The following is a 55,323-nucleotide window of genomic DNA, read 5'->3' as shown; positions in this document are numbered from 1 at the left end:
GGGCAAGCACGGTGGCCACCGTTTCGCTGCAGCCGTGGCGCTGAAAGATCGCTTGCAACAGCCCCTGCAGTTCGGTGAAGGGCACGCGCACGAGCGGGCCGGTGGAAGGTGCGGACATCTGTAGCTCCTTTCTTGGAATTGGAATGGCAACAGCGTGTGCAACGACAAAAACTTTCCGATAAGTGACAGCTATCTGTCAATTGTTGACGACATGACAGAAAACAGCCATTTTCTAATCCACGCCTCACCTGGAGCAGCCGCATGAGCCAACCGATCAAGCAACGCCTGGAAAACAGCCTGCAAGGGGCCGCTGCCTCGGGCCGCAAGATCGCCAGCTACATGCTCGCCAACCTGCACGAACTGCCGTTCCAGACCTCGGCCAGCATTGCCGCCAAGCTGGGCGTCAGCGAATCCAGCGTCGGGCGCTTCTGCCGCTCCCTCGGTTATGCCCATCTCAAGGCGCTCAAGCAAGACCTGCAGAGCGACCTCGGCGACGGGCCGTGGCTGATGGGGGATCGCCTGCAAGAATATCGCCAGAACGAGGACGTCAGCGACAACGCCGGCAGCCTGGAGCTGGAAATGGCAGCCCTGGTCCGCGTCCACGAATACCGCCAGAGCGACGCCTGGCACGCCGTGGCCCAGCGCCTGGCAGAAAAGCCACGAGTGTGCATCGCCGGTTTCCAGACCGAGCGTGGCATCGCCATGTGCATGAGCCACCTGCTGCAGTACCTGCGCGACGGCGTGCAACTGGTCGATGGCAGCGCCGGGCATTTCGGCGACGTGCTGCTCGGCCGCAGCGAGGCCACCACGCTGGTGGTGTTCGAGGCCCGCCGCTATTCGCGCCATGCCCTGCTGCTGTGCCAGAAGGCACGCGCCGCAGGTATCCCGGTCACCCTGGTGACCGACACCTTCTGCGACTGGGCCGACGCCCATGCCGACGAAGTGTTCCGCATCCCCACCGAATTCAACCTGTTCTGGGAGTCCACCGCGACCATGCTGTCGTGGGTGCACCTGATGGTCAACGAGGTCTGCAAGAAGCTCGGGCCTGATGTTGAAAAACGCTTGGAAGCAACTGCCGCTCTACATAACGAGTTCGTCGGCTACACCTCGTGGCCAGCGAACAAACAACAATAGCAAGAGTGCAAGAGGTGCGAGATGAACAAGACCATGGCTATGCTGGGTGCGTGTGCCCTGTTGCTGGCAGGTAACGCCAGTGCCGAGACCCTGCGCTTCGCCACCGAAGGTGCCTACCCGCCCTTCAACTATGTCGATGCCGACAACCAGCTGCACGGCTTCGACATCGACATCACCCATGCCCTGTGCGAACAGATGAAGGTCGAATGCACCCTGGTCGCCCAGGACTGGGAGGGCATTATCCCGGCGCTGATGGCGCGCAAGTACGATGCCGTGGTGGCGTCGATGATCGACACCGAGGAACGGCGCAAGAAAATCGCCTTCACCGACCACTACTACCGCACCCCGCTGACTGTCGCCGTGGCCAAGGACAGCAAGATCAGCGATGCCCAGACCCGCTTCGACGGCTATACCGTCGGCGCCCAGTCGTCCTCGACTCAGGCCATCTATGCCGAAGACGTGTACGCCAAGGCCGGCGCCGACGTGAAGCTGTACCCGACCATGGACGAGGCCAACGCCGACCTCGCCGCCGGCCGCCTGGACGGGGTGATCGCCGACAAGTTCCCGCTGCACGAGTGGATGAACAAGAACGGCCAGGCCTGCTGCAAGATCCTCGGCGACGTTGCCGACACCAAGGCCGACGCCGCCATTGCCGTGCGCAAGGACGACGATGCCCTGCGCCAGCGGCTGAACACCGCACTGGCCGCGATCGTTGCCAACGGCACCTACCAGAAGATCGCCAGCAAGTACTTTGCCTTCGATATCTACAACTGATCTTCGGAAAACTGCGCAATTTCTGAGCGGCCTCGCCGAGGCGTCGGCGAGGCCGCCCCTACAAGAAACCGCGCAGCCCATCCAAGGGGTTCGTCATGCTCGATCAATTGTCCTTGCTGTCCTTCGCCAGCGGAGGCTGGGGCCAGGCGTTGCTGGCCGGCGCGCTGGTTACCGTTTCCCTGGCCCTCGCCTGCCTGCCCATCGGCCTGCCTCTGGGCCTGGCCGTGGCCCTGGCGGCGCGTTCGCGCAAACGCCTGCCACGGGCCTGGGCCACCACCTTCTCCACAGTGTTCCGCGGCCTGCCCGAGCTGCTGACCTTGCTGATCATCTATTACGGCTGCCAGATCGCCGCGCAGAAGCTGCTGGCGGCGATGGGTTATGAAGGCGAATTCCTGATCAACACCTTCCTGGCCGCGATGATCGCCTTCAGCCTGGTATTCGCGGCGTTCTCCAGCGAAATCTGGCTGGCCGCGTTCAAGACATTGCCCAAAGGGCAGCTGGAGGCCTGCTCGGCACTGGGCCTGAGCAAGCGCACCGGGTTCTTCAAGGTGGTGCTGCCGCAACTGACCCGCATCGCCCTGCCGGGCCTGTCGAACAACTGGCTGTCCCTGCTCAAGGACACTTCGCTGGTGTCGACCATCTCGCTGGTCGACCTGATGCGCCAGACCAACCTCGCCGTCAGCGTGACCAAGGAGCCGATGTTCTTCTATGGCGTCGCCTGCCTGGGCTACCTGCTGTTTTCGGCCGCCTCGGGACGGGTATTCGCCTATATCGAGCGGCGCAGCAACCGCCACCTGCAAGGAGCACGCGCATGAGTGCCGAACAACTGCTGGGCCTGGTGCTGGACCCGGACCTGCTGGAACGCTACGGCCCGCGTTTCGTCGATGGCCTGCTGGTGACCGCCAAGCTGGTGGCGATCTCCTTCAGCCTGGGCGCCGTGCTCGGCCTGCTGCTGGCCCTGGCGCGCATGTCGCGGCACAGGGTGCTGCAACGCATGGCGGCCGGCTACATCTACTTCTTTCGCGGCTCGCCGCTGCTGGCCCAGCTGTTCCTGCTGTACTACGGCCTGGGTTCGCTCAAGGGCTTCTGGCAGGACGTCGGCCTCTGGTGGTTCTTCCGCGAAGCCTGGTTCTGCACCTTGCTGGCGTTCACCCTGAACACCGCCGCCTACCAGGCCGAGATCTTCCGCGGCAGCCTGATGGCCGTGGCGCCAGGCCAGTACGAAGCAGCGCGCGCACTGAACCTGAAGCGTTCGACCACCTTCTTCAAGGTGATCCTGCCGCAATCGTTGCTGGTGGCCATAGGCCCCCTGGGCAACGAGCTGATCCTGATGATCAAGGCCAGCGCCATCGCTTCGCTGGTGACCCTCTACGACCTGATGGGCGTGACCAAACTGGCGTTCTCGCGCAGTTTCGACTTCCAGATCTATCTGTGGGCTGCAGTGCTCTACCTGGTGATCGTCGAACTGGTCCGGCGCTTGCTCAAACACCTGGAGGCCCGCCTGGGCCGCCACCTGAACTGAACGAAGGATACATTCATGCATTGCCAGACCCTTGTTCTCGGCGCCGGCATCGTCGGCGTCAGTACCGCACTGCACCTGCAGGCCCGGGGGCGCCAGGTGATCCTGATCGACCGCGACGACCCCGGCAACGGCACCAGCCATGGCAATGCCGGGCTGATCGAGCGCTCCAGCGTGATCCCCTATGCCTTCCCCCGGCAGTTTGGCGCCTTGCTGCGCTATGGCCTGAACCGCCAGCCAGACGTGCGCTACAGCCTGCTGCACCTGCCCAAGGCGGCACCGTGGCTGCTGCGCTACTGGCAGCAGTCGGCGCCCGGCCGCCTGGCCGGGGCGGCGGCCGACATGCTGCCGCTGGTGCAGCGCTGCGTCGAGGAACACGATGCACTGATCCACGCAGCCGGCCTTGAAGGGCTGATCCAGGCCAAAGGCTGGATCGAGGTCTATCGCGACCCGGCGCTGTTCGAACAGGCCAAGGCCGAGCTCAAGGGCCTGGCCCGCTATGGCCTGCAATACGAAATCCTCGAACGTGGGCAACTGCAGGCACGCGAACATCAGCTCGACAGTGCGGTGGTCGGCGGCATCCACTGGCTCGACCCGAAGACTGTCAGCAACCCAGGCGCCCTCACCCGCGGCTACGCCGCGCTGTTCGTGCAGCGTGGCGGGCAGTTCCTGCATGGCGATGCGCGCAGCTTGCGCCAGGCCGGCAGCCAATGGCAGGTCGAGAGCCAGCGTGGGCCGATTACCGCCGACGAGGTGGTGGCCTGCCTGGGCCCGCAGTCGGGCGACCTCTTCGAGCGCCTGGGCTACCGCATTCCGCTGGGCATCAAGCGTGGCTACCACATGCACTACGGCACCCGCGACGGCGCACAACTGCAGCATTCGATCTGCGACACCCAGGGCGGCTATGTACTGGCGCCCATGGCCCGCGGCGTGCGCCTGACCACCGGCATCGAGTTCGCCGCCAGCGGCGCGCCGGGTAACGAAATCCAGCTCAAGCGCTGTGAAGCCCTGGCACGCAAGCTGTTCCCGGCCCTGGGCGAGCGCCTCGATGACAAGCCCTGGCTCGGCCGCCGCCCGTGCCTGCCCGACATGCGCCCGGTGATCGGCCCGGCGCCCCGGCACAAAGGCCTATGGTTCAACTTCGGCCATGCCCACCACGGCCTCACCCTCGGCCCGGTCAGCGGCCGCCTGGTGGCCGAACTGCTCACCGGCGAACGCCCTTTCACCGACCCTGCGCCCTACAGCGCGGCACGTTTCGACTGACACCCAGCGGGAGAACAACAACATGACCGCCCCCATGAGCGTTGCCAGCCTTGCCCCCGAACCTGACCCACGCCCGGAGCTGATCCGCATCGAGGGCCTGAACAAGCACTATGGCGCTTTCCATGTGCTGCGCGACATCAACCTGCAAGTGCGCGAAGGCGAGCGCATTGTCCTGTGTGGCCCGTCCGGCTCGGGCAAATCGACGCTGATCCGCTGCATCAACCGCCTGGAGATCGCCCAGCAAGGCAGCATCCGGGTCGCCGGCACCGACCTTGCCGCCAACACCCGCCAGGCAGCCCAGGTGCGCAGCGAGATCGGCATGGTGTTCCAGCATTTCAACCTGTTCCCGCACATGAGTGTGCTCGACAACTGCCTGCTCGCCCCCACCAGCGTGCGCGGCCTGTCGCGCAAGGACGCCGAGGAACGGGCGCGCCTGTACCTGAGCAAGGTCGGCATCGAGAGCCAGGCGCACAAGTACCCCAGCCAGTTGTCCGGCGGCCAGCAGCAGCGCGTGGCGATCGCCCGGGCGCTGTGCATGAAGCCGCGCATCATGCTGTTCGACGAGCCGACCTCGGCGCTCGACCCAGAGATGGTCGCCGAGGTGCTGGACGTGCTGGTGCAACTGGCCGGCACCGGCATGACCATGCTCTGCGTCACCCATGAGATGGGCTTTGCCCGGCAGGTGGCGGAACGGGTGCTGTTCCTCGAAGGCGGGCAGATCATCGAGGACAGCCCGCCCCAGGTGTTCTTCAACCAGCCGCGCACCGCGCGGGCCAAGGCCTTCCTGGCGCAGATACTGCACTGAGCGGCCGATCATTGCAGCGCTGCAATGATCCAACTGCGTCGTTAAATATAATTGACCTTACCCCCTGCCAAACCCTTGCCGGCTCAGGCTCGCAAGGGTTCAGCCCCCGTAATTCGGCGCCTGAACCGCTTTTTGCTCGTTTGACATATCGAACGGCTCTGGCAAGCTATCTACAAGCCCCGACCGGAATCGTCCAGTGATGAGCCGGCAGTGCTCGGGACTTCAGGTAGCACATCCAGGCCACGTGCCGTGCACCTGCACAACAACGACAGGCAGAGCCCTGTCATAAGGTGACATATGTCCAACAGCAACATTGGCAACAAGCAACCTTCCCTGCGCAAACCCGTCGTCCTGATGACCATGGGCAGCCAAGAGCGCAAAGGCCATGACTATCAGGTCATGACCCACAAATACATCACCCCGCTGGTCGACTTCGCCGATTGCGTCCCGGTCCTGGTGCCCACCTGCTGTGGCATCGAAGACCTCGAGACCTATCTGGACATGGCCGACGGCGTGTACCTGACCGGTGCCGGCAGCAACATCGACCCGACCCTGTACGGCCAGGAAAACCAAACACCCGGCAAGGGCCAGGACAAGAACCGCGACCTGTTCGACATCCCGCTGGTCAAGGCAGCGCTCAAGCGCGGCCTGCCGATCTTCGGCATTTGCCGTGGCATGCAGGAAATCAACGTGGCCCTGGGCGGCGACATCTACCAGAAGGTCTACGCCGAGCCTGGCTTCAACGACCACCGGGAAAACCCGGAAGATCCGGTCGATGTGCAGTACGCCCAGGTGCATGGCGTGAAGATCAAGCCGGGCAGCTGGCTGCGCGAAACCCTGGGCACCGACGAGATCCGTGTGAACTCGCTGCACGGTCAGGGCCTGCGCAACCTCGGCGCTGGCATCGAGCCGATCGCCCACGCCGAAGACGGCTTGGTCGAGGCGATCCATGCCCCGAGCATCTCGCCTTTCCTGTTTGCCGTGCAGTGGCACCCGGAATGGCAAGCGGCGAAGAACCCCGATTCGATCAAGATCTTCCAGGCCTTTGGCGATGCCTGCCGCGCCCAGGTGCGCAAAAGCCAGATCAAGCGCCAACAGGCCGCCTGACACTCGGTTTCAGCTTCGTTAGCTTTGATCGCGGGGCGGCGCAAGGCCGCCCCCGCTTCCCCGGTCACCCTCTGCTGGTCCCAGAACACTTCCCGTGGAAGCGGGCGGCGGGCTTGTCCCTGTCTCCGCGATCGTTTTTTCTCCCCCTCAAGAGATACGATGACTGATTGCGATTAACCTGAGCTTCAGGTTGTCCTTCAACTCATTGGCTTTCCGCTCCGGCCTCTTCGCGGGCAAGCCCGCCCCCACAAAGGCCTGCACTCCCCTCTAGCCCTGCACCCGACCTGTGGGAGCGGGCTTGCCCGCGAAAAACCCGACACCGTCCTTACGGCCACCCTCTGCCTGCCCGGTAAAAAATTCTGCAAAGGGGACTAGTCATCGTACATGTTGTACGATAACTTACCTCCAACGCAGAACAACACCCTTCACCCAAGCGCCACAGGATGCCTACAACAATGACTCCACAAGAACTGAAATCCATCCTCTCCCACGGCCTGCTGTCTTTCCCGGTCACCGACTTCAATGCCCAGGGCGACTTCAACCAGGCTGGCTACATCAAGCGCCTGGAGTGGCTCGCCCCGTACGGCGCCAGCGCCCTGTTCGCCGCCGGTGGCACCGGTGAGTTCTTCTCCCTGGCCGCCAGCGAGTACAGCCAGGTGATCAAGACCGCGGTCGACACCTGCGCCAAGTCGGTGCCAATCCTTGCCGGCGTCGGTGGCTCCACCCGCCAGGCCATCGAGTACGCCCAAGAAGCCGAGCGCCTGGGTGCCAAGGGCCTGCTGCTGCTGCCGCACTACCTCACCGAAGCCAGCCAGGACGGCGTCGCCGCCCACGTCGAAGCCGTGTGCAAATCGGTCGACATCGGTGTGGTGGTGTACAACCGCAACGTCTGCCGCCTGAACGCCAACCTGCTGGAACAGCTGGCCGAGCGCTGCCCGAACCTGATCGGCTACAAGGACGGCCTGGGTGACATCGAACTGATGGTGTCGATCCGTCGCCGCCTGGGTGACCGTTTCAGCTACCTGGGTGGCCTGCCGACCGCCGAGGTGTATGCTGCGGCCTACAAGGCACTGGGTGTACCGGTTTACTCGTCGGCGGTGTTCAACTTCATTCCGAAGACCGCGATGGACTTCTACCACGCCATCGCCCGTGACGATCACGCCACCGTGGGCAAGCTGATCGACGATTTCTTCCTGCCGTACCTGGACATCCGCAACCGCAAGGCCGGTTACGCCGTGAGCATCGTCAAGGCCGGCGCCAAGATCGCCGGTTACGACGCAGGCCCGGTGCGTACCCCGCTGACCGACCTGACCGCTGAAGAGTACGAAATGCTCGCCGCGCTGATGGACAAGATGGGGCCGCAATAAACGCACCCCGCGGCCTGCCATTGCCGCATCCGGAGTGGGCCCGCCCCACTCCGGCTACAACTCGTGAGCCCGCACAAAAATAACTAGTGGGAGAATTACCAGCATGCAAGCGACTAAAAAGACGCATGTGCGCTACCTGATCCTGTTCATGCTGTTCCTGGTGACCACGATCAACTACGCAGACCGAGCAACCATCGCCATCGCAGGCTCCAGCCTGCAGAAAGACCTCGGCATCGACGCCGTCACCCTTGGTTATATTTTCTCCGCCTTCGGATGGGCTTACGTGGCCGGGCAGATCCCCGGTGGCTGGCTGCTGGACCGCTTCGGCTCGAAGAATGTCTACGCCTTCAGCATCTTCACCTGGTCGCTGTTCACCCTCCTGCAGGGCTTTGTCGGCGGCCTGCCGGTGGCCTGGGCGGTGGTGACCCTGTTCACCCTGCGCTTCCTCGTCGGCTTTGCCGAAGCCCCGTCGTTCCCGGGCAACGCCCGCATCGTCGCGGCCTGGTTCCCGACCCAGGAACGCGGCACCGCCTCGGCGATATTCAACTCGGCGCAGTACTTCGCCACCGCACTGTTCGCGCCGATCATGGGCTGGATCGTGTTCAGCTTTGGCTGGGAGCATGTGTTCGTGGTCATGGGCGCACTGGGCATCGTGTTCAGCATGGTATGGCTCAAGACCATCTACAACCCGCGCCAGCACCCACGCATCAGCCAGGACGAACTCGAGCACATCGAGCAGAACGGCGGCCTGGTCGACATGGACCAGAAACGTGGCAACGATGGCCCGAAATGGGGCTACATCAAGCAACTGCTGACCAGCCGCATGCTGCTGGGCGTGTACCTGGGCCAGTACTGCATCAACGCCATCACCTACTTCTTCCTCACCTGGTTCCCGGTGTACCTGGTGCAGGAACGGGGCATGACCATCCTCAAGGCCGGCTTCATCGCCTCGTTGCCGGCGGTGTGCGGCTTCATCGGTGGCGTGCTCGGCGGGGTGATTTCGGACTGGCTGCTGCGCCGCGGCAACTCGCTGACCTTCTCGCGCAAGCTGCCGATCGTCTGCGGCCTGTTGCTGTCGACCACCATGGTCTTCTGCAACTATGTCGACGCCGAGTGGATGGTGGTCGGCTTCATGACCCTGGCCTTCTTCGGCAAAGGCATCGGCGCGCTGGGCTGGGCCGTGGTGGCCGACACCTCGCCCAAGCAGATCGCCGGGCTGTCCGGTGGCCTGTTCAACACCTTCGGCAACATCGCCTCGATCACCACGCCGATCGTCATCGGCTACATCATCAGCGCCACTGGCTCGTTCAAGTGGGCCCTGGTGTACGTGGGGGCCAACGCCCTGGTGGCGGTGTTCAGCTACCTGGTGATCGTTGGCCCGATCAAGCGTATCGAGCTGCGCGACGATGCCCCGAAGCCACAGGCTGAGCCTGCCACCAATGGCGAACTGGCCAGCTCGCGTCACTGAGTGAACACGCCCGCGCCGGCCGTTGCCGCCGCGGGCGGATGTACAAAAAGCCTGAGAACCTGACAAGTAGGGCCCAAACATGCAGTTGATCGAACATTCCGACTCGCCCCGCTACGTCCGCCTGCACGATGACGATAACGTCGTGGTAGTGGTCAACGACGGCGGCCTGGGCGAAGGCGCCCGCTTCGCCGATGGCCTGACCCTGGTCGAAGGCGTGCCACAGAGCCACAAGGTCGCCACCGTGCCGATCGCCAAGGGCGAGCCGGTGCGCCGCTACGGGCAGATCATCGGTTATGCGCTGGAAGACCTGCGCCAGGGCAGCTGGGTGCAGGAAAGCCAGCTGGCCATGCCGGCCGCCCCGGAACTGGACAGCCTGCCGCGCTGCGACGCGGTACCGGATGCCCTGCCCCCGCTGGACGGCTTCACCTTCGAAGGCTACCGCAACGCCGACGGCACCGTCGGTACCCGCAACATCCTTGGCATCACCACCACCGTGCAATGCGTGACCGGCGTGCTGGAACACGCGGTCAAGCGCATCCGCAGCGAACTGCTGCCCAAATACCCCAACGTCGATGACGTGGTCGCCCTCACCCACAGCTACGGCTGCGGCGTGGCCATCAACGCCCGCGACGCCTACATCCCGATCCGCACCGTGCGCAACCTGGCGCGCAACCCCAACCTCGGCGGCGAGGCGCTGGTGATCAGCCTGGGTTGCGAAAAGCTCCAGGCCGGCCAGGTGATGCATGACAACGACCCGTCGGTGGACCTCAGCGAGCCTTGGCTGTATCGCCTGCAGGACGCCAGCCTCGGTTTTGCCGAAATGATCGAGCAGATCATGGGTCTGGCCGAAACCCGCCTGAAGAAGCTCGACCAGCGCCGCCGCCAGACCGTGCCGGCCAGCGAGCTGATCCTCGGCATGCAGTGCGGCGGCAGTGACGCCTTCTCCGGCATCACCGCCAACCCGGCGCTGGGCTACGCTGCCGACCTGCTGGTGCGTGCTGGCGCCACCGTGCTGTTCTCGGAAGTGACCGAAGTGCGCGATGCCATCTACATGCTCACCTCGCGCGCCGAGAACCAGGAAGTCGCCGATGCCCTGGTGCGCGAGATGGACTGGTACGACCGTTACCTGCAGCAAGGCGCGGCGGACCGCAGCGCCAACACCACGCCAGGCAACAAGAAAGGCGGCCTGTCGAACATCGTCGAGAAGTCCCTCGGTTCGATCGTCAAGTCCGGCAGCGGCGCCATCCAGGGCGTGCTCGGCCCGGGCGAGCGGGTCAACCGCAAGGGCCTGATCTTCTGCGCCACCCCGGCCAGCGACTTCGTCTGCGGCACCCTGCAACTGGCCGCCGGCATGAACCTGCACGTGTTCACTACTGGCCGTGGCACGCCGTATGGTCTGGCCATGGCCCCGGTGGTCAAGGTCTGCACCCGTACCGAGCTGGCCCAGCGCTGGCCCGACCTGATCGACATCGACGCCGGGCGCATCGCCAGTGGCCGCGCGACCATCGAGGAACTGGGCTGGGAGCTGTTCCACTACTACCTGGACGTGGCCAGCGGCCGCAAGCAGACCTGGGCCGAACAGCACCGCCTGCACAACGACATCACCCTGTTCAATCCGGCACCGATTACCTGATGCCCGCGCTTGCTCGCTTTCCCTGTGGGAGCGGGCGTGCCCGCGAAGCAGCCCACGCGGTGCATGGCACCGGCTTCGCCGGTGTTCGCGGGCATGCCCGCTCCCACAGGGGCAAGCAAGTCCGCCAATCACGGTTTTTCCTTCACCTATCTACAGGAGCACCCCATGCCTGAGATCCTCGGCCACAACTTCATCGCCGGCCAGCGCAGCGCCGCTGGTTCGCAACGCCTGCAGAGCCTGGACGCCACCACCGGTGAGGCCCTGCCGTACAGCTTCGCCCAGGCCACCGAAGCCGAAGTGGACCAGGCAGCCAAGGCTGCCGCCGCTGCCTTCGTCGAATTCCGCAACCTCAAACCGGCCCGCCGCGCCGAGTTCCTCGACGCCATCGCCGCCGAACTGGACGAACTGGATGACGCCTTCGTCGCCATCGTCTGCCGCGAAACCGCCTTGCCTGCCGCTCGTATCCAGGGCGAGCGTGGCCGCACCAGTGGCCAGATGCGCCTGTTCGCCCAGGTACTGCGCCGTGGCGACTTCCTCGGTGCGCGCATCGACCTGGCCCTGCCCGAGCGCCAACCGCTGCCGCGGGTCGACCTGCGCCAGATGCGCATCGGCGTCGGCCCGGTCGCCGTGTTCGGTGCCAGCAACTTCCCCCTGGCCTTCTCCACCGCCGGTGGTGACACCGCCGCAGCCCTGGCTGCCGGTTGCCCGGTGGTGTTCAAGGCGCACAGCGGCCACATGGCCACCGCCGACCTGGTCGGCTGCGCCATCCAGCGCGCCGCCGAGCGCACCGGCATGCCCAAGGGCGTGTTCAACATGGTGTTCGGCGCTGGCGTCGGCGAGCCGCTGGTCAAGCACCCGGCCATCCAGGCCGTCGGCTTCACCGGTTCGCTCAAGGGCGGCGACGCCCTGTGCCGCATGGCCGCCGAGCGCCCGCAACCGATCCCGGTGTTTGCCGAGATGTCCAGCATCAACCCGGTGATCATCCTGCCAGGCGCCTTGGCCAAGCGTGGCGAGGCCATCGCCCGCGAGCTGGCCGGCTCGGTGTGCATGGGTGCCGGGCAGTTCTGCACCAACCCGGGCCTGGTGATCGGCGTGCAATCGGCACAGTACAGCCAATTGCTCGCCGACCTCGGCCAGCACCTGGACCAGCAGGCCGGGCAGACCATGCTCAACGCCGGTGGCCTGCGCAGCTACGTCGGTGGCCTGGAGCACCTGCACGCCCACGCCGGTATCGAGCACCTGGCCGGCCAGGCTCAGGAAGGTGCCCAGGCCCGCGCCCAGCTGTTCAAGGCCGATGCCCGCCTGCTGGTGGAAGCCGACCCGCTGCTGCAGGAAGAAGTGTTCGGCCCGACCACCGTGGCGGTCGAGGTCAAGGACAACGACCAACTGCGCGCCGCCCTGCTCGGCTTGCGCGGCCAGCTGACCGCGACGCTGATCGGCGAGCCTGAGGACTTCGAAGCCTACGCCTGGCTGGTGCCGCTGCTGGAAGAGAAAGTCGGTCGCATCCTGGTCAACGGCTACCCGACCGGTGTGGAAGTGTGCGACGCGATGGTTCACGGCGGGCCGTACCCAGCCACCTCCGATGCCCGTGGTACCTCGGTCGGCACCCTGGCCATCGACCGCTTCCTGCGCCCGGTGTGCTACCAGAACTACCCGCAGGCGCTGCTGCCGGAGGCGCTGCGCGACGCCAACCCACTGGGGCTGCGTCGCCTGGTGAATGGGCAGTGGAGCGAAGGCGCGGTCTGATCGCCCAGTAACAAGAAAGCCCCGCATCTGCGGGGCTTTCTTTATTACCTGTACCGGCCCTTTCGCGGGCAAGCCCGCTCCCACAGGTACAGCGCTGGCCCAAGGCCTGGTGATATCTCTGTGGGAGCGGGCTTGCCCGCGAAGAGGCCGGAACAGGCGATAGAAGGCTCAGGCCCCCTGCGCCTCGGCTTCTTCATGGGCCTGGCGCAGGCGCTCGCGGCTGTTGCTCAGGTGCATGCGCATGGCCATCTTCGCCCCTTCGCTGTCGCGCCGGGCGATGGCTTCATAGATGGCCTCATGCTCGTGCATCAGGCGGCTCATGTAATGCGCCTGGTCATCATGGGCCAAACGCGCCGAATTCAACCGGGTCCGCGGAATGATGCTGGTACCCAGGTGGTTGATGATATCGGCGAAGTAGTGGTTGCCGCTGGCCTGGGCGATACGCAGGTGGAACTGGAAGTCCGCCGACACCGCGTCAGTGGCATGCGCAGCCCCCTCGTTGAGTTCGTCCAGCGCTGCGCGCATGCCGGCCAGCTCCTCGTCGCTGCGCCGTTGCGCCGCCAGGCCCGCCGACTCGATTTCCAGGGCGATGCGCAGCTCCAGCACCGCCAGCACCTCGCGCAAGGTGACCACGGTCGCCGGGTCGATACGGAAGCCTCCGGTGGCTGGTGCATCCAGCACGAAGGTGCCGATGCCATGGCGCGTCTCTACCTGCCCGGCCGCCTGCAGCCGGGAGATCGCCTCACGCACCACGGTGCGGCTGACGCCCTCCTCGGCCATGATCTGCGACTCGGTCGGCAGCTTGTCGCCGCGCTTGAGCTGGCCGCTGCGAATGCGCTCGGTCAGCACCGTGACCAGTTCCTGAGCCAGACTTCGCGGCTTGCGCCGGGTCCTTGCCTGTACCTGCTGCTCTGTCATGCCCTGTATTTCACCTTGAAAGACAGCCGTCATGATAGCGCAAGCAGTTGTACGATCACATACACCCGACGGGGTATTTCATCAAAGCGCTGCACCGCGGGCGCGCCCCAGTACACTATCAACCGGTGCATATGACGGGACTGAGCGAAAACATGAACGAAACCCGATACACCGTGGTGGCCAAGGACTTGATGGCAGGCATCGCCAGCGGTCGTTACCCGGTGGGCAGCCTGCTGCCGACTGAATTCGAGCTGTGCGACCTGTATGAGGTGAGCCGGCACACGGTGCGGGCGGCGATCAACCAGCTGCTCAGCCAGGGGCTGGTGTCACGCCGCAAGCGGGTCGGTACCCGGGTCGAGGCCAGCAGCCCGCGCAGTGGCTACTCGCAGTCGCTGGCGACAGTGGCCGACCTGGCGCACCTGGCGGAAACCCAGCAACGGGAGATCCAGCACGTGCGCCACTTCGTTGCCGACCTGAGCGAAGCGGCGCGCCTGGGGCTGGTGCCGGAGGAGCATTACTTCTGCGTATCGAGCATCCGCGTCGATCGCCAGCACAATGCCGCGCCCCTGTGCTGGACCGATGTCTACGCCCAACGCGACTACGCGGCGGTCATCGATCTGGCCCACGAACACCCCGACCAGTTGATCGCAGGCTTGATCGAACAGCACTATGGCCGAACGATCGCAGTCGTCGACCAGCAGGTGCGGGCCGTGTTGCTGACGGCAGAGATGGCGCGTGAACTGAAGGCCGAGGCAGGCGCTCCAGGGCTGAAGATCATCCGCCATTTCCGCGAGGAAAACGGCGACCTGATGGCGGTTTCCGAGACGGTTCACCCGGATGATCGGTTCACCCTGGTGACCCAGATGCGCCGCGACAAGGCACCGGCCTGAACGTTGTGTCACCACCGACGCTGAAGCCTGCGCAACACCTGCAGGAGCGGGCTTACCCGCGTTGAGGCCGGGACAGGCTGTACATCATTGAAGTACTGTATGCGCTTTCCATGGAAGGAAGCCCCGCATGAAACCGCTTGACCGTGCCCTGCTCACCTGCGGCCTGCTCATCCCGTTCTGGCTGCTGATCGGCGTCTGGCTCACCGCCCGGGCCTACCCCGGTTATGACCACCTGCAACAGGCCATGAGCCAGCTCGGCGCCCAAGGTTCCCCGACCCAGCACTGGTCGCCCCTGGCCAACAACTTCCCCCTCGCCCTGCTGTTCGCCTTGTTTGCCTGGGGCCTTGCCCGTCGCTGGCGCGCCTCGAGACTGGCGCTGCTCAGCGCGGCCCTGGTCCTGCTGCATGGCCTGGGCAGTCTGGGTACTGGCCTGTTTCCGTGCGACCAGGGCTGCGCACCTGCCGAGCCGTCCAGTTCGCAGCAACTGCACAACTTCTGCGGCCTGCTGATGTTCATCTCATTGACCGTGGCCAGTGCGCTATGGGTCCGGCTTGGCAAGCGCCTCGCCGGCTCAAGGGCCTTGGGCTGGTTTTCGCTGGTGTGCGGGGTTGCTGCGGTGACCACCGTTGTATTCATGGCCCAGGCCGCCCAGAGCGGCCAGATGTTTGGGCTGTACCAACGGCTGAACTATGGCGTGTCGGTGGTATGGATCGCCGGCCTGGCGCTGAGCAGCCTGCGCCCGGCACTGGCAAATCGCTTGCGCATCGCCACTACCTGATTCGAAAATACTGGCCCCCAGGCATCTGAAGCGAAGGCAAACTCCTTTCATCTTCAGATGCTTAGGACAGCAACATGCGAAAAATTCTAGCAACGATGGCTGGCTGCCTGCTGGCCACTGTCGCCTTCGGCGCCCAGGCCAAGGCGCTGAGCCAGAATGACCGCCAAACCTGTGGATGGGGCTCGCAGATCGCCGCCGAAGCGCAGCAGGCCAAGCTTTCCGGCGTTACCCTGTACGCCACCCGCAAGAAGCTGCAGGTGCGCCGGTTCGCCAAACCCTGGATGCGCATGACCGCCATGGGCATTACCGAACAGACCTACAACAGCCGTTCACGGCTCAAGCCATCGGCGATCAAGCAGACTTACTATGAGCAGTGTGTTCAACACTCGCTCGCGAGGCGATAATCAATTAAATCAATAAGTTATCAAACATACTTAATCTGATTTATTTAAGAGTTCAGCTGAGATAGACCGGCTCGCAGCGCACCTCGGTCTTCACCGAATTGGCGATGAAGCACTCTTCATGAGCGAGGTGGTGCAGGCGCTCGAGCTGATCCGGGGTGGGCTGGCGCTCCCCGGAAAACTCGACTCGCGGGCGCAGGGTGACCACCGTCATTGCCATGCGCCCCTCATCATTGCGCGCCATGAGGCCCACGGCATCGTCGGCATAGTGCTCGACGCAAAAGCGCTGCTTGGCCGCCAGCGACAGGAACCACAGCATGTGGCAGCTGGACAGCGCGGCGATGAAGGCCTCCTCAGGATCTACTGCCGAGGCATCGGACATCGGCAGTGGCACCACATGGGGCGACGACGACCCCGGCACTTCGATGCCACCGTCGAAGCGCCACAGGTGCCGGCGGCTGTACTGGTTGCCGAGAAAATCCTGGCCTTCACGTGCCCAGGCCACGTGGGCGGTGTATTGCGCCATGCGAACCTCCTTGTTCAATTGATCGGGTGATATCAGCAGCCGCTGAGCGCCACCGGGCGGCGTTCGCCTGCAAAGAACAGCGGGCGCAGGCGCACACCGACCAGGTTGCCGGCGTAGGCCGCGATCAGCCACAGCCAGCCGTGCACGCTACCCGAAGCGATGCCACTGAAGTAGGCGCCGATATTGCAGCCATACGCCAGGCGCGAACCATAGCCCAGCAGCAGGCCGCCGATCACCGCGGCAATCAGCGATGGCAGCGGAATCTTCAGGCTGGGCGCGAAGCGGCCCGCCAGGCCTGCCGCCAACAGCGCACCGAGCACGATGCCGATGTCCATCACCGTGGTGATGTCCTGCCACAGCGGCGCAGCCAGTGCCTTGGCATTGGCCGGGGCCTGCCAGAACACCCAGCTGCCGACGTCGACACCAAAGCTGGACAGGGTTTTCGCGCCCCACAGGGCGAACGCCGAGGTGATGCCCCACGGGCGGCCGGCCAGGGCCAGCGTGGCGTAGTTGAGCAAGGCCAGGGCAATCGCCCCCCACAGCAGCGGCCACGGGCCACGCAGGAAGCGGCGCAGGCCCTGGTGCTCGCTGCTCACAGGGGCTTGCAGGCCACCATGGCGACGCTTTTCCAGCACTACCGTGGCCCAGGCGATCAGCGCGAACACGGCAACGCTGACCAGCAGCGCTGGCGCCACGCCCCAGGCCTGGACGATCGAGGTGGCCGGGAACGAGGGCAGCGCGAACCACCAGTCGGCATGGTGGGTGGCGCTGACCGAGCCGATGATGAAGAAAAGCAGGGTCACCAGCATTCGCGCATTACCACCGCCCACGGTGAACAGTGTGCCCGAGGCGCAGCCACCGCCCAGTTGCATGCCGATGCCGAAGATGAACGCACCGAACACCACCGACACGCCCGCCGGCGCGACCAGGCCAGTGACCGGGTTGCCGAACAGGCTACCGGCCGACAGCGCCGGGAAGAACAGCAGCACGGCCAGGGTCAGCATGACCATCTGCGCACGCAGGCCGGCGCCACGGCGTTCGGTGATGAACACCCGCCAGGCCGAGGTGAAGCCGAAAGCGGCGTGATAGAGCGTCAGGCCCAGGGCAGCACCGACCATCAGCAGCAGCACCTGCTTGAAGCCGGCGTTGAGGTTGAGGAACCAGGCGCCGGCCAGCAGCAGGGCCAGGGCGATCAAGGGTGCGCCGAGGCGGCGCGGTTTGGGTGTGGCGGTTGCGGAAAGACCCATCGGAATACTCGGATTACAGTGAAACGGGGGGCGAGTATACCCCCAAAGCTGGGATGTGTTGCCTGAACCGGCCTCTTCGCGGGCACGCCCGCTCCCACAGGTACCCCAAAGACCTTGAGGAAAAGGTAATCCTGTGGGAGCGGGTTCACCCGCGAAGGGGCAGGCACATCTGTTAGGCTGATAATCACCTGCCAAAGCCAAGCGAAGCATTCGTTCCATGGATGAACTGCGCAAGATCGACCTCAACCTGCTGCTCACCCTGCATGCGCTGCTCAGCGAAAAGCACGTGACCCGCGCCGCGCTGCGTCTGCACCGCAGCCAACCCGCCGTCAGTCATGCCCTGGCGCAGCTACGTGCACACTTCGACGACCCGTTGCTGATCCGCCAACACGGCCAGATGGCCCTGACCGCCCGCGCCCAATCCCTGGCCAAACCGCTGCAAGACGCCCTCGGCAGCCTCAACGGCTTGCTGGCCGCGCCCCAGTTCGACCCTGCCCACGCCCAGCGCCGCTTCAGGTTGTCGCTGTCCGACTATTCCTCGCGCATCATCCTGCCGCCGCTGGTGCGCCACCTGCGCCACGTCGCCCCCGGCGTCGACCTGGCCATCAGCCAGGCCAGCCGCGAAACCATGCTCGCGCAGTTGCTCGATGGCGAACTCGACCTGGCCCTGGGCATCTTCCCGGAATTGCCCGCCGACATCACCGCCCAGACCTTGTTCGAAGACAGCTTCATCAGCGTCGCCGATCGGCAGGTGCTGCCCGCCAAGGGCGGGCTCAGCCTGGAGGACTGGCTGACGCGCCCGCATGTGCTCATGGCCATGCACCCCGATGCCCATGACGAGATCGAGCGCGCCTTGGCCGCACAAGGCTTGCGCCGGCATATCGCGTTGGCGTTGCCGCACTGGAGCGCTGCCGTCGAGGTGCTCGCGGGCACCGACCTGATCCTCACCGTGGCCAGGCGTGCGGTTGGCCCGATGGGCCAGCACCCGTCACTGCGCCCGTTCACCCCGCCGTTGGCGATCCCCGCCCTCGCCTATCAACAGGCCTGGCATGCGCGCAAGGGCAGCGACCCCGGCCATCGCTGGCTGCGTGAAGCGGTCTGGGCGTGCAGCCAACCGGGGCAATGATCAACGCTCGACCACGGCCTGGCCGGATGACGGGGTCGAGGTCCAGCCGCCCTGGACCAGCAACACGCCGCCCAGGATCAACAGCACGCCGGCAACCCTGGCCAGGTTCACCGGCTTGCTGGCCACGCCCATCAGCCCGAAGTGATCGACGACCACCGACGTCAGGATCTGCCCTGCCACCACCAGCACCAGAAAGCCCGCCGTGCCCAGCTTCGGTGTCAATGCTGCGGCACCTGCCACGTAGAGGGCGCCCAGCACGCCGCCGATCCACAGCCACCACGGGCCTTGCAGCGCCTTGCCCAGGTCGGGCATGGGCACCCGCAGGATCAGCAACGCCGCGATCACCACCACCGAACTGACCGTCAATGAGGTGAAAGCACCCCACAGCCAGTGCCCCAGGGCACGGCCGACGGCAGCGTTGCTGGCGGCCTGGTAAGGCAATACGAAACCCGCAACCAGGGCCATCGCCACGGGAAGGCATGCAAGCAGAAGGGTCTTGTAGATCATGGAGGCACTCATCTGTGACAGGATGAGCCCATGATCGGTGAATCGATGGTGACTATGGAAATTGAAAAGGTGCACGCAGAGTATTCGTTACATGCATGCTGATGAATGGCCTGTTCCGGCCCTTTCGCGGCCAAGGCCGCTCCCACAGGGATTTGTGGGAACGGCTGCAGGCGCGAACAGGCCAGCTAGCCAATATCAACGCCAGGTATCGACCCGCAGCACTTCGGTGTAGATCGCATCGACGGTCTGGCCGACCTTGAGGTTCTTCATGCGTTTCTGCAGGTCAGGGTTCTCGACCTTGACCACCTGCACTTTGCCTTCCGGCGGCAACAGGGTGACTTCATGATTCTTCAGGTCGATCTTCTTGATCTGCGAGGTCACCCGGACCTGGCGGAACGCTTCACCGCCCGGGTTGGGGTTGTCCTTGGTGGCGCGGATTTCCCCGGATTCTTCAGTGGCCTTCGGCGCGCCGCCCACGTCGCTGTTGAGCACATAGGCGATGGCCCGGGTGACATAGATATCGACGTTGTCACCGACCTTCAGATTGGGCAACGCCTTGGCCTTTTCCGTCAGTTGCAGCGTTACATCCTTGTCGTTCGGCCCTTTGACCGTGACTTGGCGGTTGGCCAGGTCGATGGCCGTGACCTGGGTTTTGACATGGCTTTCCAGTGCCTGGCTGCCAATCGGAATCTCGGCAGCCTGCACCGTGAAGGTGGCAGCGGACATCAAGGTGGCAAGGGCAGCAGCTCGAGCGAGGGTGCTTATAGGATTCATAGGCCTGCTTCCATGTGATCAAGACCGGGTGTGTGCGTGAAAGGTTTACGCGCAAACAAGCATAGCCATTGCCCGCCACTCTGCAGGCAATCGCCACGCCGGCGTGCTTCCTGGTTGCTGCGACGATCAGTTACGCGTCACTCGCCACACTGTGTTGGCCAGGTCATCGGCAATGATCAACGCGCCACGCGGGTCGACCGTCACCCCCACCGGCCGGCCTCGGGTCTTGCCGTCTTCCCCGCGGAACCCGGTGGCAAAGTCGATCGGTTCCCCGGCCGGCTTGCCTTCCTTGAACGGCACGAAGATCACCTTGTAGCCCACCGGGTTCGGACGGTTCCAGCTACCGTGCTCGCCCACGAACACCCCATCGGCAAAGCGCTCGCCCATGGCTGAAGTGGAGAAGTCCACACCCAGCGCGGCAACGTGGGAACCCAGGCTGTAATCCGGCTTGAGCGCGGCGGCCACCTTGTCCGGGTTCTGCGGCTTGACCCGCTCATCGACGTTCTGCCCCCAGTAGCTGTAGGGCCAGCCATAGAACCCGCCCTCACGCACCGAGGTGAGGTAGTCCGGCACCAGGTCCGGCCCCAATTCATCGCGCTCGTTGACCACCGTCCACAGCTGCCCGGTGTCCGGTTGAATGGTCAGTGCCGTCGGGTTGCGCAAGCCGGTGGCGTAAGGCCTGTGCGCGCCAGTCACGGCATCGATCTGCCAGACTATGGCGCGGTCGATCTCGACCTCCATGCCGCGCTCGGTGATGTTGCTGTTCGAGCCGATGCCCACGTACAGGTAGCGGCCATCCGGGCTGATGGTCAGCGCCTTGGTCCAGTGGTGGTTGATCTCGGCCGGCAGGTCGGTGACCTTGGTCGGCGGGCCACCCGCCTGGGTCTGGCCGTCCTGGTAATCGAAACGCACCAGCGCATCCTGGTTGGCCACGTACAGCTTGCCGTCGGCAAAGGCCAGGCCGTAGGGCGCGTTGAGGCCTTCGGCGAACACCGTCTGCACCTCATAAGTGCCATCGCCATCGGCATCACGCAGCAAGGTCAAGCGGTTGCCGCCCTTGACCTGGGTGTTGCCCTTGGCCTTGATCTGGCTGGCGATCACGTCCTTGGGCTTGAGCTTGGCGGCACTGCCGCCACGCCCTTCGGCGACCAGGATATCGCCATTGGGCAGCACCAGGCTCTGGCGTGGAATCTTCAGGTCGGTGGCAATCGCCGTGATGCTGTAGCCCTCGGGTACGGTGGGCTTCTGCTCGCCCCACTGCGCCGGTTGGGCGATCTTCATGCTCGGCAACAGCCCACGCTCGGGGGCCGGCAGTTTCGGGTCAGGGCCCAGAGCCTGGGTCGGCTCGCCCTCACCGCCACACGCGGCCAGCAGCAGCGCCACGCTCAACAACGACCATCCATGCAATGGTTTCATGCCTCACCTCCCGAACGCAGGTTGCTCATGCCCAGCCATGCGGCCACGCAGGCCAGCACGCTGACCACCACCGACAGCACCAGGCCCGCCGGCATCACCGCCCAGGCGTCCTTGGCATGTTCGAAGGCATTGATCAGCCCCAGCACCCAGGTCACCAGCAACAGCAGGAAGTACAGGGTCGGCCGCCCGCCCTTGCGCGGTGCGCGGATCAGGTTGGCCAGGGCGAACAACAGCGCCAGGCCGCAGAACAGCAAGCCACCGGCAATCAGCCAGGCGGCGAAGTTGCTCCACTGGATCTGGTAGCTCTTGAAGTAGGCAATGTCGCTCAGCAGTGCGCCGAGAAACAGCGGGACCGTGCCGGCCAGCAGGATCGCGTGCAGCGGGCTGGGCGTGCATCGGTAGAGGGTTTGCTCTGTAGCGCTCACGGCGCCTCCTTATCAGTCGGTGACCCGGGGCTGACAGACGGGCGCGGGGCCTGTTCCGTCAGGCATGCGCAGGGTGCGCTCAAGTAGGGATCACCTTGACGTTCGGATAGTTCACCGCTTGGCTTGATAGAAATATCCTGAAAGACTTTGCGCGTCGCTACGAGGGATACCATGAAAACCAACCGCACACGACCTTATGCGTACTGGACCGCGCATGCCTTTCTGGCCATCAGCCTGGTGCTCAATGCCGGCTGCTCGAGCAAAAACAGCAAGGCGCGCTACTACGCCGCGGCGCCGGGCTCCAACTGTTACGCCAAGGCGCTGCCAAGCACCGGCGAAGGCGGCCTGGCCTGGGGCAACACCTTGGGCATTGCCAAGCAGAAGTCGCTGAACAATTGCATCCGCTATGCCGGCCGCTCCGGTGGTACCCCAGACACCTGCCAGGTGGTACTGGCCAAGTGCAAGAACTGACGCTTACTGATCGGCAGAGCGAAAGGTATTCCACCCTGTCTTGCATGGAGGTGCGGGGACGCCCGCCATGCAGCCTCAAGCGCCGCGCCCCTCAGTAACGGATGATCACCACTTCCAGGTACTCGCTGGGCACTACCAGAGACGATGCCCCTGCCTGATTGTTCTCGTTCAGCAGTGCCGTCAGGTCAGCCTCCAGGGCTTGCGCCGCCTCTGCCGACAACGCCGCGAACGCCTTGTGCACCGGGCCGTACCAGGTGCGGAACACCTCGATGAAATGCGCCGCCGAGCGATAGCGGAAGTTGAACTGCTGGCGGCTGACATCCATCGCGCCGATCTTGCCGGCAAACAGCTCGCGCAACTGCGCTTCATCACCCCAGCGCGACGGTGGCAAGGCGCCGGGAGGCGGTGGCGCATGCCGGCCGAGGGTCTTGAACATCTGCCCGATGAACCCCTGCGGCGTCCAGTTGGCCAGGCCGATGCGCCCGCCCGGGCGACAGACGCGGGCCAGTTCCCGTGCGGCCTGGGGCTGATCAGGGGCGAACATCACGCCAAAGGTAGACAGCACGACGTCGAAGATACCGTCCTTGTAGGGCAGCGCCTCGGCATCGGCCACTTCGAAATCGACTTGGAAGTGTTCCGCGCGGGCGCGCTCTTCACCGCGCTTGAGCAGTTCGGCCACATAGTCGGTGGAGGTGACCCGACAGCCGCGCCGGGCGGCGGCCAGGGTGGCGTTGCCGTTGCCGGCGGCGACATCCAGCACTTGCTCGTCCCAGCGCAAGTCGCAGGCTTCGGCCAGGCGTTCACCCACCAGTTGCAAGGTGGTGCCGATCACCGCGTAGTCGCCGCTGGCCCATGCCGCTTGCTGGCGGGCCTTCAGTGCATTGGTATCCAGAGGAGTGCTCATGGTCTGCGCCTTCTTGTTGTGCGCGCGGCCGAGGTCCTTCTGGCGGTCTACGCGCCATGGAATGGGATAGCTTTGAGCGGGATTCAGCTAAGCGCTGATGAGGGGGAGCGGCAAGCGCGAAGCAATACCAATTGGCGATTAGGGCATGAACTTTCGGTTATTGGGGCTGCTTTGCAGCCCCAACGATGTGTCAGGCGAACTTGGCCCGCGCCGCATGCAGCTTCTTGTAGCTCTCGATCAGGCGCAGGTGGCGGTCCAGCCCTTCAAGCTTCATGCTGGTCGGGGTCAGCCCATGGAAACGCACGCTACCGTCCACCGAACCCAGCACCGCGTCCATTCGCGGGTTGCCGAACATGCGGCGGAAGTTGGCCTCGTAGTCGGCCATCTCCAGCTCGTCGTCCAGCTGCACTTCCAGCACCACGTTCAGCGCCTGGTAGAACAGGCCACGCTCCACCGTGTTGTCGTTGAACTGCAGGAACGCCTCGACCAGCTCCTTGGCATCCTCGAAGCGCTTGAGCGCCAGGCAGATCAGCAGCTTCAGCTCAAGAATGGTCAGTTGGCCCCACACCGTGTTCTCGTCGAACTCGACGCCAATCAAGGTGGTGATGGTGGTGTAGTCATCCACCTCGCAGTTGTCCAGGCGCCGGCGCAGCGCGCGCAGGGCGCGGTCGTCGAGGCTATGCAGGTTGAGGATGTCGGCACGGAAACCCAGGGCGCGGTTGGTGTTGTCCCAGATCAGGTCCTCGACCGGGTAGATCTCCGAATAACCCGGCACCAGGATACGGCAGGCTGTGGCGCCGAGGTTGTCGTACACGGCCATGTACACCTCTTTGCCAAAGTCTTCCAGAATGCCGAACAGTGTCGCGGCTTCCTGAATGTTGGAGTCTTCGCCATGGCCGGAGAAGTCCCACTCGACGAACTCGAAATCGGCCTTGGCACTGAAGAAGCGCCACGACACCACACCGCTGGAGTCGATGAAGTGCTCGACGAAGTTGTTCGGCTCGGTCAGCGCATGGCTTTCGAAGGTCGGCTGCGGCAGGTCGTTGAGGCCCTCGAAGCTGCGGCCTTGCAGCAGTTCGGTGAGGCTGCGCTCCAGCGCCACTTCAAAGCTTGGGTGGGCGCCGAACGAGGCGAACACGCCGCCGGTGCGCGGGTTCATCAAGGTCACGCACATCACCGGGAACTCACCGCCCAGCGAGGCGTCCTTGACCAGCACCGGGAAGCCCTGCTCTTCCAGGCCCTGGATGCCGGCGAGGATGCCCGGGTACTTGGCCAGCACGTCCTGCGGGACATCCGGCAGGGCCAGTTCGCCCTCGAGGATTTCGCGCTTGACCGCGCGCTCGAAGATTTCCGACAGGCACTGCACCTGGGCTTCGGCCAGGGTGTTGCCGGCGCTCATGCCGTTGCTGAGGAACAGGTTTTCGATCAGGTTGGACGGGAAGTACACCACCTGCTGGTCGGACTGGCGCACGAACGGCAGCGAGCAGATGCCGCGCTCGGTGTTGCCGGAGTTGGTGTCGTACAGGTGCGAACCGCGCAGCTCGCCGTCCGCGTTGTAGATCTGCAGGCAGTATTCGTCGAGGATTTCTGCCGGCAGCGCGTCCTTGGGGCCTGGCTTGAACCACTGCTCGTTCGGGTAGTGCACGAACGGCGCGTTGGCGATGTCTTCGCCCCAGAACTGGTCGTTGTAGAAGAAGTTGCAGTTCAGCCGCTCGATGAACTCACCCAGCGCCGACGCCAGTGCGGCCTCCTTGGTCGAGCCCTTGCCGTTGGTGAAGCACATCGGCGACTGCGCGTCGCGCACGTGCAGCGACCAGACGTTGGGCACGATGTTGCGCCACGAGGCGATCTCGATCTTCATGCCAAGGCCGGCGAGGATGCCGGACATGTTGGCGATGGTCTGCTCCAGCGGCAGGTCCTTGCCGGGGATGTAGGTGGTGGTGTCGGCCACCGGCATCAGCAGGCCCTGGGCATCGGCGTCGAGGTTGTCGACTTCTTCGATGATGAACTCGGGGCCGGTCTGCACCACCTTTTTCACGGTGCATCGGTCGATGGAACGCAGGATGCCCTGGCGGTCCTTCTCGGAAATGTCCTCAGGCAGCTCGACCTGGATCTTGAAGATCTGGTTGTAGCGGTTCTCCGGGTCGACGATGTTGTTCTGCGACAGGCGGATATTCTCGGTGGGGATATCGCGGGTCTGGCAGTACAGCTTGACGAAGTACGCCGCGCACAGGGCCGACGAGGCCAGGAAATAGTCGAACGGGCCTGGGGCCGAACCATCGCCCTTGTAGCGGATCGGTTGGTCGGCGATCACCGTGAAGTCGTCGAACTTGGCTTCAAGACGAAGGTTGTCGAGAAAATTGACCTTGATTTCCATGCGGGGATTACCGTGATTTAAGCGTGCAAAACGAAATTGGCCGGCATTATCCGGGTTTTCGCCGCGGAAGTCCTGTTTGCTTCTCTGTGGAAGCGGGTTCACCCGCGAAGAAGACACCGCGGTGGATGGCACGGGCTTCGCCCGTGTTCGCGGGCAAGCCCGCTCCCACAGGGATCGCGCCAGATTCTAGAAATTGAGCAAGACAGTTGCTCTCACAAGGGGGCGCCAACTTTTGAAAGTTGAGCAAGACCATTGCAGTCGCTTGCGCATTTCAACGAATTGCTTGCCTGATCCTCTGAACCTGCGCCCACCACCAGACCAGTGGTCGTACCCCTGTGCTAGCGTTTCTGGATTGGGGAACAACGTATTCCCCAGCAGACCGTAATCGCCATCAACCGATGATCAGCAGGTGAGCCATGGAACTTCGTATCAACCAGCAGACCTACCAGGTCGACGCCGATGCCGACACACCCCTGCTGTGGGTGCTGCGTGACGACCTGGGCATGACCGGTACCAAGTATGGCTGTGGCCTGGCCCAGTGCGGTGCCTGCTCGGTGCTGGTGGACGGCAACGTGGTGCGCGCCTGCGTCACCCCCGTGGCCGGCGTGGTCGGGCGCGAGGTGACCACCATCGAAGCGGTCGAGGCCGACGCGGTGGGCAAGCGCGTGGTGGCGGCCTGGGTCGAGCACCAGGTGGCGCAATGCGGCTATTGCCAGTCCGGCCAGGTGATGGCGGCCACGGCGCTGCTCAAGCACAGCCCCAAGCCCAGCGATGAGCAGATCAGCGCGGCGATGGTCAACCTCTGCCGCTGCGGCACCTACAACGCCATCCATGCCGCCGTGCATGCACTGGCCCAAGGGGAGCAGGCCTGATGAACACCCCCGTCCATACCCCCGCAGAACTGCTCAGGCTGCAGCTGGGCGAAACCGTCAACCTGTCGCGCCGGCGCTTCCTGGCCGGCACCGCCGTGGGCGCCCTGGTGCTGGGCTTCGGCCTGCCGATGGGCTCGGCCCGTGTGCAGGCCGCCGCAGCAGCCACCCCGGAGCGCGGCACCCAGGTGCCGGCGTTCCTGGAAATCCGCCCGGACGGCAAGGTACGCCTGCTCAGCCCGTTCATGGAGGGTGGCCAAGGCCCCTTCACCGCCATGGCCCAGATCGTTGGCGAAGAGCTGGATGTCGACCCGGTCAACTTCCTGGTCGACAGCGCGCCGCCCGGTGAAGCCTATGTGGTGATGGAAAACGGCATGCGCATTACCGGAGGCAGCATGTCGGTGCGCATGAGCTACCCGACCATGCGCCGTCTCGGCGCCCTGGCCCGGGCCATGTTGCTGCAGGCGGCTGCCGAGCAATGGAAGGTGCCGGTCAGCGAGCTGTCCACCGAGCCGGGCAAAGTCATTCACGCCGCCTCGGGCCGTTCACTGGCCTACGGCGAACTGGCCTCACGGGCCATGGACCTGCCGGTGCCGGACCCGGCCAGCGTCAAGCTGCGCGACCCCAGCCAGTTCCGCTGGATCGGCAAGCCGGTACGGCGCCTGGACGCCTACGACAAATCCACCGGCAAGGCCCAGTACTGCATCGACATCAAGGTCGACGGCATGCTCCACGCCGCCGTGCAGCACGCGCCACGCCTGGGCATGACCGTGGGCAGCCTGCGCAACGAAGAGCAGGTCAAGGCCATGAAGGGCGTGCATTCGGTGCATCAGTTGCCGGGCGCGGTGGCCGTGGTCGCCGAACGCTGGTGGCACGCCAAGCGCGCGGTCGAGGCGATCCAGGTGGACTGGAAAGAGCCGGGCGCCGACAGCAAGGTGCGGCCGATGCCGGCGGATTTTTCCAGCGACGGCTGGCGCGAGCACCTGGCCAGCGTTGAAGGGCCGGCCCGCGACGAGGAAAACGAGGGCGATGTTGCCAGCGCCCTGGCCGGTGCCAAGACCCAGGTCGAGGCCAGCTACCACAACCAGTACCTCAACCATGCCCAGCTGGAGCCGCCGTCTGCCCTCGCCCGCTTCAACCCGGACGGCACCTTGGAGGTGTGGCTGCCCAACCAGGCGCCGGACATGTTCCGCGACGACATCGCCAAACGCACCGGCCTGGATGCCGCGCAGATCACCTTGCACTCGCCGCTGCTCGGGGGCTTCTTCGGCCGCCACTTCCTGTATGACTCGGCCAATCCATACCCGCAAGCCATCGCCCTGGCCAAGGCGGTGGGCCGCCCGGTCAAGCTGATCTGGAGCCGTGAGGAGGAATTCCTGCGCGACGTGCTGCGCCCGGTTGCCGTGGTCAAGTTCCGCGCCGGGCTGGATGCCGACGGGCTGCCGGTGGCCATCGAAGCCGTAAGCGCCACCGAGGGCCCGACCGAAGCCCTCGCCGGCAAGCAAGGCGACAAGATCGACCCAACAGCCCTCGAAGGGCTGTCGGGCAAGTCTTACGCCATTGCCAACAAACGCATCGCCCAGATCTACGTCAAAGGCCCGGCCATGCTTGGCTACTGGCGTTCGGTGGGCAACTCGCTGAACGACTTCTTCTACGAGTCGTTCCTTGACGAGCTGGCCGACAAGGGCGGCAAGGACCCTTACGAACTGCGCCTGCACCTGCTGCGCGACAATCAGCGCCTGACCAACCTGCTGCACGCGGTGGCCGAGTTGTCCGGTGGCTGGAAGCGTGGGCCGTTCACGGCAGAAGACGGCAGCAAGCGCGCCCGGGGCATCGCCATGGCTTCGCCGTTTGGCTCCGAGGCTGCGGCAATCGCCGAGGTGTCGATCGAAAACGGCCAGGTCAAGGTGCATGACATCTGGCAGGCGATCGACCCCGGCAGCATCGTCAACCCGGCGATCATCGAGCACCAGGTCAACGGTGCCGTGGCCCTGGGCCTGTCGCAGACGCTGGTGGAAGAAGCGGTGTTCATCGACGGCAAGCCGCGAGCGCGCAACTACGACCTGTACCCGATCCTGCCGCCCTCGCGCATGGCCCGGGTGCATGTGCGCATCGTCGAGAGCGGCGCGAAGATGGGCGGTATCGGCGAGCCGCCGTTGCCGGCGGTGGCGCCTGCCGTGGCCAATGCCGTGGCGCAGCTCACCGGCCAGCGGGTGCGTAGCCTGCCCCTGAGCCGCCACACCTTCAGCTGACCGGACAAGGACTGCCCCATGACCCACCGTCGTTTCGCCAGAGCCGCTGGCTGGCTGGCAGTGCCGTGCCTGGTCGCGGCCGGCCTGCTGGCCTGGTATGTAACCCGCGAACCCGCCTCGCCATTGGCGGCCGAACCCGCCACAAGCACCGACCCTGCGCTGGTCAGCCGGGGCGAGTACGTCGCCCGCCTCAGCGACTGCGTGGCCTGCCACAGCCTGCCCGACGGCAAGCCATTTGCCGGTGGCCTGGCAATGGCCACGCCACTGGGTACGATCCACGCCACCAACGTCACGCCTGACCGCGAGACCGGCATCGGCAGTTACAGCCTGGCCGACTTCGACCGTGCCGTGCGCCACGGCGTCGCGCCTGGTGGCCGGCGGTTGTACCCGGCCATGCCCTACCCGTCGTACGCCAAGCTCAGCGATGACGATGTCAAGGCACTGTACGCCTTCTTCATGAAGGGTGTGCAGCCGGCACAACAGGCGAACATCCCCAGCGATATCCCCTGGCCGTTGAACCTGCGCTGGCCCATCGCGCTGTGGAATGGCCTTTTCGCCGCTGACACGCCGTACGTGGCCAAGACCGGGCAGGACGCGCTGTGGAACCGCGGCGCCTATATCGTCCAGGGGCCTGGCCACTGCGGCAGCTGCCATACGCCACGGGGGCTGGCCTTCAACGAGAAGGCACTGGATGAAGCCGGTAAGCCGTTCCTCGCCGGCGCCCTGCTCGATGGCTGGTACGCGCCCAGCCTGCGCGGCGACCACAACACCGGGCTTGGCCGCTGGAGCGAGGCCGAGATCGTGCAGTTCCTCAAGACCGGGCGCAATCAGCATGCCGTGGTGTACGGGTCGATGACCGAAGCGTTCAACAACTCCACGCAGTTCATGAGCGACGACGACCTGGGCGCCATCGCCCACTACCTCAAGTCGTTGCCCGGTGACCCCCAGCGTGATGGTGCGCCCTGGCAATACCAGGCGGTTTCCGCGGCCACGCGCCTGGACAGCCCTGGCGCCCACACCTATGTCACACGCTGCGCCAGCTGCCACGGCCTGGACGGCAAGGGCCAGGCCGAGTGGATGCCGCCGCTGGCCGGTGCCACCTCGGCCCTGGCCCCGGAAAACGCCTCGGCGATCAACATCACCCTCAATGGCTCGCAGCGTATCGTCGCCGCTGGCCTGCCGGATGCCTACCGCATGCCGGCGTTCCGCGAGCAGCTGTCGGACCAGGAGATCGCCGACGTGCTGAGCTTCGTGCGCAGCACCTGGGGCAATTCCGGCGGCGCGGTGGATGCACAAGCTGTGGGCAAGCTGCGCGGGCACACCGACCCGGCCAGCAGCAGCCCGATCATCTTGCATATGCGGTAAATGATGTTGCCTGTACTGGCCTCTTCGCGGGCACGCCCGCTCCCACAGGGAATGCACAACATTCCAGATGGGTGCGATACCTGTGGGAGCGGGCGTGCCCGCGAAGAGGCCAGCACAGGTATCTACTTTTCAACAGAGGTCTCCATGGAAAGCATCGACCTGTTGGTCTTGCGCACCACCCACGACTGGCTACTGGCCGGCGAACGCGTACTGCTGGCCACCGTCGCCCGCACCTGGGGTTCATCGCCGCGGCCTGTGGGTTCGATGATGGCCCTGCGCGGCGACGGCCGCGTGGTCGGCAGCGTCTCCGGCGGCTGCATCGAGGATGACCTTATCCATCGCTATACCACGGCCTATCAGGGCGACGGCATGCCGCATGGCCTGCCGCAAGTGGTGCGTTATGGCGTCAGCGCCGATGAAGCGCAGCGCTTCGGCCTGCCCTGCGGTGGCACCCTCGAGCTGATTCTCGAATTCGACCCGGCGCTGGAAAGCCTGGCGCAGCTGCTGCCGCTGCTGGACAGCGGCAACCTGGTGCGCCGCGCGCTGGACCTTGAGAACGGCCAGGTCCACCTGGCCACCAGCCGCGCTCCGGAGCAGTTCGCCTTCGATGGCCGGCACATGCTCAATACCTTGGGCCCCGGTTATCGCATGCTGCTGATCGGTGCCGGGGTACTGGCCGAATACCTGGCGACCATGGCCCTGTTCAATGGCTTCAAGGTGGCCGTCTGCGACCCGCGCCCTGAATACATGGATGGCTGGAACGTGGCGGGCGTGGAGAAGATCGTCGGCATGCCGGATGATGTGGTACGCGCGTTCGCCCCGGACCTGCGCAGTTGCATCGTCGGCCTCAGCCACGACCCCAAGCTGGACGACCTGGCCCTGCTCGAGGCCTTGCACAGCCCGGCGTTCTACATTGGCGTGATCGGTTCGCGGCGTAACAACCAGTCGCGGCGGGAACGACTGATCGAGCATTTTGGCGAGAGCGAGGCCTCCTTGCAGCGCCTGCACGGGCCGATTGGCATCTATATCGGCAGCAAGACACCGGCAGAGATTGCAGTCAGTGTGATGGCCGAAATCCTGGCGACCAAGAACGGTGTGGCGTTGCCTGGGGAGGTCAACGTGAGTGAGGCCAAGCGGGCGCTGGAAGTCGATGGGTAGTCAACGCCCTCAAGGCTGCCCTCCCACCTGCTGCCGCCATAATTCCAGATTCTTCTCGACCAGTTGCTCCGGCACCGGCCCGGTAACCAGCTCCTGCATCTTGCGAGCCAGCCTCTGGCGCAGTTCTGGTCGATTGCACTTCGACTGATGTGAGAGCGCCAGGTACAGCCCCTCGCTGGATACCGGCGGGTCGAGCACCTTCAACTGCGCATCCCACCCCTGCGTGTGCACCAGCGCCATGCCGGGGTACTGCTCGTAGATCAGGTAGTCGTTGCGCTTGTGCAGCAGCTTCTCGAACGCCTGCCTGGCCCCAGGCACGGCTTCGAGCTGGAGATTGGCCCTGGCATAGTCGTCGAACTGCTGGCCGTGACTGTTGCTGACCAGCGTCCCGCCGTTGCGCCCCTTGAGGTCCGCCCAGTCGTGATAGTCAAAGGCACGGTCCTGACGGACCCAGACAACGCTGCGGGTACGCAGGAACGGCGGGCTGATGAAATCCATCTGCTGCTGGCGCTCCTGGGTCAGGAAGTACCCGGCCATCAGGTCGATACGCCCGGTACGCACCTCCTCCTGTGCCCTTGACCATGGCCCGCCATACACCACCTTCACGTCCACCCCAAGCGCCTTGCCCACTGCCTTGAGCAGGTCGGCATTGGCCCCGATCAACTGATCAGGGTTGTTCGGGTCACGCCAGAGATACGGTGGGTATTCCGGATTGCCGGTAGCGGTCAGCTGGCCGCACAACGCTTCTGCCACCGCGAGCTCGGGCGGCAGAAGCAAGAAGAGCGACAGCAGCAAAGACCGGCAACGACAACGCTCGATCATCTACACCCCTCGGAAGCTGTGGCATTCAGCGGCCAGGCGTGGTCGCGAAAAGCCGCCACATCCCGTGGGCCACGGCGGCATCGGTGGCCGCGTGCTTCCAACAGTCTGGCTCAGGATTGGCCATGCGCCAGCCTTTCCCCACCGATTGGGCTTAGCGCGCAGCGCCGATCAGGCCATCGAGCCAGTCTTGGTGGCCATTGAGCATCGGGTTGGGCCTGGTCTTGGCCAGTGCCAACGCTGGCTTGCCGTTCTGGGTTTCCTGGGTAAGTACCCGCACACGGCCGCCTGGGAGGTCCTCGATCAACCAGGCGTGGTGCACATCCAGGCGCTCGGCGCCCTCCCCGCTCCAGCCATGCCAGGCAATCCGCCCCGGTTCGCCGGCCTGCGGTGGCTGGTATTCGTTGCACAGCGCCTGCACCGGGAAGCCAAAGGTTTCAAAATGAAAGCGCACGCCTTCGGCAAGGTCCGGGCCTTGATGGTCATGCAGGCAGATGTTCGCCGAGTTGGCATAGTAGCCCGGCCAGCGCGCGGCCTGGCTGAGCCAGGGCCAGACCTGCGCCGCCGTGAGGCCGGCGACGATGATTTCGTTGCTGACGAAGTTGTCTGTGAAGCCGGGGACGAAGCCTTCAGGCCAATGGATCGCGTTCATGTTGAGAGGCACCTGTGTGAATGGACTGGGCTCATCATGGGTGCTAGCGTGACATAAGACCAATCGCGATCTTTTATCCGCAGCATCATGAATCCTGATATCAGAAACCTCGACTTCAACCTGCTCAAAGCCCTCGATGCGCTGCTGGATGAACGTAGCGTAACCCGCGCTGCCGACCGGCTCGCCCTCACTCAGCCGGCCGTCAGCGGCATGCTCAACCGGCTGCGCGAGCGTTTCGACGACCCCCTGTTCGTCCGAGCGCAGCGTGGGATCGTCCCGACGCTGCGCGCCGAGCAGTTGGCGTTACCGGTCAAGCGGCTGCTGGCCGACATCGGGCAGATGCTCCAGCCACAGGAATTCGACCCGGCAACCGCCGAGCTGACGGTCAGGCTGGCCTCGACCGACTACGCCCTGCGTGCAGTGGTGGCCCCCTTGCTGACAGCCCTGCGCCAACAGGCCCCCAACCTGCGCCTGGCAGTGCAGCCCATCGATGAACAGGCGCTGCCCGGGCAACTGGAGCGCGGTGATATCGACCTCGCCCTGCTCACCCCGCCCACCCTCACACCTGGCCTGCTCAGCGCCGCGTTGTTCGATGAGCAGTATGTCTGCGCCCTGCGTGCGGACCACCCCGACGCCACAGGCACGACCCTGGCGCTGGAGCGCTTCTGTGCGTTGGACCATGCGCTGGTGTCGTCTTCCGGGGGCGCATTCGAGGGCGTCACCGACGCGGCGCTGGCGCACATTGGCCGCACGCGGCGGGTGAGCCTTTCGGTAACCAGCTTTCTGATCCTTCCGGAAGTGCTCCTGGCCAGCGACCTGATCGCCGTCGTGCCGCGCCGCCTGGTCGCCAGGCATGCCGGGCTGCACCTGATGCAGCCACCGGTGCCGATCCCGGGCTTCAGCAAGCTGCTGGCCTGGCACCCACGCAGCGACCGCGACCCTGGCCAACGCTGGCTACGCGCATTGTTGATGGAAACCTGCAGGACCTTGGGCTGATTACTCAGCCGGTTGATACACGCAGACCCGCCCGCGCTGGCGCTTGGCTTGGTACATGGCCTGGTCGGCTGCCCTGACCAGTGCATCCACCTCGCTGGCATGGGCAGGCGCGAGGGCAACGCCGATGCTTGGGGTGACGAAGTCGATGCTCAGCCCGCTGATACTGACCGGCTGGCACAGCACCTTGAGCAAGCGCTGGGCCAGCGCGTTGGCTGCCTGTAACTCGGTGCCCGGGAGGATCACGGTGAACTCGTCGCCCCCCAGGCGATAGGCGTTGCCCGGTTGACGCAGGGCATTGCACAGGCGCTCGGCCATGCACACCAGCAAGGCATCGCCGACATCGTGGCCGAAGCGGTCGTTGACCTGCTTGAAGTGGTCCAGATCGAGAAAGATCAGCGCCAGCGGCAAAGCACCGCCGTGCAGGTGCCGGGCGAGGTCCTCATGGAACGCCTTGCGATTGCCCAATCCGGTCAGCGCATCCTGATGGGCCAGGTCAAACAACTGGCGCTGATGCAGCACATGCTCGCTGACGTCATGCAGAATGCCGCGATAGCCGATCAGACGGCCCCCGGCGTTATGCCGCCTGGAGATCTGGGTCTCGAAGTGACCGATGCTGCCGTCGGCGCGCCGCAGCCGCGCCGACAACGGCGCGCCGGGCTCGGTTTCTGCGATCACCGGCTCTGTCGAGGTGGTGGGCGCTTGCTCTTCCTGCAGCGAGGCAAAGGTACGCCCGAGCAGCTGCCCCGCCGGGTAACCGAGCAGCCTGCAGAAGGCCGGGTTGACCGACTCGATCCTGGCCAGCTCGTCGAGTTCGAAGTAGCCGTCCTCCATGGCGTCGAGAATCGCCCGGTCGCGTGCTTCGCTCTGCTCCAGGCGGTCCAGCGCACGGTTCGCTTCACGCGCCAGCTTGCCCAGCTCATCGCGCCCGTCGTCGGTCAGGCGACGGCCTGCCGCCGCCGGGCCGATGGCCAGCAGCTCCTGGTGCAAGCGTGCAATGCGCCGCAGCAAGGTGACGTCCAGCGCGAGGTAGATCAGCAGCCAGGCCAGGCCGATGAGCCCTCCCGTCACGCCGAGGAACACATTGAGCTGCTGCTCGCCTTCCAGGTACAGGTGGCGCTCACGGGTGAGTTGCAGGCGCAACTGAGGCTCGCCCAGGCTGTCCTGGAACAGCAGGTCGATGCTCTGATGGCGGGCATCGACCACCTGGCGATTGCCGATGCTCATGAGCTCGGCCTGCAGCGCTGGCCGCGCCTGCTCGGTAGCCGAGGGCAGCCAGGTGAGCTCACCGCCCAGCTGCTGTTGCAGCATGGCGATGCGCTTGCTGTCGAGAAACGTCCCCGCCAGTAGCACACCGCTGGGGCGTTCGCCGCTGCGTGCGGTATCCACTGCCACCAGAATCAGCGGCACCCTGAGCACGGCCAGCAGTTGCGCAGGGGGCGCCACATCCTGAGGCTGCAGCAGGCGCGCCAGTTGTTCGGCGACGCCGTCATGCAGTGCCTGCAGGCTCAGTGCCGGCGCACCGGCCGGGCGCTCCAGCGTCGTCAGGTCCAGCGGCCGCCAGCTCACCCGCTGCTCACCCTTGGCGAAGTAGAGAATGAAGTCGAAGCCACTGCGGCCCAGCGTGGCAGCATCGAGCGGGAACGCCGACGGCACCGCGCCCGGCATCGCCTGCGTCCATTGCCGCAGGCGGTTGGCGTCACGCTCGAAGCTGTTACCCAGCAACGCACGCAGGCGCTCGGCTTCGGCGACCAACAGCCGCTCGTCCTGCTTGTCCAGCCGGGCCAGCAGCATGCCTTGGGCCGCAAAGTAGACGAGCGACAACACCAACAACAGCGGCGGCACGAACAGCCAGAGCAATCTTGTACGTAACTTCATGCGGGCTCCCCGTACCCTGGTTCACCCGCCTCATGTGGTTGGGCAAGGCCTGCCAGGCGCCGCCGTTGCCCGCACGGCCTCGGCCAGCTTGCGCAGGTTGGCCTGGTGAGCGTTGACCAGGTTGTTGATGCTGTTGTCGGCAGCCGTCTGGACCGAGGTGCGGCAGGTGATTTCGGCTTCGCCTGGCCGCTTCAGACGCCACAGCGTGTCGAGCGAGGCGTATTGGCCGGGCACGCTGTCGAAGCGCTGCACCTCGACCCGCAACACACTGCTGGAACCGGCCACCGGGCCGCCCAGCATGTCCTGCAGGGCGCTGCGGAACTCATCCACCAGGTTCGCGCCCCACCACTCCGTTTCCAGAATGGCCAGGCCACTGCTGCCCTGGCGCACCACCAGTTGCGGGCGGTCCACCTGCGGCGGCAGGCTGACCCGGCTCACCTGCACATGCTGGCTACCGCCTTGCACCGGCTGGGCCGGGACCAGGGTGTGGTAATTGTTCGGGGTGCTGCTGCAGCCGCTCAGCCAGATCAGCAGGCTGGCCCCACACAGGTTGCGCACTCGATGCATCAGCTGACACTCCTTTGGCCTTTCACTTTCAAGGTCTCAAGTCTTGCGCCCCGGCCGCCTTCGGCCGGCCTTGAATCAGCGACTCGGGGTGGCGCCCGAGGTAATCGGTCAGGTCGCGCAGCGAGCGCGACATGCGTTCCAGCTCGTCCAGCGTTTCGCCCAGCCGTTCGCGCTCCGGCGAATCGTCGGCAATGGTCGCGTTGGCCGTCTTCAAGGTCTTCTGCATGTCGTCGAGGGTGGCTTTCACCCCTGGCAGCGTCTGGCTGTTGAACGTCTTGAGGTTGGCGCGCAGGTCACGCAGGGTGCCATCGAGGTTGCTGGCAATGCTCTCCAGCGGCAACTTGCCGATGCGCTCGACAAAATGCTGCAACTGCTCCTGCAGCATCTCCAGGCTGCCGGGCAAGGTGGGAATCACGATGGGTTCGGCAGTCCTGTCGAACACCACCTTGGGCGCTTCCGGGTGGAAGTCCAGGGAAATGAACATCTGCCCGGTGATCAGGTTGCCGCTGCGCGCTTGCGCCCGCAGGCCATGCTCGACGAAGGTGCCGATCAACTCCCGTGCACCGTTCAGGTCACCCTCGGTATGCTTGAACACCGCCAGCATCTTCTGATGCACCGGGCCGAGGCGCTTGGGGTAGATCACCGCATCCACCACCACAGGGAAAATCTGCTTCACCGGGTCGTAATCGAGCTTGACCGAGGTGACCTTGCCGAACTCTACCCCCTTGAACTCCACCGGGGCGCCCACCGACAGGCCGCGCATGGACTGGTCGAAACGCAATTGCAGGTATTGCCCCTGGCCATTGGGTGGCGAAAGTGCGCTTTCCCGGTCGGCGAACAGCTGGAAGTGGGCCTGGTCCTCGGCGGCCTGGGCATCCGGGGCAAAGTCGGGCGAGCCGAACGCCAGCCCGCCGACCAGGATCGACGACAGCGACTCGGTATCGACCTTCAGGCCATTGGCGCCAATCTGCATGTCGACACCGCTGGCGTTCCAGAAGCGGGTATCGCTGGTGACAAAGGCGTCGTAGGGTGACTGCACGAAAATACCGATGTCCACGCCCTTGCCATCATTCTGCAAGGCATAGGACACCACCTCACCCACCGGTATCTTGCGGTAGTAGATGGAAGCACCGATATCCAGCGAGCCCAGGTCGTTGGCGCTCAGGACGAAACGCTTGCCCTTCTCGCCATAGGTGATCGCGGGTGGCAGCTCCAGGCCGGTAAAGTTCTTTTCCGAGGCTTTCGACTCACCGGCATCGGCACCGATGAAGCTGCCGGAGAGCAAGGTATCGACGCCCGACACCCCACCCGCACCGATCCGTGGGCGCACCACCCAGAAGCGCGCCCCCTCGGTGGCGAACGAGCGTGCATCGTTGGCCAGCTGCACCTTGACGATGACGCTGTCGTGGTCCTCGGCAAGGTCCACGGTGGTCACTTCGCCGATCACCACGCTGCGGTACTTGACCTGGGTCTTGTGCGCCACCAGCCCTTCGCCGGACCGAAAGGAAATCGAAATCACCGGCCCCTCCTGCATCCAGTTGCGCACCACCAGCGAAGCCCCCACCAGGATCGCCAGGATCGGCACGATCCACACCAGTGAAACATTCCAGCGCCGGGTGCGTACCTCTGCCTGCCCGGCTCCATTTCGCGCGTCACTCGCTTGCGCCATCGGTGCGGCCTCCCTCATTGCCAGGGTGATCCCAGATCAAGCGTGGGTCGAAGCTCATAGCCGAAAACATGGTCAGCACCACGACCATGCCGAAAAACAGGATGCCCGGGCGCGGTTCGATGGTGCCCAGGCCGCGCAGCTGTACCAGTGCGGCCACCAGTGCGACGACGATCACATCGAGCATCGACCAGTAACCGACCAGCTCGACGCCGCGATACAGTTGCGAGCGCTGCCGGCACGCCCAGCGCGACCGGCGCTGGGCGGTGAACAGCAGCAACCCCAGGGAAAAGAACTTGATCGCCGGCACGCCCATGCTGGCGATGAAGATGATCAGGGCGATGTCCCAGGCACCAGCCTCCCAGAATTCCACCACGCCACCACCGATGGTGCTGTCGCTGCCACTGCCGAGCATTTCGGTGTGCATCACCGGCAGCAGGTTGGCCGGTACGTAGAACACCAGCGCCGCCACCAGGAACGCCCAGCCACGGGCGATGGCGTTGGTCTTGCGCCGGTGCAGCGGCGCGCCGCAGCGTTCGCACTCATGCGCATGACCGCCCAGTTCGCAGGCATGCCCACAACCGTGGCACAGGCACAGGCCCAGCTCGTCGGCCAGCGCGGGCGTGCTCATACCTGCTCCCAGAGGTCGCGGATATCGCGCCCGGCAATATAGATGATCAACATGCTCAGCGCCGCCAGGGCGACCAGGCCGATGCCGGGGATCACTTCGAGCAGGCCCGCCAGCTTGATCACCGCCACCAATGCGCCCAGCAGGCCGACTTCCAGCATGCTCCAGGGCCGCAGGCCTTCCAGGCAGCGCATGCTCATGGCAAACCCAGGGGCACGGCGCCCGGCCAGGGCGAAGCTGAGTACCCAGCAGAGCAAGGCAATCTGCAGCACAGGGGCAAAGATGATGGCCAAGGCCATGACCAGGGCAATGAAGGTGATACTGCCGCTGCTCAGGATCAGCACCGAATCCCATAACGTCGCGGAGTTGCTCAACCCCTGCATGCCAATGGTCATGACCGGGTAGGCATTGGCAAAGACCAGCAATACCGCGCCGGTGACACTCAGTGCCAGGCGCTGCTGGACCGTCAGGCTCTTATGGCGATACAGCACCCCGCCACAACGGACGCACCGTGCCTGTTGATGTTTTTGCACTGGCCGACGCTGGTACACCGCGTCGCAGTACTCACAGATGATCAGTGCCTGGCTCTGGCTCATGGTCTCCCCCAAGGACCGCATCACTCCAAGCCACTACTCAATGCGCTCGGTGCATGAAGATTTGGCATCAGCGCCTGTCAGTAAAGCCGAGAAATCGCGGATGCGCTTGTCATCGTGGGGGGGGACAAGAAAGTTCCGAACCGGATGTCGGGAAGATTGGCAGGGTGCCGCTGCCCCTTGCGAACAGCGGCACGTTCAATACGCGGCGCTTACCTGCACATGCGCTTGATCGCGCGCTCGCCCGCGGCCTGGAACACCCGACGCAGCTCTTCGAGGTGCTCTTGCGAGAGTGCCTTGGCGCAGGTCAACCCCTGCAGAAAGCCAATCCCCCAGCTTTTGGTCTCTGCCAGCTCCTGACGGTCCAAGGCGTCGGCGATATCACCCAGGTGCAGGGCGGCGGGATGTTCGTAACGGTCTTCCAGTGCCAGTTTGCGCAGCTCCTCCAGAGCCACCTTGAACTCGGCAGCGGCAACATCGTCCAGGCCCAGGTGCTCGTACTGCAGCAGGCTCAGACGGTCGGTGGCGGTCATCTTCGAATCTCCGTTTCACAGTAAAAGGAGCAGGTACAAGAAATTCACCAGCCAGCCGCGACGCATCCGAGTGCCTGCGAAAGGTGGTGTCGATTACCGAGTTGTATACCACAACTGGGGGCGCTTCCCCTAGCGGCCTGCGCCATCCGGGTGCAACGCAGCGACGCCATCCGTCGCCGACCGGGCGCGGCAATTAAATTTAAATTGAATTTAAGTTAAAACAAGATCACGCTGCCTGCCATCACTCCGACTCAAGAGCAGCGCATCATGGCCACCACACCGCGCGAACCGCGCAAGGACGGCGAAGCCACCCGCACGCGAATCCTCCAGGCCGCGGGCGAGCTGTTTGCCGCCGTCGGTTATGCCGAAGCCAGCAACAAGGCCGTCGCGGCCAAGGCCGAGGTCGACCTGGCCTCGATCAATTACCACTTCGGCAGCCGCAATGGCCTGTACCTGGCCGTGCTCGACGAAGCACGGCGGCGCTTTCTGGACATCAGCGACCTGCAACGGATCACCCTCGGCGAGCAACCGGCGGCGGATAAGCTGCAGGCGTTGGTCGAACTGGTCGTGCGCAAGGCCACGCAGCGGCGCGACAACTGGCACCTGCGCGTGCTGGCTGCGGAAATCCTCGCGCCCAGCCCGCACGGCCAGGCCCACCTGCAGGCCGAAGCGCCGCTGAAGCTGTCGCTGCTCAGGGGCCTGTTCAGCGAGATCACCGCCATCCCGCGGGACGACCCAGCACTGACCCGCTGCATCCTCTGTGTCACCGCGCCCTGGGCGATGCTGTTGATCGGCCCTCGCGGGTCCATCGGGACCCTGCATGAAATCCTCGGCATGCCGGCCGAAGACGTGTCGGCCCAGCTGTTCAGCTTTGCCCTCGCCGGCCTGCAGGAAGCTGGCCGCCAGCACGCCCTGGGCAAGGGCCGCTGACCGCACATGGACGCTCAATCGCACTCACCGGCTCAAGGCAAACCCATGCAACCGACTTCCGCTGGCGCAACCGCTTCCGTACAGGCCGAACCGGGCACCCAGGCCTCCATCCCGCTGCTGCTCGGCGCCTTGATGCTGGTGATGTTCCTCGCGGCACTGGACCAGACCATCGTTTCCACCGCATTGCCGACCATCGTCAGCGACCTTGGCGGGCTGCGCTGGCTGTCCTGGGTGGTTACCGCCTACCTGCTGGCTTCTACCGTAGTGGTGCCGCTGTATGGCAAGTTCGGCGACCTCTACGGACGCAAGCGCGTGCTGCAGATCGCCATCGCCTTGTTCCTGCTCGGTTCGGCGCTGTGCGGGTTGGCCCAGGACATGACCCAGCTGATCCTGTTCCGCACGCTGCAAGGCCTGGGCGGCGGCGGCCTGATGGTGGTCGCCATGGCGGCCATCGGCGACGTCATCCCGCCCGCCGAACGCGGCCGCTACCAGGGCCTGTTCGGTGGCGTGTTTGGCCTGGCCACCGTGGTGGGCCCGTTGATTGGCGGGTTTCTGGTGGAACACCTGTCGTGGCACTGGATCTTCTTCATCAACCTGCCGCTGGGCTTGCTGGCCGTCGTGGTGATCGGCAGTGTGTTCCGCCCGCACGTGGCGCCGGTCAAGCATGTGGTCGACTACATCGGCGCGTGCTTCCTGACCATCACCCTGGGCGCGCTGGTGCTGATCACCAGCCTGGGCGGCAGCCTGCTGCCCTGGGCCTCGCTGGACATCCTGTGCCTGGCGCTGTTCGCCGTGATCGGCCTGGTCGGCTTCGTGTTCGAGCAGCGCCGCGCCGCCGAACCGATCATGCCGCTGCACCTGTTCCGTCACCGTACCTTCGTGCTCGCCGGGCTGATCGGGTTGATCGTCGGCGTGTCGCTGTTCGGCTCGGTGACGTTCCTGCCGCTGTACATGCAGGTGGTAAAGGACGCCTCGCCCACCAGTGCCGGCCTGCAGATGCTGCCGTTGATGGGGGGATTGCTGGTGATGTCGGCGATTACCGGGCGGCTGATCAGCCGCTGGGGGCGCTACCGGGTGTTCCCGATTGTCGGCACGCTGCTGCAGGTGGTCGCCCTGGGGCTGCTCAGCCGTCTGGAGCTGGATACGCCGATGTGGCAGATGAACCTGTACATGGGGCTGCTTGGCGCGGGCCTGGGCATGGTGATGCAGGTGCTGATCCTGGCCGTGCAGAACAGCGTCGAGCGCAGGCACATGGGCGTGGCGACGTCAGGGGCCACGCTGTTCCGTTCGATTGGTGGTTCGGTGGGGGTTTCGGTGTTCGGCGCGTTGTTTTCCCATGCGCTGCTCGATGGCCTGCCGAGTGATTTCGCGGCCGCCAGTGGCGGTGCTGCAAGCCTGTCGCCGACGGCGGTGCATGCCTTGGCGGCGCCGCAACAGCAGGCGTATCTGGAGGCGTTTTCCGGGGCCATGCATGGGGTGTTTCTGGTGGCGGCGGTGATTACCTGTGTGGCCTTTGCCTTGTCTTGGTTGTTGCGAGAAGTGCCGTTGCGCACCGCCCACTGAGCCTGTACCGGCCTTTTCGCGGGCAAGCCCGCTCCCACAGGTACTGCATAGGTCTCGGATACTGTGGTGATCCTGTGGGAGCGGCGGTTCGGCGCCCCGACTTGCCCGCGAAAGGGCCGGTACAGGTGAGCCTTACTTGATGAACCGCACCTGGCTGTTGATCTTTTCGATCACCGCGCCCTTGCGCTCGTTGAAGCGCGCCTTGTTCTGCTCGAACAGGTTGTTGCCCTTGGTGTCGATGGAGATGATCAACGGCCCGAACTCACGCACACGGTTGACCCACAGCGTCTCCGGCATGCCCAGGTCCTGCCATTCGGCACGCTCGATCTCCTCGACCTGAGTGGCCGCCAGTACCGCGCAGCCGCCTGGGAACACCGCGTGCACCGCCTTGTTCTCAAGGCAGCCGGTGGTGGTTTCAGGCCCCATGCCGCCCTTGCCGACGATCAGCTTCACACCGGTCTGCTCGATGAACTGCTTCTCGAACTTTTCCATGCGCATGCTGGTGGTCGGGCCGATGGAAACCATCTCGAAACTGCCATCTTCTTTCTTCTTGACGATGGGGCCGGCATGGAAGATCGCGCCACCGCGCAGGTCCACCGGCAGCTCGCGCCCCAGTTCGATCAGCCGACGGTGCGCCACGTCGCGGCAGGTCACCAGTTGGCCGGTGAGGTAGACGACATCGCCGACGTTGAGGCTGGCCAGGTCTTCGTCGCTGATGGGGGTGCTGATGATCTTTTTCACAGGGCTGTTCACAAGGTCACACCTTCGTGGGAGAGGATGTCATAGCTCAGGTCGGCATTGATGCGGATCTTGCCGCGGCGGTGCGCCCAGCAGCCGGTCGACACGGCGACACCGATGGTTGACGGGTGGCGCGCCGAGGACTCGATGTTCACGCCCATCACGCTGCTGTTGCCGGTCAGGCCCTGGGGACCGATGCCGATTTCATTGAGCCCCTCTTCCAGCAGCTTCTCCATCATCGCCGCGCTTTCGTTGGGGTGGCTGGAATCCACTTCGCGCAGGATGGCCTTTTTCGACAGGCGTGCCGCGGTCTCCACCGAGGTCGATACCCCTACCCCCACCAGCAACGGCGGGCAGGCGTTGACGCCACGCGAGGTGATGACGTCGAAGACGAACTCGGTCACCCCTTCGTAGCCCTGCCCAGGCATCAGCACCTTGGCCGAACCCGGCAAGGTGCAGCCACCACCGGCCATGTACACGTCGACGATGGCGTAGTCGGCATCGGGGATGATTTCCCAGTCCAGCCACGGGATCTTCGAGCCGGTGTTGGTGCCGGTGTTCTTCTCGATGAAGGTTTCCACCGCATTGTGGCGCAATGGCCCGTGGACGGTGGCTTCCTTGGTGGCGTTTTCGAGGATGCCTTCCATTTCGCCCAACAGCGGGAAGCGCGCACCGGCCGAGATGAAATACTGGATCACCCCGGTGTCCTGGCAGCTGGGGCGGTTCAGCTTGTCGGCATATTCCTGGTTGTCGGCCATCGAATCGTAGACGGCGATGGCCAGCGGGTTGGTTTCCGCTGCGCGCAGTTTGGCCGTCTTTGCCTTCACATCCTTGGGCAGGCGCTTGCCGATGTAGGCGGTGAACTTGGCCAACGTGTCGGTCAGCGATGAGACGGCAAGGTCTTTATCTAGCGTATTCACGGTTTTCTCCTCAGGGCATCACAAGGCTTTTTTTATCGATGCAGGTGGCCGGCTCGGCGGCCGGTGTTTCACTGGCAGGTGGTTCGGGCTGCGTCACTGGCTGGCCATCGAGCACCTGGTTCATCCGTGCGCTGTCCAGCGCGCCAACCCACTTGGCGATGGCCATGGTGCCGACGGCATTGCCGATGGTGTTGGTGATGGCCCGGGCTTCGGACATGAAGCGGTCGACGCCGAGCAGCAGGACCATGCCGGCCACCGGGATGTTGTCCATGGTCGCCAGGGTCGCGGCCAGGGTGATGAAGCCCGAGCCGGTCACGCCCGCCGAGCCCTTGGAGGTGAGCAGCAGCACGCCGAGCACGATCAGCTGGTCCATCAGGGTCAGAGGGGTATTGGTGGCCTGGGCGATGAAGATCGCCGCCATCGTGTAGTAGATGCACTGGCCATCGGGGTTGAAGGTCAGCCCCGACGGGATCACCAGGCCGACCACCGGCTTGGCCACGCCGACCTTCTCCAGCTTGTTCATCAATTGCGGCACCACCGACTCGGAGGAGCTGGTGCCGAGCACGGTGAACAGCTCTTCGCGCAGGTACTTGAGGAACTTCCACAGGCTGAAGCCCGAGATCCGCGCAATGCTGCCAAGGACCAGCACCACGAACAGGAAACAGGTCAGGTACATGGTCGCCATCAGCTTGCCCAGCGACACGATCGAACCCAGGCCGTACTTGCCGACGGTGAAGGCCATGGCGCCACAGGCTGCCAGCGGCGCGACACGCATGACCAGGCCAACGATGTAGAACATGCCGTGGGAAAACGCTTCGAGCACATCGACCATCGGCTTGCCGCGTTCGCCCAGGTTGGCCAGGGCAATGCCCAGCAAGGTCGAGAACAGCAGGATCTGCAGGATTTCATTCCTGACGAAGGCATCGGCCACGCTGCCGGGAATCACATGCAGGAGAAAATCGGTGAATCCACCCGAGCCGCTGGCCGCCGCAGCGGTGTAGGTGGAAATGGCCTGGGTATCGAGGGTGGCGGGGTCGACATTCATGCCCTGCCCTGGCTGCACCAGGTTGACCACCACCAGGCCGAGCACCAGGGCGAAGGTCGACAGCACCTCGAAGTAGATCAGCGCCCGGGCGCCGACCCGGCCCAGCTCCTTCATGTTTTCCATCTTGGCGATGCCCAGCACCACCGTGGCGAAGATGATCGGGGCGAAGACCATCTTGATCAGCTTGATGAAGGCATCACCGAGCGGTTTCAGGTCGGTGCCGACTGCAGGCCAGAACACCCCCAGCACTATGCCCAGGGACACGCCTATCAACACTTGTACGTAGAGCTTGCCTATCAATCGCTTGGCCATTGCCGTCTCCGAATTATTGTTGTGAGTCGGATGAATGTGGCGACCGGGCCGGCGGGTGCGTACAGGCAGAACGCGCTTGGGCCCAGCGTGCGTGTGGTTATCACGTGGGCTAAAGGTAAGGGGTTTTCCGGATTGCAGTAATACAATGAAATTCAAGTCATTGTTTACCTGTGGTTATTAATGGCAGCGCCCGAAGCGGACAAATTTCTTCACCGCAAACAAGCACTTGTCGCCCGGGTCTGCGATCATGGGCGGGCCTGCGTTGCAATGAGAGAACCCCATGCTCACGGTGCAAGACCTGATCGCCATCGACACCCTCAAGCTGCGCGCCGTTGCCGGTGTCGCGGGCACTGGCAGGGTCATAACCTGGGCCCATACCGTCGACCTCCCGGACCCCTGGCGCTGGGTGTCACCCGGCGACCTGGTGATGACCACCGGGGTCGGCCTGCCAGCGCAGGCCCAGGCTCAGGTCAGTTGGCTGGAACAACTGGTGCAGAGCAACGTCAGTGCCCTGGTGGTCGCTCCGCGCGACGACGCCCCGGGCCTGACCGGCGCGATGCTGGAGGCTGCCGACCGCTTGCTGTTCCCGGTATTGCAGGCAAGCTTCGAGCTGGCATTCGTCAAGCTCTCGCACCATGTGATCGAGAGCGTGCTGCAGGCCCAGCGCGAGCGCTTCAATGCCAGCGAACGGTTGTTCCAGACCTACGCCGAGGCCTTGCGCAAGGCACCGGACATGGCGGGCCGGCTGGCCATCCTGGCCAATGCCCTGGACCTCAGCCTGGCCATCGAAGATGCCGTCAGCGGTGCCACCATCGTCGCCACCCGCCAGGCCGAATGGCAGGCGGCCGAGCGCATTGCCATCGGCGGCCGGGCACGCGCCAATCTGCTCATGGCGCGCCGCGGCCCACCGGCACGCCCTTGCGGTTGACCCCGGCGATCCAGCGCGGCGCCTCATCGTTGCTGGCCAGCACATAGAGCAGCCGCGAAGAGGTATACAACCCGGCATTGAGCACCGACAGCACCGCCACCAGGATCACCACGGTGAGCATGTCGCCCGCGCCAGGGATACCGATATGTTCCAGGGTGGTGACGAAGGGCGACTTGCCGGGGGGATATCGCAAAAAAACACGCGCACCGCGCCTGGCCTGTACAAATGTATGAAATGCAGACACGGCCCTCGCAATGCAGCAGCCCCAGCTATTCTGTGAGATGCGATTCCCATCCAGTGGAGGTGTGCGATGCGTGCGTTCACGTGGAGTTACCTGCTGATGCTGCTGTGCGCGGCGTCAGCAGCCCAGGCCCAGTCGGTGGTACCGCTCAAGGGCCAGAGCAGCCAGCAGATGCAGCTGGACATCAACGACTGCAACACCGTGGCGACCAACGCCGCGAACAGTGCCAGCAGCAGTGCTTCTGGCAGCCATGTCGGCGGCAGGGTCAAGGGCGCGGCGGCCGGTGCCGCAGCGGGTGCGGTGGGCGCCCAGGTGCGTGGCAATCAGCACGACGAGGTGTATGACCGGGTCGGCGACAATGCCAAGGAGGAATACCGGCAGAACCGCGCCGGCCAGGGGGCTGCCGCCGGTGCTGCGGTAGGTGCCTCGCGGCAACGCCAGGAGCGCCGCGAAGACCGGCGCAACCAGGGCCAGGCGCAAAGCTCGGCACATGCCAGCGCCTACAGCGGGTGCCTGCAGGGGCGTGGTTATCAGGTCAACCCTTGAGTCCCCTGCCTGCACGGTAACAGCCGATCAACACCCTGTACGGGAGCGTACAGCCCAGCCGGTCAGCCACCAAACCTGTGGGAGCGGGCGTGCCCGCGAGTGCCCCAGTGGATTCGCCGCCGCATTCGCGGGCAAGCCCGCTCTCACAAGGTCTCCAGCAGCCGGCGCCTCGCAGGATTATCCTGATTACTATGTTTCAGACGACTTTAAGCTCTTGTTGCAGTATGAACGACTCCGCATCGCGATCCCCAAAGATTATGTAAGCCAAATGCTGAAATCCCCTTATACATGGCAGCACAGACAAGACACTATGTTCTGTTCCAGCACGGAATAGGCACGTATGCACCGGGAAAGCCTGCGATTCTACATACCAATGCTAAAGAGGAATACGTGGAACATCCTCAACTAGGCAGGGTTCCAGCGGGCCTCCAGTATATTGATTTCAACGACTGGGACGGCGCCGATAAGGATTACACCATGGAAGATTTGAAGACTACCGGCTAAGCGGTGCCTATGCCAGTCACACCCCGGTCATTGTTATATATCGAGGGTGTGACTGGCCCTTCGCCGTCAATGCTAGTAATTCAGCAAACGCGTAGCTTGGTAGGCAGCAACCAGACGGTCGCTATTGGTCAACAGCCTCGAGGGTGTTTCCACACTCACCGCAACATGGGTTGGCAATACACCCAGCAATGCCTCCAGCGGCAACGCCCCCTGCCCCGGCAACAACCGCCCTTCCCGGGCCTCCTGGATAATCAGGTCTTCAGGCGGCGGCGAGCGCGGTGCATCGCACAACTGCACGGCCCGCAGATACTGCGGATCCACCTGGGCTACCGCTTGCTCATCCCCACCCGAGCGATAAAGGTGCAGGGCATCCACCAGCACCCCGGCATTCCCTTGCCCGGCCCCGGTCACCACGGCCACGGCTTGCTGCAGGTTCGCCACCGCCCGCCAGCGCATGAACTCGAGGTCCACACGCAGACCGTAGCCGTTGGCCAGTTCGCACAATGACGCGTAGTTGTGAACGAGGCGCGCATGATCCAGGTCATCGCCTGAGACCGTGAGGCTGCTGGCACCAAGGTCCGCCCCTGCGGCAAGCAAGCCTTCATGGTCGCCGAGCCGAAACTGCGGGGTCAGCGAAACGAACTCGATATCACCGACCTGCACGCCCTCGCCTGCCAATACCGTTTTCAGCTCACGTGCCGCCGGGCTGCCGGACGCCACTGGGTAGGCCGTGGCCCCCGGCAGTACCGGGTGCAAGCGCAACCCCACAGCACTGAACCCGGCCCGCGCTGCCTCACGCACCAGGTCGACCGGTGCCAAGTCAAGCGCCGTCAGGTGGGCAACCGCCAGCGGCCTCAATAGGTCGCCCTCCCGCCACTGAGGTCGAACACGAAACCGGTGGTGAAGCTGCACTCCGGCCCGGCGATCCAGGTCACCATGTTGGCGATTTCTTCTACCTTGAGAAAGCGCCCCATGGGGATCTTGGCCTTGCTGGCGGCGATGTGTTCCGGGGTCATTTCGGCCATCAGTGGCGTCTCGACCATGGCCGGGGCGATGCAGTTGAGCAGCACGCCGTCCTGAGCCAGCTCCTTGGCCGCCGCCTTGGTGAAGGCGATGACACCGGCCTTGGCCGCCGAATAGGCCGAGATGTACTGCACGCCGTCCTTGCCGGCCATCGAGGCGACGTTGACGATACGCCCGTAACCGCGCTCACGCATGTGCGGGATGGCGGTGCGGCAGCAGTAGAAAACACCGTTGAGGTCGATGGCGATGACCTTGTCCCAGGCTTCGGGTGGGTATTCCCACGAGGCCACGACCGGCCCATTGATACCGGCGTTGTTGACCAGGATCTCGACCTGGCCGACCTGGGCCAGCGCTACAGCGAACGCGGCTTCCACCGACGCCAGCGAGGCCACGTCCACAGCCTGGCGCAGCACCGGCTCGAAGCCGTTTTCAACACTGTTCCAGCCATCGACCGCGAGGTCCCAGATCACCACCTGGGCGCCGGCCTGGTGCAGGCGCTGGGCGATCGCCAGGCCGATGCCGCGCATGCCGCCGGTGACGATTGCAGTTTGCCCGTGCAGGGATTGGCTCATTGTCTTGCTCCAGTTTCATCAGAAGGAATATCCGGCAGGCGACGCAGGTCGCGCACCATGAACAGGTAGCACAGCGCACCCAGCGCGGTGATCGACGAGACGAAGGCCAGGGCCCAGACGAACGAACCGGTGGCGGTTACGATCAGGCCGATGGTCAACGGGGTGACGATGCCCGCAGCGTTGGCGAACAGGTTGAACAGCCCGCCACTCAGGCCCAGCAGCCCTTTGGGTGCGATGTCGGAGACGATCATCCAGGCCAGGGCCGACATGCCTTGGGCGAAGTAGGCGACACACAGGATGGTGATCACCAGCGCATCGGACGCGACATAGTTGGCCAGCACGATGACCGAAGCCGTCAGCAACCCGGCAATCACCGGTAGCTTGCGCGCCAGGTTCAGCGAGTAGCCGCGGCGCAGCAGCGCATCGGAAATCCAGCCGCCGACCAGTGTGCCCAGCGACGCGGCAATGAACGGCAGCACCGCCACCCAACCCACCTTGAGCCAGGGCATGTGCCGCTCGGTGACCAGGTAGGTAGGGAACCAGGTAAGGAAAAACACGTTGGTCGAGTTGCAGGCGAACTGCCCCAGGCAGATGCCGAGCATGTTGCGGTGCTTGAGCAGCGCCGGGATCTGCGACCAGCGGAACTGCGTGGCCCTCTGCCCACCGTCCACCACGCCACCGCCGGCAGCAATGTAGTCGAGCTCTGCCTGGTTGGCTGAGGTCGACTGGTGCGGCTCGTGGTATTTGCGCCACCACACCAGGCCATAGAGGATGCCCAGCAGGCCCACCGCCATCAGCAGGAAGCGCCAGCCATAGGCATGCAGCACCCAGAACAGCAAGGGGGTCAGGAACGCAAGCCCCGTGTACTCGGCAAAGGTGTAGATGCCGGTCGCCCGCGCTCGCTCGCTCTGCGGGAACCAGGTGGCCACCACACGGCTGTTGGTGGGGAAGCATGGCGCCTCGGTCACGCCGACCAGAAAACGCATGCCCAGCAGCGACAGAAAGCCCTGGGCCAAGCCCTGCAGGCCGGTGAACAGCGACCACAGGGTCAGCGCCAACCAGTAGGTGAGCTTGGTGCCGAGGCGGTCGATGAGGATGCCGCCGGGGATCTGCGCGGCGGCGTAGGTCCAGGAAAACGCCGAGAAGATCACCCCCATCAGCGCCGCGTTCAGGCCCAGGTCGGCGCTGATGCTCGGGGCGGCGATACCCATCACGCTGCGGTCCAGGTAGTTGATCATGGTGCCACCGGAAATCAGCGCCAGGATCATGAAACGGGTACGGGTGCGTTGTTGTGCGCGCACGGGGTTGTCGAGGGTATCGAACACCCTGACGCCAATTGGCTGCTCAGTGCTCATGGCGATTGCTCTCTTGTTATTGGAATGGCAAGTGCTGGGAATCAGGCGAAACCGAACAGCCGTCGCGGGGTGTCCCACATGACTTTGCGGCGCAGGCGGGCGTCGGGCATCAGGCGTTCGGCCAGTTTCAGCAGCGGGCCGTAGTCGACCCGTGAATGCTGGCGGATGAACGGCCAGTCCGAGCCCCACACGCAGGCCTCCGGGCCGAACGCTTCGAGCAGCACGCGTACGTAGTCGTGGCTCTGCTCGTACAGGCCATCGGCCTCGGCGAACTTCTGCATGCCCGACAGCTTCACGCAGGCCCGCCCGCTGCGGGCCAGCTGCAACAGGGCCTGAAAGCCGGTCTGCTGCAGGCCCCCGGCGGCATCCGGGCGGCCACAGTGGTCGATCAGCAGGCGCGCCGGGCTGTGCTCGATCAGCCACTGCAGGTCCAGCAACTGGTCCTCGCAGACCTGCACCTGGGCGAACATGCCCAACTCGGCGAGCTTGCCGAACAGCGGCGCGGCATCACGCATGCTCGGCACGCCGTACAGCGCAGGGTTGAAGGCCACACCGACCACGCCTTGCTCGCGCAGCGCGGCCAAGGCGTCCAGGCCAATCTGTCGTTCGACCACCGCTATACCCTTGAAACGCCCCTGGCCGGCAGCCAGTGCGTGCAGCAGCAGGGCATTGTCGGTGTGGTAGCCACTGTTCGGCCCCACCAGCAAGGCGTGGCGCACGCCATAGGCGTCCATCACCTGGTTGAACTGGGCCAGGGTGGCGACCTCCTGGCCGGACGGCGCATAAGGGGCGTCGGGGTGGTAGGCGAAGCGTGCGGGGTCAAACAAATGGTTATGGCAGTCGATCTTGGGTTCGTCGTAGATGTTCACGCGTGGTTCCTTCAAGCGCCCTGCGCTTGCCTGCAGATCTTGTTATTGTTCGCCGCCAGGGCGATTTGCCTGGGCTCACGATACTGCGGGCGGCTGCACAGCGCTCATACACAGATGGCGAAGACCATAACCGAAGGTAATACTCATGCTTCCTGATCAGGAAAGTGCAGACGGCAGTGCCATGGTGTTCAAGCTGCGGCACATGGAGGTGTTCCGGGCCGTCATGCTCACCGGCTCGATCAGTGCCGCCGCGAAGCTGCTGTATGTCTCGCAGCCGGCAGTGAGCAAGCTGATCGGCTACATCGAAGGGCGCCTGGCCTACCGCTTGTTCGAGCGCATCAACAACCGCCTGGTAGCCACGGCCGAAGCGCAAATCCTCTACCGCGAGGTCGAACGGGTGTACCAGGCGGCGCTGCAGGTCAACGAGTGCGCGCGGGCACTGGCGGCGGGCGGCCAGCGCAAGCTGCGCATTTCCTGCAGCGCCTCGCTGTCGACGGTGGTGATCCCGGCGGCGTTGGCCCAGCTCAAGCGTGAAGCGCCGTCACTGCAGATCGAATGGCAGACCTCGCTGATGCACGAGATGCCCAACCAGATCCTGTCGAAGAAGGTCGACCTGTCGATTGCCGCACTGCCGGTGGTGCACGACCACCTGCATTCGCAGGCCTTCATGCGCGGGCGCATGGTGGTAGTGATGCCGGCCGGGCATGCCTTGGCTCCGCAGCCTTCGTTGACCCTGCAACAGCTGCAGGGCCATGCACTGCTGCTGTTCCGCCCGGACATGCCGTTCGGCCAGCTGTTGGCCGGGCATATCCAGCGGCGTGGCTTGCAACTGGATTCGCTGCTGTCGTTCACCAATGCCAACGAGGCGGTGGCACTGGTCAAGCAGGGGATGGGCATCAGCGTGATCGACGAGTTCGTCGCGCAGGACAGCGGCCTGCATGTGGTGCCCCTGGCCGATGAAATCCATTTCGACATCAGCTTCGTCTACTCGCGCTTCGAGCCGCCGTCGCAGTCGGCGCTGCATTTGATGCGCGTGCTGCATGGCCAGGCACTGAAGCTTGGGCGGGGAATTGACGGCTTCACGCTGCCCCTGCCGTGAGCCTTCGATTGGATCCAGGCCCGAAAAAACGTTACCCTTGCCCGCCACGCAAGCCTTCAGGTTGGCGTGCCTCAACCCTCCATGGAGTTTCATCGACATGAACGTCTCGTTCCGCCCCCAATGGCTGCTTGCCCTCGCCCTGCCTCTGGCCCTCGCCGCCTGTGGCGACAATGAACCCAAACAGCGCGCTGCCTTCAGCGAATTCCTGCAAACCCGTATCGTCGACAAGCCAGGCGTTCACGTGCCCAAGCTGAGCGCCGACGAATCCAAGGCGTTTGGCCCCTACAACGACCATTACGCAGTGATCACCAACTTCAACGGCGCCATGGATACCGCCGTGAAACCACTGGGCAGCCTGCTGCAGAAAGGCGCGGTGCGTTCACTGAACGATATCACCAGCCGCCGTGAGGATATCAAGGCGGTACAGACCGGCCTGAACGATATGGGTAGCCAGCTGCAGGAGCAGAAGGCCAAGGCCGATAGCGCGCATGCCCAGCTCAAGCAGCCGGAAGACCTCAAGGTGGTCTACGACAAAGCCTACGAGCGCACGGTCAGCGTCCCTGCCGAGACCTTCCTGCAGGTGCTGCCGCAGATCAACGGCACCCTCGACAGCAGCCTGAAAGTGGCCGACTACGTGGACGCTCACAAGGCACAGATCGAGATCAACGGGCCGATCGTCAAGGTCAACGACCCTGCGGTTCAGGCTGAGCTGAATACCCTGCTGCAGGACCTGACGACCCAGGCGAAAACCGTGCAACAGGCTCAGGCACAGTTGCAGACCGTGATGCTCGGCCGCTGACCCCCGATTGCCACAGGCTATCAACCCAGGCGCGGCAACCTGATCGCCACGCTCAAGCCCCCCGCCTCGCCCGCCTTCGCGCTGATACTGCCCTGGTGCAGCCCGATGGCGCGGCGGGCGATGGCCAGGCCCAGGCCGAAACCATCGGCGCCACTGTGCCCGCCCCGATCGAACGGCTCGAAGATGCTTTGCAGGCGAGCCGGTTCCACGCCAGGCCCCTGGTCGACGATATGCACCTGCAACTGTTCCCCGCCGCCCACCAGCACCGCCTCGACACGCACCTCACTGCCCGGCGCGGTATAGCGCACCGCGTTGCGGATCACGTTTTCGAAGGCGCGGTACAGCAACTCCTCATGGCCACGGGTGACAAAGGTGCCGGCGCCCAGCAAGCTGACCTGCGCCTGCTTCATGCCCGCTTCGAAACGGGCATCCTCGACGATCTGCGCCAGCACCTCGACGGCGTCCAGCTCCCCCTGCTCGCCCTGGCCTTGCTGTGACTGCACCCGAGCCAAGGTCAGCAATTGCTCGATCAGGTCATCCATGCGTCGCGACTCGCGTTCGATGCGCCCGAGCATTTCCTCCCGATCGGGCTGCTGACGCAGCAACCCGATGGCCACATGCAGGCGGGTCAGCGGCGAGCGCAGCTCGTGGGAGATGTCGTGCAGCAGTTGCTGCTGTGCCTCGACCAGCGCCTTGAGCTGCCCGGCCATGCGGTCGCAGTCTTCGGCCAGTTCGACGATTTCATCGCGCCGCCGCCCCAGCCGTGGGCGCACGCGCACGTCGAAGCGGCCCTGGGCAACCTGGCCCATGGCCTCGCGCAGCCAGGTCAGCGGCCGGGTCAGGTACAGGCTGCAGAGCAAGGCGAATAGCGCACTCATCAATGTACCGGTGAGCAACGGGCCCATGCTCCGTGGGCGCGGCGCCTCATCCAGGCGGGTAGCCACCGAAGCCCGCAGCACCAGGGCCTGGCCGCCCTCGTCGAGCAGCGCCCGCTCGAAGCGTGGCGTGTCCACTGTGCGCCCGGCCAGCAAATGGCCGGTGCCGTCATACAGGCCGACTTGCACATCCGGCGGCTGCGGCGACACCTGCAGGTACTGGCGGCCGGCCTGTTCGCCATAGCGGTGCAGCAGGTTCAGTTCAGTGGCCAGCATCGACCGCAACCCGGGGGTGTCACCGCGCAGCTCGTCGAGCATGAAGGCCCCGGCACCGACCAGAAAGGTCAGGCTGTTGGCCAGCCAGAACGCCAGGAACAGCTTCCAGAACAGGCGCCGGCGCATCATTCGACAATCAGCATGTAACCCATGCCCCGCACGCTCTGGATCCAGCTGCTGCCATCGTCGCGCGGGCCGAGCTTCTGACGGATGCTGCTGATGTGCACATCGATGCGCCGGTCGTAACGGGTCAGTGGCCGGCCCAGGGCGTTCAACGACAGGTCCTGCTTGCTCACCAGCTGGCCAGCCTGGCGGGCCAGGGCTTCGAGCAGGCTGAACTCGGTACCGGTCAGGTCCAGCGGTATCGGCCCCCACTGCGCCTTGCGCCGCCCGGGCCACAGGGTCAGCGCACCACGGCCGATGGACTCGGCGCCCTGGCTTTCGGCCAGCATCTGCGGATGCACCCGGCGCAGGATCGCCCGCAGGCGCGCCACCAGCTCACCCGGCGAGCTGGGCTTGGGCACATAGTCGTCGGCGCCCAGTTCCAGGCCAGCGATGCGGTCGATGTTGTCGCCCCGTGCGGTCAACAGCAGCACCGGCACCTGGCTGCGCGCACGAATGCGCCGCAGCACTTCGATGCCCGAGATGCCCGGCAGCATCACGTCCAGCACCACCAGGCGGTAAAGCCCGCTCAAGGCGCGGGTCTCGCCCTCCTCGCCGGTGGCTACGGCGGTGGCCTGGAAACCCTCGCGGGCCAGGTACAGGGCGAGCATTTCGGTCAGTTCGCGGTCGTCGTCGACCAGCAGTACGGGGATCATGATGGGTAAGGTGCCAGGTTCTGCAAAAGCACCATGATCGCCCCGTCGTCGCGCAGCGTGGGCCAACTTTACACATCTTTACCCTCGGTTAACCGCGCCGAACACAGCCCGCCCGTATGCTCATCGCCCGCTTCCCGGCAGCCCCGCGCTGCTCTTCTACGCCCGCCTGGAACCCTCGATGAACTACCCGCGACTGTTGCTCTCCATCCTGCTGCTCAATGCCTCCATGGCCCAGGCCGCGTCGTTCAGGATCGCCGACATCCGCGTCAACGGCCTGCAGCGGGTATCCGCTGGCAGCGTGTTCGGCGCCTTGCCGCTCAACGTCGGCGACCAGGCCGACGATCGCCGCCTGGTGGACTCC

At 64.7% G+C, this 55,323-nt stretch carries 55 protein-coding genes and 1 pseudogene (1 of these 56 only partly in view); 28 read left to right on the top strand and 28 right to left on the bottom strand.

Annotation, left to right across the window (positions count from 1 at the left end):
- Positions 1-118, bottom strand: partial view of an Ldh family oxidoreductase gene (locus tag CAF78_RS24175; protein ID WP_085678853.1) — the beginning only. The gene continues 908 nt to the left of window position 1, outside the view; the window shows 118 of its 1,026 coding nt (coding positions 1-118); it begins with the start codon at positions 116-118; its stop codon lies off the left edge, out of view.
- Positions 119-261: 143 nt separating this feature from the next.
- Between CAF78_RS24175 and CAF78_RS24170 the strand changes: the two genes are divergently transcribed.
- The 11 genes from CAF78_RS24170 to CAF78_RS24115 all read left to right on the top strand — a co-directional run bounded on the left by CAF78_RS24170 (position 262) and on the right by CAF78_RS24115 (position 12,816).
- On the top strand, positions 262-1,134 hold the full coding sequence (locus tag CAF78_RS24170; RefSeq protein WP_085678850.1) for a MurR/RpiR family transcriptional regulator: 873 nt from the start codon (positions 262-264) through the stop codon (positions 1,132-1,134).
- A gap of 21 nt (positions 1,135-1,155) precedes the next feature.
- Entirely contained in the window at positions 1,156-1,908 is a 753-nt protein-coding gene (locus CAF78_RS24165) for a transporter substrate-binding domain-containing protein (RefSeq protein ID WP_085678847.1), read from the top strand.
- A 95-nt stretch (positions 1,909-2,003) separates the two neighbouring features.
- Positions 2,004-2,723 (top strand): ABC transporter permease, encoded by a 720-nt coding sequence (locus CAF78_RS24160; protein ID WP_060485113.1) that lies wholly within the window; start codon positions 2,004-2,006, stop codon positions 2,721-2,723.
- Entirely contained in the window at positions 2,720-3,430 is a 711-nt protein-coding gene (locus tag CAF78_RS24155; protein WP_085678844.1) for an ABC transporter permease, read from the top strand. The genes CAF78_RS24160 and CAF78_RS24155 overlap by 4 nt, the downstream gene beginning before the upstream one ends.
- A 15-nt stretch (positions 3,431-3,445) precedes the next feature.
- A complete protein-coding gene (locus tag CAF78_RS24150) occupies positions 3,446-4,690 on the top strand; it encodes an FAD-binding oxidoreductase (RefSeq protein ID WP_085678841.1) in 1,245 nt (414 codons plus the stop codon).
- Positions 4,691-4,712: 22 nt separating this feature from the next.
- Entirely contained in the window at positions 4,713-5,495 is a 783-nt protein-coding gene (locus tag CAF78_RS24145) for an amino acid ABC transporter ATP-binding protein (protein WP_085678838.1), read from the top strand.
- Positions 5,496-5,792: 297 nt separating this feature from the next.
- A complete protein-coding gene (locus tag CAF78_RS24140; RefSeq protein ID WP_085678835.1) occupies positions 5,793-6,602 on the top strand; it encodes a gamma-glutamyl-gamma-aminobutyrate hydrolase family protein in 810 nt (269 codons plus the stop codon).
- A gap of 455 nt (positions 6,603-7,057) precedes the next feature.
- Entirely contained in the window at positions 7,058-7,969 is a 912-nt protein-coding gene (kdgD, locus tag CAF78_RS24135) for a 5-dehydro-4-deoxyglucarate dehydratase (RefSeq protein ID WP_085678833.1), read from the top strand.
- Positions 7,970-8,072: 103 nt separating this feature from the next.
- Positions 8,073-9,437: an MFS transporter gene (locus CAF78_RS24130; RefSeq protein ID WP_085678830.1), complete on the top strand. Its 1,365-nt coding sequence runs from the start codon at positions 8,073-8,075 to the stop codon at positions 9,435-9,437.
- 79 nt (positions 9,438-9,516) lie between these two features.
- The gene (garD, locus tag CAF78_RS24125; protein ID WP_085678828.1) at positions 9,517-11,070 is read left to right on the top strand and encodes a galactarate dehydratase; all 1,554 of its coding nucleotides are present in this window, start codon (positions 9,517-9,519) and stop codon (positions 11,068-11,070) included.
- A 165-nt stretch (positions 11,071-11,235) separates the two neighbouring features.
- A complete protein-coding gene (locus tag CAF78_RS24115; protein ID WP_085678824.1) occupies positions 11,236-12,816 on the top strand; it encodes an aldehyde dehydrogenase (NADP(+)) in 1,581 nt (526 codons plus the stop codon).
- A gap of 168 nt (positions 12,817-12,984) precedes the next feature.
- Here CAF78_RS24115 and CAF78_RS24110 read toward each other — a convergent pair whose 3' ends face one another.
- On the bottom strand, positions 12,985-13,734 hold the full coding sequence (locus CAF78_RS24110) for a FadR/GntR family transcriptional regulator (protein WP_085678821.1): 750 nt from the start codon (positions 13,732-13,734) through the stop codon (positions 12,985-12,987).
- Between the two features lie 152 nt (positions 13,735-13,886).
- On the opposite strand from CAF78_RS24110, the gene CAF78_RS24105 reads away from it, so the two are divergent.
- The 3 genes from CAF78_RS24105 (at position 13,887) to CAF78_RS24095 (ending at position 15,806) form a co-directional block, all read left to right on the top strand.
- Positions 13,887-14,624 (top strand): GntR family transcriptional regulator, encoded by a 738-nt coding sequence (locus CAF78_RS24105; protein WP_085678818.1) that lies wholly within the window; start codon positions 13,887-13,889, stop codon positions 14,622-14,624.
- 127 nt (positions 14,625-14,751) lie between these two features.
- Entirely contained in the window at positions 14,752-15,402 is a 651-nt protein-coding gene (locus CAF78_RS24100) for a DUF998 domain-containing protein (protein ID WP_085678815.1), read from the top strand.
- A gap of 74 nt (positions 15,403-15,476) precedes the next feature.
- Positions 15,477-15,806, top strand: a complete 330-nt coding sequence (locus CAF78_RS24095; protein WP_085678812.1) for a hypothetical protein — start codon at positions 15,477-15,479, stop codon at positions 15,804-15,806.
- A 52-nt stretch (positions 15,807-15,858) separates the two neighbouring features.
- Here CAF78_RS24095 and CAF78_RS24090 read toward each other — a convergent pair whose 3' ends face one another.
- Both CAF78_RS24090 and CAF78_RS24085 read right to left on the bottom strand, forming a co-directional pair.
- Complete coding sequence (locus CAF78_RS24090; protein ID WP_085678809.1) at positions 15,859-16,329, bottom strand: OsmC family protein; 471 nt, start codon at positions 16,327-16,329, stop codon at positions 15,859-15,861.
- Between the two features lie 32 nt (positions 16,330-16,361).
- Positions 16,362-17,576: a YeeE/YedE family protein gene (locus CAF78_RS24085; protein WP_085678806.1), complete on the bottom strand. Its 1,215-nt coding sequence runs from the start codon at positions 17,574-17,576 to the stop codon at positions 16,362-16,364.
- Positions 17,577-17,793: 217 nt separating this feature from the next.
- Here CAF78_RS24085 and CAF78_RS24080 point away from each other — a divergent pair, with 217 nt between their 5' ends.
- The gene (locus tag CAF78_RS24080) at positions 17,794-18,702 is read left to right on the top strand and encodes a LysR family transcriptional regulator (RefSeq protein WP_085678803.1); all 909 of its coding nucleotides are present in this window, start codon (positions 17,794-17,796) and stop codon (positions 18,700-18,702) included.
- Here the strand turns inward: CAF78_RS24080 and CAF78_RS24075 are convergent, their stop codons facing one another.
- From CAF78_RS24075 to CAF78_RS24060, 4 genes are all read right to left on the bottom strand, one after another.
- Positions 18,703-19,209 carry a DMT family transporter gene (locus tag CAF78_RS24075; RefSeq protein ID WP_085678800.1) on the bottom strand — a complete coding sequence of 169 codons (507 nt, stop codon included), beginning with the start codon at positions 19,207-19,209 and terminating at the stop codon, positions 18,703-18,705. It lies immediately after the preceding gene.
- Positions 19,210-19,404: 195 nt separating this feature from the next.
- On the bottom strand, positions 19,405-19,983 hold the full coding sequence (locus CAF78_RS24070; protein ID WP_085678797.1) for a hypothetical protein: 579 nt from the start codon (positions 19,981-19,983) through the stop codon (positions 19,405-19,407).
- Between the two features lie 126 nt (positions 19,984-20,109).
- Positions 20,110-21,399: a sorbosone dehydrogenase family protein gene (locus CAF78_RS24065; protein WP_085678794.1), complete on the bottom strand. Its 1,290-nt coding sequence runs from the start codon at positions 21,397-21,399 to the stop codon at positions 20,110-20,112.
- Positions 21,396-21,824 carry a DUF2231 domain-containing protein gene (locus CAF78_RS24060; protein ID WP_085678791.1) on the bottom strand — a complete coding sequence of 143 codons (429 nt, stop codon included), beginning with the start codon at positions 21,822-21,824 and terminating at the stop codon, positions 21,396-21,398. The genes CAF78_RS24065 and CAF78_RS24060 overlap by 4 nt, the downstream gene beginning before the upstream one ends.
- A gap of 171 nt (positions 21,825-21,995) precedes the next feature.
- Between CAF78_RS24060 and CAF78_RS24055 the strand changes: the two genes are divergently transcribed.
- Positions 21,996-22,295 carry a hypothetical protein gene (locus tag CAF78_RS24055; protein ID WP_085678788.1) on the top strand — a complete coding sequence of 100 codons (300 nt, stop codon included), beginning with the start codon at positions 21,996-21,998 and terminating at the stop codon, positions 22,293-22,295.
- Positions 22,296-22,386: 91 nt separating this feature from the next.
- On the opposite strand, the gene CAF78_RS24050 is transcribed toward CAF78_RS24055, so the two are convergent.
- Complete coding sequence (locus tag CAF78_RS24050) at positions 22,387-23,199, bottom strand: class I SAM-dependent methyltransferase (RefSeq protein WP_085678785.1); 813 nt, start codon at positions 23,197-23,199, stop codon at positions 22,387-22,389.
- A 190-nt stretch (positions 23,200-23,389) separates the two neighbouring features.
- Positions 23,390-25,576, bottom strand: coding sequence for an OsmC domain/YcaO domain-containing protein (locus CAF78_RS24045; protein WP_085678782.1), 2,187 nt, complete (start codon positions 25,574-25,576; stop codon positions 23,390-23,392).
- Positions 25,577-25,992: 416 nt separating this feature from the next.
- On the opposite strand from CAF78_RS24045, the gene CAF78_RS24040 reads away from it, so the two are divergent.
- The 4 genes from CAF78_RS24040 (at position 25,993) to CAF78_RS24020 (ending at position 31,220) form a co-directional block, all read left to right on the top strand.
- Complete coding sequence (locus CAF78_RS24040; protein WP_085678779.1) at positions 25,993-26,448, top strand: (2Fe-2S)-binding protein; 456 nt, start codon at positions 25,993-25,995, stop codon at positions 26,446-26,448.
- Entirely contained in the window at positions 26,448-28,697 is a 2,250-nt protein-coding gene (locus CAF78_RS24035; RefSeq protein ID WP_085678776.1) for a xanthine dehydrogenase family protein molybdopterin-binding subunit, read from the top strand. Before CAF78_RS24040 ends, CAF78_RS24035 begins: the two co-directional genes overlap by 1 nt.
- A gap of 18 nt (positions 28,698-28,715) precedes the next feature.
- Positions 28,716-30,062 carry a cytochrome c gene (locus CAF78_RS24030; protein WP_085678772.1) on the top strand — a complete coding sequence of 449 codons (1,347 nt, stop codon included), beginning with the start codon at positions 28,716-28,718 and terminating at the stop codon, positions 30,060-30,062.
- A 144-nt stretch (positions 30,063-30,206) separates the two neighbouring features.
- On the top strand, positions 30,207-31,220 hold the full coding sequence (locus tag CAF78_RS24020; RefSeq protein ID WP_085678767.1) for an XdhC family protein: 1,014 nt from the start codon (positions 30,207-30,209) through the stop codon (positions 31,218-31,220).
- Positions 31,221-31,229: 9 nt separating this feature from the next.
- On the opposite strand, the gene CAF78_RS24015 is transcribed toward CAF78_RS24020, so the two are convergent.
- A complete protein-coding gene (locus tag CAF78_RS24015; protein WP_085678764.1) occupies positions 31,230-32,042 on the bottom strand; it encodes an ABC transporter substrate-binding protein in 813 nt (270 codons plus the stop codon).
- A gap of 151 nt (positions 32,043-32,193) precedes the next feature.
- Complete coding sequence (locus CAF78_RS24010) at positions 32,194-32,691, bottom strand: polyketide cyclase (protein ID WP_085678761.1); 498 nt, start codon at positions 32,689-32,691, stop codon at positions 32,194-32,196.
- 87 nt (positions 32,692-32,778) lie between these two features.
- Here CAF78_RS24010 and CAF78_RS24005 point away from each other — a divergent pair, with 87 nt between their 5' ends.
- Positions 32,779-33,687 carry a LysR family transcriptional regulator gene (locus CAF78_RS24005; protein WP_085678758.1) on the top strand — a complete coding sequence of 303 codons (909 nt, stop codon included), beginning with the start codon at positions 32,779-32,781 and terminating at the stop codon, positions 33,685-33,687.
- On the opposite strand, the gene CAF78_RS24000 is transcribed toward CAF78_RS24005, so the two are convergent.
- The 6 genes from CAF78_RS24000 to CAF78_RS23975 form a co-directional block, all read right to left on the bottom strand.
- Positions 33,688-35,562 carry a diguanylate cyclase domain-containing protein gene (locus CAF78_RS24000; protein WP_085678755.1) on the bottom strand — a complete coding sequence of 625 codons (1,875 nt, stop codon included), beginning with the start codon at positions 35,560-35,562 and terminating at the stop codon, positions 33,688-33,690.
- Between the two features lie 30 nt (positions 35,563-35,592).
- Positions 35,593-36,129, bottom strand: coding sequence for a membrane integrity-associated transporter subunit PqiC (locus CAF78_RS23995; RefSeq protein ID WP_085678752.1), 537 nt, complete (start codon positions 36,127-36,129; stop codon positions 35,593-35,595).
- A 28-nt stretch (positions 36,130-36,157) separates the two neighbouring features.
- Positions 36,158-37,798, bottom strand: coding sequence for an intermembrane transport protein PqiB (locus CAF78_RS23990; protein WP_085678749.1), 1,641 nt, complete (start codon positions 37,796-37,798; stop codon positions 36,158-36,160).
- The gene (locus CAF78_RS23985) at positions 37,782-38,426 is read right to left on the bottom strand and encodes a paraquat-inducible protein A (RefSeq protein ID WP_085678746.1); all 645 of its coding nucleotides are present in this window, start codon (positions 38,424-38,426) and stop codon (positions 37,782-37,784) included. The genes CAF78_RS23990 and CAF78_RS23985 overlap by 17 nt, the downstream gene beginning before the upstream one ends.
- Positions 38,423-39,019: a paraquat-inducible protein A gene (locus tag CAF78_RS23980; RefSeq protein WP_085678743.1), complete on the bottom strand. Its 597-nt coding sequence runs from the start codon at positions 39,017-39,019 to the stop codon at positions 38,423-38,425. The genes CAF78_RS23985 and CAF78_RS23980 overlap by 4 nt, the downstream gene beginning before the upstream one ends.
- A gap of 209 nt (positions 39,020-39,228) precedes the next feature.
- Positions 39,229-39,549: a hypothetical protein gene (locus tag CAF78_RS23975; RefSeq protein WP_085678740.1), complete on the bottom strand. Its 321-nt coding sequence runs from the start codon at positions 39,547-39,549 to the stop codon at positions 39,229-39,231.
- Between the two features lie 267 nt (positions 39,550-39,816).
- On the opposite strand from CAF78_RS23975, the gene CAF78_RS23970 reads away from it, so the two are divergent.
- A complete protein-coding gene (locus CAF78_RS23970) occupies positions 39,817-40,479 on the top strand; it encodes a TetR/AcrR family transcriptional regulator (protein WP_085678737.1) in 663 nt (220 codons plus the stop codon).
- 45 nt (positions 40,480-40,524) lie between these two features.
- Entirely contained in the window at positions 40,525-42,042 is a 1,518-nt protein-coding gene (locus tag CAF78_RS23965; protein WP_085678734.1) for an MDR family MFS transporter, read from the top strand.
- A gap of 132 nt (positions 42,043-42,174) precedes the next feature.
- Here CAF78_RS23965 and ttdB read toward each other — a convergent pair whose 3' ends face one another.
- The 3 genes from ttdB to CAF78_RS23950 are packed head-to-tail and all read right to left on the bottom strand — an operon-like array spanning position 42,175 to position 45,057.
- On the bottom strand, positions 42,175-42,783 hold the full coding sequence (gene ttdB / locus CAF78_RS23960; protein ID WP_085678993.1) for a L(+)-tartrate dehydratase subunit beta: 609 nt from the start codon (positions 42,781-42,783) through the stop codon (positions 42,175-42,177).
- 8 nt (positions 42,784-42,791) lie between these two features.
- On the bottom strand, positions 42,792-43,700 hold the full coding sequence (gene ttdA, locus CAF78_RS23955) for a L(+)-tartrate dehydratase subunit alpha (protein WP_085678731.1): 909 nt from the start codon (positions 43,698-43,700) through the stop codon (positions 42,792-42,794).
- Positions 43,701-43,710: 10 nt separating this feature from the next.
- Positions 43,711-45,057: a dicarboxylate/amino acid:cation symporter gene (locus CAF78_RS23950; protein ID WP_085678728.1), complete on the bottom strand. Its 1,347-nt coding sequence runs from the start codon at positions 45,055-45,057 to the stop codon at positions 43,711-43,713.
- Between the two features lie 280 nt (positions 45,058-45,337).
- Between CAF78_RS23950 and CAF78_RS23945 the strand changes: the two genes are divergently transcribed.
- Positions 45,338-45,985 (top strand): PucR family transcriptional regulator ligand-binding domain-containing protein, encoded by a 648-nt coding sequence (locus tag CAF78_RS23945; RefSeq protein ID WP_256573973.1) that lies wholly within the window; start codon positions 45,338-45,340, stop codon positions 45,983-45,985.
- Here the strand turns inward: CAF78_RS23945 and CAF78_RS23940 are convergent.
- Positions 45,945-46,178, bottom strand: coding sequence for a hypothetical protein (locus tag CAF78_RS23940; protein ID WP_256573972.1), 234 nt, complete (start codon positions 46,176-46,178; stop codon positions 45,945-45,947). The genes CAF78_RS23945 and CAF78_RS23940 overlap by 41 nt on opposite strands.
- 117 nt (positions 46,179-46,295) lie before the next feature.
- Between CAF78_RS23940 and CAF78_RS23935 the strand changes: the two genes are divergently transcribed.
- Complete coding sequence (locus CAF78_RS23935; protein WP_085678725.1) at positions 46,296-46,772, top strand: YMGG-like glycine zipper-containing protein; 477 nt, start codon at positions 46,296-46,298, stop codon at positions 46,770-46,772.
- Positions 46,773-47,348: 576 nt separating this feature from the next.
- On the opposite strand, the gene CAF78_RS23930 is transcribed toward CAF78_RS23935, so the two are convergent.
- The 4 genes from CAF78_RS23930 to CAF78_RS23915 are packed head-to-tail and all read right to left on the bottom strand — an operon-like array spanning position 47,349 to position 51,095.
- Complete coding sequence (locus CAF78_RS23930) at positions 47,349-48,134, bottom strand: sugar phosphate isomerase/epimerase (RefSeq protein ID WP_143515106.1); 786 nt, start codon at positions 48,132-48,134, stop codon at positions 47,349-47,351.
- Positions 48,131-48,871 (bottom strand): SDR family NAD(P)-dependent oxidoreductase, encoded by a 741-nt coding sequence (locus tag CAF78_RS23925; protein WP_085678720.1) that lies wholly within the window; start codon positions 48,869-48,871, stop codon positions 48,131-48,133. Before CAF78_RS23925 ends, CAF78_RS23930 begins: the two co-directional genes overlap by 4 nt.
- Complete coding sequence (locus CAF78_RS23920) at positions 48,868-50,226, bottom strand: MFS transporter (protein WP_085678717.1); 1,359 nt, start codon at positions 50,224-50,226, stop codon at positions 48,868-48,870. Before CAF78_RS23920 ends, CAF78_RS23925 begins: the two co-directional genes overlap by 4 nt.
- A 41-nt stretch (positions 50,227-50,267) precedes the next feature.
- On the bottom strand, positions 50,268-51,095 hold the full coding sequence (locus tag CAF78_RS23915) for an amidohydrolase (protein ID WP_085678714.1): 828 nt from the start codon (positions 51,093-51,095) through the stop codon (positions 50,268-50,270).
- Positions 51,096-51,240: 145 nt separating this feature from the next.
- Between CAF78_RS23915 and CAF78_RS23910 the strand changes: the two genes are divergently transcribed.
- Positions 51,241-52,194 carry a LysR family transcriptional regulator gene (locus CAF78_RS23910; protein ID WP_085678711.1) on the top strand — a complete coding sequence of 318 codons (954 nt, stop codon included), beginning with the start codon at positions 51,241-51,243 and terminating at the stop codon, positions 52,192-52,194.
- 97 nt (positions 52,195-52,291) lie between these two features.
- Positions 52,292-52,993 carry a DUF3053 domain-containing protein gene (locus CAF78_RS23905; protein WP_085678708.1) on the top strand — a complete coding sequence of 234 codons (702 nt, stop codon included), beginning with the start codon at positions 52,292-52,294 and terminating at the stop codon, positions 52,991-52,993.
- A 20-nt stretch (positions 52,994-53,013) separates the two neighbouring features.
- Here CAF78_RS23905 and CAF78_RS23900 read toward each other — a convergent pair whose 3' ends face one another.
- Both CAF78_RS23900 and CAF78_RS23895 read right to left on the bottom strand, forming a co-directional pair.
- Complete coding sequence (locus CAF78_RS23900) at positions 53,014-54,273, bottom strand: ATP-binding protein (RefSeq protein WP_085678705.1); 1,260 nt, start codon at positions 54,271-54,273, stop codon at positions 53,014-53,016.
- Entirely contained in the window at positions 54,270-54,962 is a 693-nt protein-coding gene (locus tag CAF78_RS23895; protein WP_085678702.1) for a response regulator transcription factor, read from the bottom strand. Before CAF78_RS23895 ends, CAF78_RS23900 begins: the two co-directional genes overlap by 4 nt.
- Positions 54,963-55,140: 178 nt before the next feature.
- On the opposite strand from CAF78_RS23895, the pseudogene CAF78_RS23890 reads away from it, so the two are divergent.
- Positions 55,141-55,323, top strand: a pseudogene (locus CAF78_RS23890) (outer membrane assembly protein); the annotation flags it as partial.

Origin of the sequence: Pseudomonas sp. R28(2017), assembly GCF_002112505.1 — a bacterium.
Classification (GTDB): Bacteria; Pseudomonadota; Gammaproteobacteria; order Pseudomonadales; family Pseudomonadaceae; genus Aquipseudomonas.
This window is presented reverse-complemented; position numbering and strand designations above follow the sequence as displayed.

What these genes read in the sequence shown, in the direction of transcription:
- CAF78_RS23975 (WP_085678740.1), bottom strand. Translation starts at nt 39,549, where the DNA reads ATGACCGCCACCGACCGTCTGAGCCTGCTGCAGTACGAGCACCTGGGC.
- garD (WP_085678828.1), top strand. Translation starts at nt 9,517, where the DNA reads ATGCAGTTGATCGAACATTCCGACTCGCCCCGCTACGTCCGCCTGCAC.
- CAF78_RS24160 (WP_060485113.1), top strand. Translation starts at nt 2,004, where the DNA reads ATGCTCGATCAATTGTCCTTGCTGTCCTTCGCCAGCGGAGGCTGGGGC.
- CAF78_RS23935 (WP_085678725.1), top strand. Translation starts at nt 46,296, where the DNA reads ATGCGTGCGTTCACGTGGAGTTACCTGCTGATGCTGCTGTGCGCGGCG.
- CAF78_RS23900 (WP_085678705.1), bottom strand. Translation starts at nt 54,273, where the DNA reads ATGATGCGCCGGCGCCTGTTCTGGAAGCTGTTCCTGGCGTTCTGGCTG.
- CAF78_RS24040 (WP_085678779.1), top strand. Translation starts at nt 25,993, where the DNA reads ATGGAACTTCGTATCAACCAGCAGACCTACCAGGTCGACGCCGATGCC.
- CAF78_RS24005 (WP_085678758.1), top strand. Translation starts at nt 32,779, where the DNA reads ATGAATCCTGATATCAGAAACCTCGACTTCAACCTGCTCAAAGCCCTC.
- CAF78_RS23905 (WP_085678708.1), top strand. Translation starts at nt 52,292, where the DNA reads ATGAACGTCTCGTTCCGCCCCCAATGGCTGCTTGCCCTCGCCCTGCCT.
- CAF78_RS23995 (WP_085678752.1), bottom strand. Translation starts at nt 36,129, where the DNA reads ATGCATCGAGTGCGCAACCTGTGTGGGGCCAGCCTGCTGATCTGGCTG.
- CAF78_RS23965 (WP_085678734.1), top strand. Translation starts at nt 40,525, where the DNA reads ATGCAACCGACTTCCGCTGGCGCAACCGCTTCCGTACAGGCCGAACCG.
- kdgD (WP_085678833.1), top strand. Translation starts at nt 7,058, where the DNA reads ATGACTCCACAAGAACTGAAATCCATCCTCTCCCACGGCCTGCTGTCT.
- CAF78_RS24030 (WP_085678772.1), top strand. Translation starts at nt 28,716, where the DNA reads ATGACCCACCGTCGTTTCGCCAGAGCCGCTGGCTGGCTGGCAGTGCCG.
- CAF78_RS24115 (WP_085678824.1), top strand. Translation starts at nt 11,236, where the DNA reads ATGCCTGAGATCCTCGGCCACAACTTCATCGCCGGCCAGCGCAGCGCC.
- CAF78_RS23895 (WP_085678702.1), bottom strand. Translation starts at nt 54,962, where the DNA reads ATGATCCCCGTACTGCTGGTCGACGACGACCGCGAACTGACCGAAATG.
- CAF78_RS24070 (WP_085678797.1), bottom strand. Translation starts at nt 19,983, where the DNA reads ATGAATCCTATAAGCACCCTCGCTCGAGCTGCTGCCCTTGCCACCTTG.
- CAF78_RS24075 (WP_085678800.1), bottom strand. Translation starts at nt 19,209, where the DNA reads ATGATCTACAAGACCCTTCTGCTTGCATGCCTTCCCGTGGCGATGGCC.
- CAF78_RS24015 (WP_085678764.1), bottom strand. Translation starts at nt 32,042, where the DNA reads ATGATCGAGCGTTGTCGTTGCCGGTCTTTGCTGCTGTCGCTCTTCTTG.
- CAF78_RS24170 (WP_085678850.1), top strand. Translation starts at nt 262, where the DNA reads ATGAGCCAACCGATCAAGCAACGCCTGGAAAACAGCCTGCAAGGGGCC.
- CAF78_RS24085 (WP_085678806.1), bottom strand. Translation starts at nt 17,576, where the DNA reads ATGGGTCTTTCCGCAACCGCCACACCCAAACCGCGCCGCCTCGGCGCA.
- CAF78_RS24080 (WP_085678803.1), top strand. Translation starts at nt 17,794, where the DNA reads ATGGATGAACTGCGCAAGATCGACCTCAACCTGCTGCTCACCCTGCAT.
- CAF78_RS24010 (WP_085678761.1), bottom strand. Translation starts at nt 32,691, where the DNA reads ATGAACGCGATCCATTGGCCTGAAGGCTTCGTCCCCGGCTTCACAGAC.
- CAF78_RS24095 (WP_085678812.1), top strand. Translation starts at nt 15,477, where the DNA reads ATGCGAAAAATTCTAGCAACGATGGCTGGCTGCCTGCTGGCCACTGTC.
- CAF78_RS24105 (WP_085678818.1), top strand. Translation starts at nt 13,887, where the DNA reads ATGAACGAAACCCGATACACCGTGGTGGCCAAGGACTTGATGGCAGGC.
- CAF78_RS23925 (WP_085678720.1), bottom strand. Translation starts at nt 48,871, where the DNA reads ATGAGCCAATCCCTGCACGGGCAAACTGCAATCGTCACCGGCGGCATG.
- CAF78_RS24090 (WP_085678809.1), bottom strand. Translation starts at nt 16,329, where the DNA reads ATGGCGCAATACACCGCCCACGTGGCCTGGGCACGTGAAGGCCAGGAT.
- CAF78_RS24165 (WP_085678847.1), top strand. Translation starts at nt 1,156, where the DNA reads ATGAACAAGACCATGGCTATGCTGGGTGCGTGTGCCCTGTTGCTGGCA.
- CAF78_RS24130 (WP_085678830.1), top strand. Translation starts at nt 8,073, where the DNA reads ATGCAAGCGACTAAAAAGACGCATGTGCGCTACCTGATCCTGTTCATG.
- CAF78_RS24150 (WP_085678841.1), top strand. Translation starts at nt 3,446, where the DNA reads ATGCATTGCCAGACCCTTGTTCTCGGCGCCGGCATCGTCGGCGTCAGT.
- CAF78_RS24035 (WP_085678776.1), top strand. Translation starts at nt 26,448, where the DNA reads ATGAACACCCCCGTCCATACCCCCGCAGAACTGCTCAGGCTGCAGCTG.
- CAF78_RS23980 (WP_085678743.1), bottom strand. Translation starts at nt 39,019, where the DNA reads ATGAGCCAGAGCCAGGCACTGATCATCTGTGAGTACTGCGACGCGGTG.
- CAF78_RS24000 (WP_085678755.1), bottom strand. Translation starts at nt 35,562, where the DNA reads ATGAAGTTACGTACAAGATTGCTCTGGCTGTTCGTGCCGCCGCTGTTG.
- CAF78_RS24020 (WP_085678767.1), top strand. Translation starts at nt 30,207, where the DNA reads ATGGAAAGCATCGACCTGTTGGTCTTGCGCACCACCCACGACTGGCTA.
- CAF78_RS23985 (WP_085678746.1), bottom strand. Translation starts at nt 38,426, where the DNA reads ATGAGCACGCCCGCGCTGGCCGACGAGCTGGGCCTGTGCCTGTGCCAC.
- CAF78_RS24045 (WP_085678782.1), bottom strand. Translation starts at nt 25,576, where the DNA reads ATGGAAATCAAGGTCAATTTTCTCGACAACCTTCGTCTTGAAGCCAAG.
- CAF78_RS23910 (WP_085678711.1), top strand. Translation starts at nt 51,241, where the DNA reads ATGCTTCCTGATCAGGAAAGTGCAGACGGCAGTGCCATGGTGTTCAAG.
- CAF78_RS24055 (WP_085678788.1), top strand. Translation starts at nt 21,996, where the DNA reads ATGAAAACCAACCGCACACGACCTTATGCGTACTGGACCGCGCATGCC.
- CAF78_RS24145 (WP_085678838.1), top strand. Translation starts at nt 4,713, where the DNA reads ATGACCGCCCCCATGAGCGTTGCCAGCCTTGCCCCCGAACCTGACCCA.
- CAF78_RS23945 (WP_256573973.1), top strand. Translation starts at nt 45,338, where the DNA reads ATGCTCACGGTGCAAGACCTGATCGCCATCGACACCCTCAAGCTGCGC.
- CAF78_RS23920 (WP_085678717.1), bottom strand. Translation starts at nt 50,226, where the DNA reads ATGAGCACTGAGCAGCCAATTGGCGTCAGGGTGTTCGATACCCTCGAC.
- CAF78_RS24155 (WP_085678844.1), top strand. Translation starts at nt 2,720, where the DNA reads ATGAGTGCCGAACAACTGCTGGGCCTGGTGCTGGACCCGGACCTGCTG.
- CAF78_RS24110 (WP_085678821.1), bottom strand. Translation starts at nt 13,734, where the DNA reads ATGACAGAGCAGCAGGTACAGGCAAGGACCCGGCGCAAGCCGCGAAGT.
- CAF78_RS23970 (WP_085678737.1), top strand. Translation starts at nt 39,817, where the DNA reads ATGGCCACCACACCGCGCGAACCGCGCAAGGACGGCGAAGCCACCCGC.
- CAF78_RS24065 (WP_085678794.1), bottom strand. Translation starts at nt 21,399, where the DNA reads ATGAAACCATTGCATGGATGGTCGTTGTTGAGCGTGGCGCTGCTGCTG.
- CAF78_RS23990 (WP_085678749.1), bottom strand. Translation starts at nt 37,798, where the DNA reads ATGGCGCAAGCGAGTGACGCGCGAAATGGAGCCGGGCAGGCAGAGGTA.
- CAF78_RS24050 (WP_085678785.1), bottom strand. Translation starts at nt 23,199, where the DNA reads ATGAGCACTCCTCTGGATACCAATGCACTGAAGGCCCGCCAGCAAGCG.
- CAF78_RS24140 (WP_085678835.1), top strand. Translation starts at nt 5,793, where the DNA reads ATGTCCAACAGCAACATTGGCAACAAGCAACCTTCCCTGCGCAAACCC.
- CAF78_RS23950 (WP_085678728.1), bottom strand. Translation starts at nt 45,057, where the DNA reads ATGGCCAAGCGATTGATAGGCAAGCTCTACGTACAAGTGTTGATAGGC.
- CAF78_RS24100 (WP_085678815.1), top strand. Translation starts at nt 14,752, where the DNA reads ATGAAACCGCTTGACCGTGCCCTGCTCACCTGCGGCCTGCTCATCCCG.